Source organism: Mycobacterium sp. 852002-10029_SCH5224772, assembly GCF_001667315.1.
In the GTDB taxonomy this organism is placed as follows: domain Bacteria; phylum Actinomycetota; class Actinomycetes; order Mycobacteriales; family Mycobacteriaceae; genus Mycobacterium.
On sequence record NZ_LZHT01000089.1, the window covers coordinates 1 to 57,671 of the forward strand.

General features: G+C 67.6%; 54 protein-coding genes and 1 pseudogene (1 of these 55 running past the window's edge). 21 read left to right on the forward strand and 34 right to left on the reverse strand.

Features of this window, described 5'->3' with window-relative positions; all coding sequences use genetic code 11:
- On the reverse strand, positions 1-545 hold a 545-nt coding region (locus A5775_RS15875), incomplete at its 3' end, for an amidohydrolase family protein (protein ID WP_369827876.1).
- A gap of 173 nt (positions 546-718) precedes the next feature.
- Positions 719-1,237 carry an FxsA family protein gene (locus tag A5775_RS15880; RefSeq protein ID WP_067254149.1) on the reverse strand — a complete coding sequence of 173 codons (519 nt, stop codon included), beginning with the start codon at positions 1,235-1,237 and terminating at the stop codon, positions 719-721.
- A 73-nt stretch (positions 1,238-1,310) separates the two neighbouring features.
- Here A5775_RS15880 and A5775_RS15885 point away from each other — a divergent pair, with 73 nt between their 5' ends.
- Complete coding sequence (locus tag A5775_RS15885) at positions 1,311-2,018, forward strand: dienelactone hydrolase family protein (protein WP_067254151.1); 708 nt, start codon at positions 1,311-1,313, stop codon at positions 2,016-2,018.
- A gap of 3 nt (positions 2,019-2,021) precedes the next feature.
- Here A5775_RS15885 and A5775_RS15890 read toward each other — a convergent pair whose 3' ends face one another.
- Entirely contained in the window at positions 2,022-2,402 is a 381-nt protein-coding gene (locus A5775_RS15890; RefSeq protein WP_067254154.1) for a PPOX class F420-dependent oxidoreductase, read from the reverse strand.
- A 123-nt stretch (positions 2,403-2,525) separates the two neighbouring features.
- On the opposite strand from A5775_RS15890, the gene A5775_RS15895 reads away from it, so the two are divergent.
- Both A5775_RS15895 and A5775_RS15900 read left to right on the forward strand, forming a co-directional pair.
- Positions 2,526-3,176, forward strand: coding sequence for a TetR/AcrR family transcriptional regulator (locus A5775_RS15895; RefSeq protein WP_067254157.1), 651 nt, complete (start codon positions 2,526-2,528; stop codon positions 3,174-3,176).
- Between the two features lie 16 nt (positions 3,177-3,192).
- Positions 3,193-3,996, forward strand: coding sequence for an SDR family NAD(P)-dependent oxidoreductase (locus A5775_RS15900; protein WP_067254161.1), 804 nt, complete (start codon positions 3,193-3,195; stop codon positions 3,994-3,996).
- Positions 3,997-4,093: 97 nt separating this feature from the next.
- On the opposite strand, the gene cobN is transcribed toward A5775_RS15900, so the two are convergent.
- A complete protein-coding gene (cobN, locus tag A5775_RS15905) occupies positions 4,094-7,672 on the reverse strand; it encodes a cobaltochelatase subunit CobN (RefSeq protein ID WP_067254164.1) in 3,579 nt (1,192 codons plus the stop codon).
- 56 nt (positions 7,673-7,728) lie between these two features.
- Here cobN and A5775_RS15910 point away from each other — a divergent pair, with 56 nt between their 5' ends.
- On the forward strand, positions 7,729-7,929 hold the full coding sequence (locus tag A5775_RS15910) for a hypothetical protein (RefSeq protein ID WP_067254167.1): 201 nt from the start codon (positions 7,729-7,731) through the stop codon (positions 7,927-7,929).
- A 4-nt stretch (positions 7,930-7,933) separates the two neighbouring features.
- On the opposite strand, the gene A5775_RS15915 is transcribed toward A5775_RS15910, so the two are convergent.
- The gene (locus A5775_RS15915; protein WP_067254345.1) at positions 7,934-9,448 is read right to left on the reverse strand and encodes a molybdopterin-dependent oxidoreductase; all 1,515 of its coding nucleotides are present in this window, start codon (positions 9,446-9,448) and stop codon (positions 7,934-7,936) included.
- A 144-nt stretch (positions 9,449-9,592) separates the two neighbouring features.
- A complete protein-coding gene (locus tag A5775_RS15920) occupies positions 9,593-10,234 on the reverse strand; it encodes a TetR/AcrR family transcriptional regulator (protein ID WP_082953041.1) in 642 nt (213 codons plus the stop codon).
- A 47-nt stretch (positions 10,235-10,281) separates the two neighbouring features.
- On the opposite strand from A5775_RS15920, the gene A5775_RS15925 reads away from it, so the two are divergent.
- A complete protein-coding gene (locus A5775_RS15925; protein WP_067254170.1) occupies positions 10,282-11,508 on the forward strand; it encodes an oxygenase MpaB family protein in 1,227 nt (408 codons plus the stop codon).
- Positions 11,505-12,392, forward strand: a complete 888-nt coding sequence (locus tag A5775_RS15930) for an oxygenase MpaB family protein (protein ID WP_067254172.1) — start codon at positions 11,505-11,507, stop codon at positions 12,390-12,392. Before A5775_RS15925 ends, A5775_RS15930 begins: the two co-directional genes overlap by 4 nt.
- A 30-nt stretch (positions 12,393-12,422) precedes the next feature.
- Here A5775_RS15930 and A5775_RS15935 read toward each other — a convergent pair whose 3' ends face one another.
- Positions 12,423-13,097, reverse strand: coding sequence for a S9 family peptidase (locus tag A5775_RS15935; RefSeq protein ID WP_067254350.1), 675 nt, complete (start codon positions 13,095-13,097; stop codon positions 12,423-12,425).
- Between the two features lie 150 nt (positions 13,098-13,247).
- On the opposite strand from A5775_RS15935, the gene cobG reads away from it, so the two are divergent.
- The 3 genes from cobG to A5775_RS15950 are packed head-to-tail and all read left to right on the forward strand — an operon-like array spanning position 13,248 to position 16,481.
- Positions 13,248-14,348, forward strand: coding sequence for a precorrin-3B synthase (gene cobG, locus A5775_RS15940; protein ID WP_067254353.1), 1,101 nt, complete (start codon positions 13,248-13,250; stop codon positions 14,346-14,348).
- Positions 14,349-14,367: 19 nt separating this feature from the next.
- A complete protein-coding gene (locus tag A5775_RS15945; RefSeq protein WP_067254175.1) occupies positions 14,368-14,994 on the forward strand; it encodes a precorrin-8X methylmutase in 627 nt (208 codons plus the stop codon).
- Positions 14,991-16,481, forward strand: coding sequence for a precorrin-2 C(20)-methyltransferase (locus A5775_RS15950; RefSeq protein WP_067254178.1), 1,491 nt, complete (start codon positions 14,991-14,993; stop codon positions 16,479-16,481). Before A5775_RS15945 ends, A5775_RS15950 begins: the two co-directional genes overlap by 4 nt.
- Before the next feature lie 7 nt (positions 16,482-16,488).
- Here A5775_RS15950 and A5775_RS15955 read toward each other — a convergent pair whose 3' ends face one another.
- On the reverse strand, positions 16,489-18,144 hold the full coding sequence (locus tag A5775_RS15955; RefSeq protein ID WP_067254181.1) for a PPE family protein: 1,656 nt from the start codon (positions 18,142-18,144) through the stop codon (positions 16,489-16,491).
- Positions 18,145-18,320: 176 nt separating this feature from the next.
- On the opposite strand from A5775_RS15955, the pseudogene A5775_RS25880 reads away from it, so the two are divergent.
- A pseudogene (locus A5775_RS25880) lies at positions 18,321-18,977 on the forward strand (DUF2275 domain-containing protein); the annotation flags it as partial.
- Positions 18,978-19,121: 144 nt separating this feature from the next.
- Complete coding sequence (gene sigC, locus A5775_RS25885) at positions 19,122-19,676, forward strand: RNA polymerase sigma factor SigC (RefSeq protein WP_231995197.1); 555 nt, start codon at positions 19,122-19,124, stop codon at positions 19,674-19,676.
- Here sigC and A5775_RS15965 read toward each other — a convergent pair.
- The 4 genes from A5775_RS15965 to A5775_RS15980 are packed head-to-tail and all read right to left on the reverse strand — an operon-like array spanning position 19,665 to position 23,089.
- Positions 19,665-20,393, reverse strand: a complete 729-nt coding sequence (locus A5775_RS15965) for a cobalt-precorrin-6A reductase (RefSeq protein ID WP_067254188.1) — start codon at positions 20,391-20,393, stop codon at positions 19,665-19,667. The genes sigC and A5775_RS15965 overlap by 12 nt on opposite strands.
- The gene (gene cobM, locus A5775_RS15970; RefSeq protein ID WP_067254191.1) at positions 20,393-21,148 is read right to left on the reverse strand and encodes a precorrin-4 C(11)-methyltransferase; all 756 of its coding nucleotides are present in this window, start codon (positions 21,146-21,148) and stop codon (positions 20,393-20,395) included. Before cobM ends, A5775_RS15965 begins: the two co-directional genes overlap by 1 nt.
- Positions 21,145-22,317, reverse strand: coding sequence for a bifunctional cobalt-precorrin-7 (C(5))-methyltransferase/cobalt-precorrin-6B (C(15))-methyltransferase (locus A5775_RS15975; RefSeq protein WP_067254194.1), 1,173 nt, complete (start codon positions 22,315-22,317; stop codon positions 21,145-21,147). The genes cobM and A5775_RS15975 overlap by 4 nt, the downstream gene beginning before the upstream one ends.
- A 22-nt stretch (positions 22,318-22,339) precedes the next feature.
- On the reverse strand, positions 22,340-23,089 hold the full coding sequence (locus A5775_RS15980; protein ID WP_067254197.1) for an SDR family NAD(P)-dependent oxidoreductase: 750 nt from the start codon (positions 23,087-23,089) through the stop codon (positions 22,340-22,342).
- A 35-nt stretch (positions 23,090-23,124) separates the two neighbouring features.
- Between A5775_RS15980 and A5775_RS15985 the strand changes: the two genes are divergently transcribed.
- Positions 23,125-23,535 (forward strand): F420-dependent biliverdin reductase, encoded by a 411-nt coding sequence (locus A5775_RS15985; RefSeq protein WP_067254200.1) that lies wholly within the window; start codon positions 23,125-23,127, stop codon positions 23,533-23,535.
- A gap of 81 nt (positions 23,536-23,616) precedes the next feature.
- Here A5775_RS15985 and A5775_RS24985 read toward each other — a convergent pair whose 3' ends face one another.
- The 3 genes from A5775_RS24985 to A5775_RS16005 all read right to left on the reverse strand — a co-directional run bounded on the left by A5775_RS24985 (position 23,617) and on the right by A5775_RS16005 (position 28,446).
- Complete coding sequence (locus A5775_RS24985; protein WP_082953044.1) at positions 23,617-24,135, reverse strand: TNT antitoxin family protein; 519 nt, start codon at positions 24,133-24,135, stop codon at positions 23,617-23,619.
- Positions 24,132-27,212 carry a glycohydrolase toxin TNT-related protein gene (locus tag A5775_RS24990; RefSeq protein ID WP_082953045.1) on the reverse strand — a complete coding sequence of 1,027 codons (3,081 nt, stop codon included), beginning with the start codon at positions 27,210-27,212 and terminating at the stop codon, positions 24,132-24,134. Before A5775_RS24990 ends, A5775_RS24985 begins: the two co-directional genes overlap by 4 nt.
- Positions 27,213-27,318: 106 nt before the next feature.
- Positions 27,319-28,446: a Xaa-Pro peptidase family protein gene (locus tag A5775_RS16005; protein WP_067254215.1), complete on the reverse strand. Its 1,128-nt coding sequence runs from the start codon at positions 28,444-28,446 to the stop codon at positions 27,319-27,321.
- 122 nt (positions 28,447-28,568) lie between these two features.
- On the opposite strand from A5775_RS16005, the gene A5775_RS16010 reads away from it, so the two are divergent.
- Positions 28,569-29,525, forward strand: a complete 957-nt coding sequence (locus A5775_RS16010; protein ID WP_067254356.1) for a 5'-3' exonuclease — start codon at positions 28,569-28,571, stop codon at positions 29,523-29,525.
- On the opposite strand, the gene A5775_RS16015 is transcribed toward A5775_RS16010, so the two are convergent.
- From A5775_RS16015 to dop, 11 genes are all read right to left on the reverse strand, one after another.
- Positions 29,526-30,290, reverse strand: coding sequence for a DUF4333 domain-containing protein (locus A5775_RS16015; protein ID WP_067254218.1), 765 nt, complete (start codon positions 30,288-30,290; stop codon positions 29,526-29,528).
- A gap of 65 nt (positions 30,291-30,355) precedes the next feature.
- Complete coding sequence (locus A5775_RS16020) at positions 30,356-33,139, reverse strand: RNA helicase (RefSeq protein WP_067254359.1); 2,784 nt, start codon at positions 33,137-33,139, stop codon at positions 30,356-30,358.
- Positions 33,140-33,226: 87 nt separating this feature from the next.
- The gene (gene tatC / locus A5775_RS16025; RefSeq protein ID WP_156660724.1) at positions 33,227-34,183 is read right to left on the reverse strand and encodes a twin-arginine translocase subunit TatC; all 957 of its coding nucleotides are present in this window, start codon (positions 34,181-34,183) and stop codon (positions 33,227-33,229) included.
- 55 nt (positions 34,184-34,238) lie between these two features.
- Complete coding sequence (tatA, locus tag A5775_RS16030; protein WP_067254225.1) at positions 34,239-34,517, reverse strand: Sec-independent protein translocase subunit TatA; 279 nt, start codon at positions 34,515-34,517, stop codon at positions 34,239-34,241.
- A 96-nt stretch (positions 34,518-34,613) separates the two neighbouring features.
- Entirely contained in the window at positions 34,614-35,585 is a 972-nt protein-coding gene (locus A5775_RS16035; RefSeq protein WP_067254228.1) for a YafY family protein, read from the reverse strand.
- Entirely contained in the window at positions 35,582-36,580 is a 999-nt protein-coding gene (locus A5775_RS16040; RefSeq protein WP_067254231.1) for a YafY family protein, read from the reverse strand. The genes A5775_RS16035 and A5775_RS16040 overlap by 4 nt, the downstream gene beginning before the upstream one ends.
- A 190-nt stretch (positions 36,581-36,770) precedes the next feature.
- On the reverse strand, positions 36,771-38,129 hold the full coding sequence (pafA, locus tag A5775_RS16045; RefSeq protein ID WP_156660725.1) for a Pup--protein ligase: 1,359 nt from the start codon (positions 38,127-38,129) through the stop codon (positions 36,771-36,773).
- A gap of 221 nt (positions 38,130-38,350) precedes the next feature.
- Entirely contained in the window at positions 38,351-39,121 is a 771-nt protein-coding gene (gene prcA / locus A5775_RS16050; protein ID WP_067254238.1) for a proteasome subunit alpha, read from the reverse strand.
- On the reverse strand, positions 39,118-39,999 hold the full coding sequence (gene prcB / locus A5775_RS16055; RefSeq protein WP_067254242.1) for a proteasome subunit beta: 882 nt from the start codon (positions 39,997-39,999) through the stop codon (positions 39,118-39,120). The genes prcA and prcB overlap by 4 nt, the downstream gene beginning before the upstream one ends.
- Positions 39,996-40,190, reverse strand: a complete 195-nt coding sequence (locus tag A5775_RS16060; protein WP_067254245.1) for a ubiquitin-like protein Pup — start codon at positions 40,188-40,190, stop codon at positions 39,996-39,998. The genes prcB and A5775_RS16060 overlap by 4 nt, the downstream gene beginning before the upstream one ends.
- Positions 40,191-40,319: 129 nt before the next feature.
- Positions 40,320-41,828 (reverse strand): pup deamidase/depupylase, encoded by a 1,509-nt coding sequence (dop, locus tag A5775_RS16065; RefSeq protein ID WP_067254248.1) that lies wholly within the window; start codon positions 41,826-41,828, stop codon positions 40,320-40,322.
- A gap of 146 nt (positions 41,829-41,974) precedes the next feature.
- Here dop and A5775_RS16070 point away from each other — a divergent pair, with 146 nt between their 5' ends.
- A complete protein-coding gene (locus A5775_RS16070; RefSeq protein WP_067254250.1) occupies positions 41,975-42,580 on the forward strand; it encodes a hypothetical protein in 606 nt (201 codons plus the stop codon).
- A 6-nt stretch (positions 42,581-42,586) separates the two neighbouring features.
- Here the strand turns inward: A5775_RS16070 and A5775_RS16075 are convergent, their stop codons facing one another.
- On the reverse strand, positions 42,587-44,392 hold the full coding sequence (locus tag A5775_RS16075) for a hypothetical protein (RefSeq protein WP_067254253.1): 1,806 nt from the start codon (positions 44,390-44,392) through the stop codon (positions 42,587-42,589).
- Between the two features lie 44 nt (positions 44,393-44,436).
- Positions 44,437-46,266: a proteasome ATPase gene (arc, locus tag A5775_RS16080; RefSeq protein WP_067254362.1), complete on the reverse strand. Its 1,830-nt coding sequence runs from the start codon at positions 46,264-46,266 to the stop codon at positions 44,437-44,439.
- A gap of 309 nt (positions 46,267-46,575) precedes the next feature.
- Here arc and A5775_RS16085 point away from each other — a divergent pair, with 309 nt between their 5' ends.
- Entirely contained in the window at positions 46,576-47,217 is a 642-nt protein-coding gene (locus tag A5775_RS16085; RefSeq protein ID WP_067254255.1) for a hypothetical protein, read from the forward strand.
- An 8-nt stretch (positions 47,218-47,225) separates the two neighbouring features.
- Positions 47,226-47,525 (forward strand): DUF503 domain-containing protein, encoded by a 300-nt coding sequence (locus A5775_RS16090; protein WP_067254258.1) that lies wholly within the window; start codon positions 47,226-47,228, stop codon positions 47,523-47,525.
- Positions 47,526-47,549: 24 nt separating this feature from the next.
- Here A5775_RS16090 and trmI read toward each other — a convergent pair whose 3' ends face one another.
- Entirely contained in the window at positions 47,550-48,395 is an 846-nt protein-coding gene (gene trmI, locus A5775_RS16095) for a tRNA (adenine(58)-N(1))-methyltransferase TrmI (protein ID WP_067254260.1), read from the reverse strand.
- Positions 48,396-48,470: 75 nt separating this feature from the next.
- Here trmI and A5775_RS16100 point away from each other — a divergent pair, with 75 nt between their 5' ends.
- The gene (locus tag A5775_RS16100) at positions 48,471-49,367 is read left to right on the forward strand and encodes a RecB family exonuclease (protein WP_067254264.1); all 897 of its coding nucleotides are present in this window, start codon (positions 48,471-48,473) and stop codon (positions 49,365-49,367) included.
- A gap of 8 nt (positions 49,368-49,375) precedes the next feature.
- Here A5775_RS16100 and A5775_RS16105 read toward each other — a convergent pair whose 3' ends face one another.
- From A5775_RS16105 to A5775_RS16125, 5 genes are all read right to left on the reverse strand, one after another.
- Entirely contained in the window at positions 49,376-50,746 is a 1,371-nt protein-coding gene (locus A5775_RS16105; protein ID WP_067254267.1) for an FAD-containing oxidoreductase, read from the reverse strand.
- Entirely contained in the window at positions 50,743-51,261 is a 519-nt protein-coding gene (locus A5775_RS16110) for a DUF4126 domain-containing protein (RefSeq protein WP_067254270.1), read from the reverse strand. Before A5775_RS16110 ends, A5775_RS16105 begins: the two co-directional genes overlap by 4 nt.
- Positions 51,262-51,380: 119 nt before the next feature.
- Positions 51,381-52,235, reverse strand: coding sequence for an ATP phosphoribosyltransferase (gene hisG / locus A5775_RS16115; protein WP_067254368.1), 855 nt, complete (start codon positions 52,233-52,235; stop codon positions 51,381-51,383).
- Between the two features lie 2 nt (positions 52,236-52,237).
- Positions 52,238-52,519: a phosphoribosyl-ATP diphosphatase gene (locus A5775_RS16120; RefSeq protein WP_009953388.1), complete on the reverse strand. Its 282-nt coding sequence runs from the start codon at positions 52,517-52,519 to the stop codon at positions 52,238-52,240.
- A 47-nt stretch (positions 52,520-52,566) separates the two neighbouring features.
- The gene (locus A5775_RS16125; protein ID WP_067254274.1) at positions 52,567-53,169 is read right to left on the reverse strand and encodes a TetR family transcriptional regulator; all 603 of its coding nucleotides are present in this window, start codon (positions 53,167-53,169) and stop codon (positions 52,567-52,569) included.
- 305 nt (positions 53,170-53,474) lie between these two features.
- On the opposite strand from A5775_RS16125, the gene A5775_RS16130 reads away from it, so the two are divergent.
- The 4 genes in view from A5775_RS16130 to A5775_RS16145 are tightly spaced (at most 23 nt apart) and all read left to right on the forward strand, a layout consistent with a single transcriptional unit that may run on beyond the window.
- On the forward strand, positions 53,475-54,317 hold the full coding sequence (locus A5775_RS16130; protein ID WP_067254278.1) for an ABC transporter permease: 843 nt from the start codon (positions 53,475-53,477) through the stop codon (positions 54,315-54,317).
- A gap of 1 nt (position 54,318) precedes the next feature.
- A complete protein-coding gene (locus A5775_RS16135) occupies positions 54,319-55,182 on the forward strand; it encodes an ABC transporter permease (protein WP_067254281.1) in 864 nt (287 codons plus the stop codon).
- 23 nt (positions 55,183-55,205) lie between these two features.
- Entirely contained in the window at positions 55,206-56,762 is a 1,557-nt protein-coding gene (locus A5775_RS16140; RefSeq protein ID WP_067254284.1) for an MlaD family protein, read from the forward strand.
- Positions 56,759-57,671, forward strand: partial view of an MlaD family protein gene (locus A5775_RS16145; protein WP_067254287.1) — the 5' portion only. The gene runs 143 nt beyond the window's last position; the window shows 913 of its 1,056 coding nt (coding positions 1-913); it begins with the start codon at positions 56,759-56,761; its stop codon lies beyond the right edge, outside the window. The genes A5775_RS16140 and A5775_RS16145 overlap by 4 nt, the downstream gene beginning before the upstream one ends.

Genomic DNA, 57,671 nt, shown 5'->3' on the forward strand with positions numbered 1-57,671 from the left:
GCGGGGCCGCGGGGGGGGGGGGCGGGGGGGGGGGCGGGGGGCGTGGGGGGGGGGGCCCCGCGGGCCGGGGGGGGGGCCCCCCCCTGGGGGGGGGCGTCGCCGACCAGCGGCCGTTCAGCGCTGAATCCGGCCGCGCCGGGGAGTTCCGCGACCAGACGTCGCAGCCCCGTCGAGGCCAGCGCGGAGTGCACGTCCACGCGCGCCAGGTAGGCCGGCCGGTCACCGATGACGGCGTCCAGGTCACTGGTGTTGGGCGGGGCGTTGTCCGGCCACGACGTCTCATCCCAGCCATGCCCCCACACCGGCTGGTCCGGGTGGGCGGCGGCGTAGTCGGTGACCAATTGCATGCAGTGCGCGCGCGAGCGGGCCGCGCGCAGGTCGAGCCCGCTCAGTGTCAGCCCCGTGGAGGTCAGATGGATGTGGCTGTCCACGAATCCGGGCGCGACGAAACCAGCGTCGACGTCTTCGACGTCGGCATCGGGGAACATGGCGCGGCCGACCGCGTCGCTGCCCAGCCACGCGATGACGCCGTCGCGGACAGCCATCGCGGTCGCGTCGGGTTGGGCGGGGCTGTGCACCCGGCCGTTGATGAGCAGGGTCACCGGACTATCGGCTACGTCCCGTGACGATGCAGGCCGTGAAACGGCCTGAGGAGGAACGGGACAATCGGCCACAGCCCAAAACTACGTGCCGTGGGTGATGCGGCCCACCCGCCGGCTCAGTGCCCGTCGGCGCGCGGGGTTCGCACCGGCTCGACATCCTTGACGTCGATGACCTCGCCGTCGATGTAGTCGCCGTGGCCGCGGCCGTCATCCGGGTAAGACGCTCCCGGATACTGCGCGGGGAAGGTCGCCGCGTAGCTGATTCCCGGCATCCGTCGCCGCAACGTGCGCACTGCCATCGCGCCCAACCCGGGGCCGACCGCCGACCGTACCGGCGGAATGAGCAGCAGCAAGCCGAGCGCGGTACTCACCAGGCCGGGGATGAGAACGAGCAGCGCGGCCAAACTGACCAGCGCGCCGTCGCTGGCCGCGCTGCGTGATCCGGCCAACCCGGAGCGCAACCGCCCGATCCGACGGAGGAGGTGGGACCCTGCCATCGGGGCGACGATGCCCCACCCGAGCAGGAACGTCGCCAACAACAGCAGCAGGGTCCAACCCCATCCGATCGTCGACACCAGCGCGAAAATCACCGCGAGTTCGACGACGGCATATATCAGCAACAGCCGCGACACCATGTCTGGCCAACGTCTGCGGACCGCGCCGGAGTTCCCGTGGTGCGATCGCTCCCGATTGCAGTTAGATGACGCTATGACGACGATTCAGATCGACGCCCCCGACGGACCGATCGATGCGTTACTGAGCACACCATCGGGACAGGGCCCGTGGCCGGGTGTGGTGGTGATCCACGACGCGTTCGGCTACGGCCGGGACAAGCAGTCGACCAACGACCGCATCGCCGGAGCGGGTTATCTGGCGCTCACCCCGAACATGTACGCCCGCGGCGGCCGGATCCGCTGCATCTCGCGGGTCATGAAGGAGCTGCAGACGCAGCGCGGCCGAGCCCTCGATGACATCCTGGCCGCACGCGATCACCTGAAAGCCATGGCGGAATGTTCCGGCCAGGTCGGCATCGCCGGCTTCTGCATGGGCGGTCAATTCGCACTTGTGATGTCGCCCAAGGGTTTTGGTGCCTCCGCGCCGTTCTACAGCACTCCCCTGCCCCGCAACCTCGACCAGACGCTCGATGGTTCGTGCCCGATGGTGGCGAGCCTAGGCGGCCGTGACCCGCTGGGACGGGGCGCGCCCGAGAAGCTGCGTGAGGCCATCGCCAACAAGAACATCACCGCCGATGTGAAGGTCTATCCCGGCGCCGGGCACAGCTTCGCCAACGAACTACCCGCCCAGGGCCTGCTTCGGATCACCGGTTTCGGCTACGACAAGGCCGCCGCCGAAGACGCCTGGCGCCGCGTTTTCGCGTTCTTCGGCGAACACCTGGCCGCGGGAGCAACGACGTAGCGCTCAAACCACTTTCAGCGCGAGCCCCACGTTGTTCTCCATGCCGCCGCGCAGCTTACTGAAGAGGTTGAACACCTTGCCCACGATGCCGTAGCGCTTGCCGATCGCGTCGTAGACCGCGGCGGTGTGCGACTTGTCGAGGATGACGGCGGTCCCCTCAACGGCCTCGCTGGTCGGGCGGCCGTTCATCGTGCAGGTGGCCAGCGTGACGCGCGGGGTGTTGCGGATTCGCTTGACCTTCCACGACTGTTCCTGGGTGATGACCAGGAGCCGGTCTTGATCCAGGGCGGCCCAGATCGGCGTCGGCTTGGGCCTGCCGTCCTTGGTGAAAGTGGTCAGCAGGATGTATTGCGCCTTGGCGAGATCGGCGAAGGTTGGTGTCACGGTGCCAACCTACCGTTGTCCGGATTCAACGTTGACATGCTTACCGCCGCGCTGCGATAGTCGTAGGGCCTTAAACGAAAACATGATTTTCATTTAAAGGTCCGGCACCGACAGAAGCAGGCGATGGTGAGCGCTCCCCGCACGCGGCAACGCGAGAAGCTGGGACCTGATCCCGCGGTTCGCCGCCAGATCCTGGCCGCGGCGACGACAACGTTGCGCGAGCATGGAGTCGACGGGCTCAGTATCGCCGCCGTCCTGCAACGGGCCGCACTGAGCACACGAGCGTTCTATCGGCATTTCGGGTCGAAGGACGAACTGGTTGCCGCGGTCTTCCTCGAGGGTGCGCGCGCCGAAAAGCGGCGACTCAAGCGTCGGATGGCCGGTGCCGCAACAGCAATCGAGGCCGTCGTGGCATGGATCGACGGAAGACTCGACTTGGCATTCGACGAACGCCTCGGAAACGATCTGCGGCGCCTGTCGTTAGAAGCTCAATCGCAGACCTTCGCGTCTCCCGGTGTGGTTCAGCCGGCGTATGCGGAGATGCTCACACCGCTGCGCGAGGCAATTGGGCGCGGCCTACAGGACGGTGTCTTTCACCGTGTCGATCCGGTGAGCGACGCCCAGTTCATCCACGGGGTGGTGTGGGCGGGAATCGACCAGCACTGGGCCAAGGGCACCTGTGCTCGCGACGACCTGCGCCGGCGCATTCAGCGGTTCTGCCTGCGCGGGCTCGGTGTGGCGCCGGAGGTGCTCGAACAGGAGTGTTCGACGTGATCGAAAGGGATTAGCGATGGACCTGGGTCTTGCGGGATCGACGGCCGTGGTCACGGGCGGCAGCAAGGGTATGGGCCTGGCGATCGCCGAAACCCTTGCGGCCGAAGGGGCCAGGGTGGCGGTGATGGCCAGGAGCCAGGGCGCGCTCGATGCCGCCGTGGCATCGCTGCGCGAGGCCGGCGCTCCGGATGCCATGGGGGTCAGCGTGGATATGGCCGATCCCGCATCCATCGCCGGGGGTTTCGACGCGGTCGCCGGCCGCTGGGGGGAACTCAACAGCCTCGTCCACACGATCGGGCCGGGCGACGGCTATTTCGAGCAGATGGACGACACCCAATGGGACGAGGCGTTCACCCTCGGCACGATGTCGGCTGTGCGATCGATCCGCGCCGCCCTGCCGCTGCTGCGCTCCGCGGACTGGGCCCGCATCGTGACCTTGTCCGCGCACTCGATTCAGCGCCAGAACCCGGGGATCGTCGCCTACACGGCCTCGAAGGCGGCGTTGGCCAGCCTCACCAAGAACTTGTCGAAAAGCCTTGCCAAGGACGGCATTCTCGTCAACTGCGTGTGTCCCGGGACCATCGTGACCGCCAGCTTCACCGAAAACCTCAAAGACATCCTCGCCGCCGACGGCCTCGACGCCACCAATCCCGTCGACGTCATGACCTGGATCGACAACAACTTTCACCAGCCCTGCGACCTCGGCCGGGCCGGCCTCCCCGAAGAGGTCGCGTCCGTCACCGCCTACCTGGCATCGCGGCGAAATGGCTATGTCACCGGCGCGACCGTCAACGTGGACGGCGGGTCGGATTTCATCTGACGTTCCAGCCATGCCGAGTGTGCGGCCAACCGAACGTTCGGTGTCGAGTGTGCGGCCAGCCGCACGTTCGGTGGGGGCGGAGAACTCGCGCGGGAGCTCAGCCTTCCAGATCACCTTCGGTTTCCAACAGCGCCCGGCGCAGACCGTCGAGGGTTTCCGGTTGCGGCTGCGCCCACATGCCGCGCCCGGCCGCCTCCAGCAGCCGTTCTGCCATGCCGTGCAGTGCCCAGGGATTCGACTCGGCCATGAATTTCCGGTTCTCCGGGTCCAGCACGTAGCGCTCGGTGAGTTGTTCGTACATCCAGTCGGCCATCACGTGAGCCGTCGCGTCGTAGCCGAACAGGTAGTCCACGGTCGCCGCCATTTCGAACGCGCCCTTGTATCCGTGCCGGCGCATCGCCGACATCCAGCGCGGATTCACCACGCGGGCCCTGAACACGCGCGTGGTCTCCTCGGACAAGGTGCGGGTGCGGATCGCGTCGGGCCTGGTGTTGTCGCCGATATAGGCCGCCGGCGCCTGGCCCGTCAGTGCCCGCACCGTCGCCACCATGCCACCGTGGTACTGGAAGTAGTCGTCGGAGTCGGCAATGTCGTGTTCGCGGGTGTCGGTGTTCTTGGCGGCCACGGCGATGCGCCGGTACTGGCGGTTCATGTCGTCGACCGCCTCGCGGCCATCCAGGTCGCGCCCATAGGCGAACCCGCCCCAGGCGGTGTACACCGCGGCGAGATCGGCATCGTCGCGCCAGTTTCGGCTGTCGATGAGCTGCAGCAACCCGGCGCCGTAGGTGCCCGGTTTGGAGCCGAAAATCCTTGTGGTGGAGCGGCGTTGATCGCCGTGCTGGGCCAGGTCGGCCTGGGCATGCGCCCGTACGTAGTTCTCGTCGGCGGGTTCGTCTTCGAGGCCGGCGACCAGCCGCACCGCGTCGTCGAGCATCGTCACCACATGCGGGAAGGCGTCCCGGAAGAAGCCGGAGATCCGCACCGTCACATCGATGCGCGGGCGCCCAAGCTCGGCCAGGGGAATCACCGCGAGGTCGACGACTCGGCGCGATGCGTCATCCCACACCGGCCGAACGCCCAGCAGCGCAAGAACTTCGGCGATGTCATCACCGGCGGTGCGCATCGCCGAGGTCCCCCACACCGACAGGCCCACCGATTGCGGCCACCGCCCGTGGTCGTCTCGGTAGCGGTCGAGCAGCGAATCCGCCAGTGCCACACCGGCTTCCCAGGCCAGCCGGGATGGTACGGCCTTGGGGTCGACGGAGTAGAAGTTGCGCCCGGTGGGCAGCACGTTGACCAGCCCGCGCAGCGGTGACCCCGAGGGGCCGGCCGGGATGAATCGGCCGTCCAGCGCGCGCAGCACCTGGTCGATTTCGGCGGAGGTGCCGGCCAGGCGGGGTACCACTTCCGTCGCGGCGAACCGGAGTACCGCTGCGACCTCGGCGCTGTCGGTAAGCCCTTCGGCCGCATCGGGATTCCAGCCGGCGGCCTGTAGTGCGCCGACGAGTTCGCGGGCCGCGGCCTCGGCCGCGTCCACCCTCGTTCGTTCGTCGGTGCCGTCCTCGGCCAGACCCAACGCCTGGCGCAGGCCGGGGATCGCAAGCTCGCCGCCGAACAGCTGGCGGGCCCGCAGGATCGCCAGCACGAGATCCAGTTCGGCCTCCCCCGTGGGCTTTTGCCCCAGGATGTGCAGGCCGTCACGGATCTGGACATCCTTGATCTCGCACAGCCAGCCGTCTACGTGCAGCAGCATGTCGTCGAACGAGTCCTCGGCCGGACGTTCGGTCAACCCCAGATCGTGGTCCATCTTCGCCGCCCGGATGAGGGTCCAGATCTGCTGACGGATGGCGGGCAGCTTGCCGGGATCCAGCGCGGCCACGTTGGCGTGCTCGTCGAGCAGCTGCTCCAAACGGGCGATGTCGCCGTAGCTTTCGGCGCGCGCCATCGGCGGAATGAGATGGTCGACGAGAACGGCGTGTGCGCGCCGCTTGGCTTGGGTGCCCTCGCCGGGGTCGTTGACCAGGAAAGGGTAGACCAGCGGCAGGCTGCCCAGCGCGGCATCGGGTGCGCAGGCCGCTGACATGCCCAGCGTCTTGCCGGGTAGCCATTCCAGGTTGCCGTGTTTGCCCAGATGCACCACGGCGTGCGCCCCGAATCCGGCGTCCAGCCAGCGGTAGGCGGCGAGGTAGTGATGGCTGGGCGGCAGGTCCGGGTCATGGTAGATGGCGACCGGGTTCTCCCCGAAGCCCCGGGGCGGCTGCACCATCAGCACCAGGTTGTCCGATTGGATTGCGGCGATGACGATTTCACCGTCGGGGTCGTTGCTGTGGTCGACGAAAAGCTCGCCGGGCGGCGGGCCCCAATGCCCCTGGACCGCATCGGTGAATTCGGCGGGCAGGGTCCCGAACCACGCGCGGTAATCCTTGGCGGACACCCGGATCGGGTTGCCGGCCAATTGCCCCTCGGTGAGCCAATCGGGATCCTGGCCGCCCCGCTCGATCAGCGCGTGTATCAGAGCGTCGCCGTCGTCCGCCTCGACGCCCGGCAGGTTACCGACGTGGTACCCGTGATCGCGCATCGCCTGCAGCAGCCTGACCGCGCTCGCGGGTGTGTCCAAACCCACCGCATTGCCGATTCGGGCGTGCTTGGTGGGGTAGGCCGAGAACACCAGGGCCACCCGCTTCTCGGCCGGCGCGATGTGCCGCAGCTGCGCGTGTCGCACGGCCAGCCCGGCGACTCGGGCGCATCGCTCGGCGTCGGCGACGTAGGAGATCAGGCCGTCTTGGTCAATTTCTTTGAAGGAGAAGGGAACCGTGATGATGCGGCCGTCGAATTCGGGTACCGCCACCTGGCTGGCCACGTCGAGGGGACTCACTCCGTCGTCGTTTTCGCACCACTGGGCGCGCGGGCTGGTCAGGCACAATCCCTGCAGGATCGGAATGTCCAGGGCGGCAAGGTGTTCGACGTTCCAGCTGTCGTCATCGCCACCGGCGGAGGCGGTGGCCGGCTTCAGTCCCCCGGCGGCCAGGACGGTCACCACCATGGCGTCGGCGTCGCCGAGCCGGTGCAGCAGTTCGGGCTCGGCGGTGCGCAGCGACGCGCAGTAGACGGGCATCGGCCGCGCGCCGGCGTCTTCGATGGCCTCACACAGCGACTCGACGTAGCCGGTGTTGCCAGCCAGGTGCTGAGCGCGGTAATAGAGCACGGCGATCGTCGGACCATCGATATCCCTGGCATTCGGGCGCGCCAGCTCGCCCCACGTCGGCGTCACGACCGGCGGGGTGAACCCGAACCCGGTCATCAGCACGGTGTCCGACAAAAAGGCGTGCAGCTGGCGCAGGTTGTCCACGCCGCCGTGGGCCAGGTAGATGTGCGCCTGGACCGCGATGCCGGCCGCCAGCGTCGACAGGCCGGTCAGTTCGGCATCGGCGGCTTGCTCGCCGCTGACCAGCACCGTGGGCACACCGCTGGCGATCACGGTGTCGATCCCGCTCTGCCAGGCCCGGTAGCCGCCAAGGATCCGCACCACCACGATGGCGACGTCGGCCAGCAGGTCGGGTAGTTCGTCCTCCGACAGCCGCGACGGGTTGGCCCACCGGTAGTTCTTCCCGCTGGAACGGGCGCTGATCAGGTCCGTGTCGGATGTCGATAGCAGCAGGATGCTCGGCTCAGCCACCCGTCATTCGTACCGCAGCGGCATCGGACGGCCGAATCGGCACGTAAGGTTCCCCTATGAGCAGAGGATTCGTCGTCGCCTTCGCGGTCGGGCTGATCGTCGCGTTGTTCGGTGTGATCTGGGCACTGCAGGGATTCGGAGTGCTCGGCGGCAGCCCGATGAGCAACACCACCACCTGGTCGGTCATCGGGCCGATCACAGCGCTCGTAGGGATAACGATCGCGGTGATCAGTTGGCGGAAACTTAGGTCGAAATAGGTTGCTATGCCGGCACGACGGCGAAGTTCACCGTGTGCCAGCCGGTGGCACCGTCGGGGACGGGATTGGCGCGCTCTTCGGTTTGGACGGCACCGGTGTTGTCGATCGCCCGCACGGTGATGGTTTCTCTTCCGGGGATTTTCGCCTGCCACGGAAAGCTCCACAATCGCCATGTCTCATTGGAATAACTCGCACCCAGTTCGGCCGGTTCCCAACCGCCGTCGCCGATGCGGACTTCGACCGCCCGCACGCCACGATTTTGTGCCCACGCAACGCCGCCGAACACCACCGGCCCCACCGGCACCTTCTGGCCGCCCCTGGGCACGTCGATCCGCGACTCCGTCTTGATGGGCGCCTGCGCCGCCCAGCCCTGCCGCGTCCAGTAGGCCTTGGCCCTGTCGAACCGGGTCAGCTCCAAATCCACCACCCACTTGGTGGCCGACACGTAGCCATAGAGTCCGGGCACCACCATGCGGGCCGGGTAGCCGTGCTCGACGGGCAGCGCATGACCGTTGAGGCCGACCGCCAGCAGCGCGTCGCGGCCATCCGTGAGAGCCTGCACGGGGGTGCCGACGGTGAATCCATCGATCGACGTGGAGAGCACCATGTCTGCGTCCCGGTGCACGCCGGCCGCCGCCAGCAGGTCTGCCAGCCGGTAGCCGGTCCAGATTCCTGTTGAAATGAGGTCTCCGCCAACGGGATTGGATACACATGTTAGCGTGGTGACCGTCTCGACGATGTCGAAGCGGGCGAGGTCGTCGAAGCCGTATGTGGTCTCGCGATCCACCATCCCATGGATACGCAGGCGCCAGTCGCCGCGGCTGAGCTGGGGCACGCTCAGCGCGGTGTCGACCCGGTAAAAGTCAGCACTTGAAGTGATAAAGCTCGGCAACGCAACGCCTTTCGGCTGCACCTCGACGGGTATCGGGCGCGCTGAGAATCGTGGTCGGGGCAGGGCGAATGTCTTACGGTCGGCTTCCACTGAATGCGCCAGCCGGGTGCCGAGTGCTCCCACTACCCCACTGACAACGCCCAGTCCGAGCAACCCGTACATGACCAACCTGCGCCGGCCGGGATCTGCCTGCTCCTGGTCGTCTGCGCTGTCGTCCGGCTCGGGCCAGAACCGCCGGGTGAGCACTCGCAGCACCCCTACGCCACAGGCGGCGCCGACGACAGTGGGGATCGTGTCGAGTGCGGTCCCGCCTGGTCGGGACAGCACCGCAATGCAGCCGAGGACGCCCGCCGCGGCGATCACAGCGCTGCCCAACGGGCGGCGCTGAGTCTCGAGAGTCCCGGCGATCGCCGCGATCGTCGCGGTCACCACGAGCACGACGACGGCCAGGAAGGGTTTGTCGAGCGGACCGAGCGTTTGGATGGCCCACTCTTTGACGGGTCCCGGTGTCAGGTCGACGACCGCGGAACTCACGGCGGTGCGGGCATCGGCCCGCGCACCGAACGGGATGCTGGCCAGTTGGGCGACGCCGAGCGCGACGGAGGCAGCGGCGACCCCGGCGATCATCCGGTCATTCGACGAAGCCACGGCCACCGAATTCACTTTACTCGCGCTTCTTCTCGACGCCGCAAAACTCTTGCGGCACAGTGCCGGTGGCGTCTGACACGGGTGGGTTCCGCACGACAGCGTAGAACGCGAGACGCGTCAGGCTCACGCACGGCGCATCGGGTCGTCGTGAATCCTCAGGTAGTTCAACGCCACAGTCGTTATCTCGTAGAGGAATTCGTTGCGGTCGATGTCGGGCCGGTCCAGGATGTAGCGCACGGTGAGGTGCTCGATCATCCGCACCAGCATCCACGCTGCGGTATCGAAGCGGACATCGGAGCGCACCTGGTCGCGGTTCATCACCAGGTAGGCCATGGTCAGCTCGCCGATACGTTGCTCGAACGCCGCGAGTTTGCTTTCGGCGCCCAGCCGCGGGGTCTGTTCTATGACCGCGCGCAGGAATTCGGGATGCACGTCGAGCGCGTCGAGCAGCGCCGCGACCGAATTCCGCACATGCTCGGGCGCCGGCCGGTGCAACGACTGCGCGAGCGTGGACGCCACGCTCGCGGCCAGCGCGTCGCTGTAGCGGTCGATGACCGCGGCGACGATGGCATCCTTGTTCGGGAAATACTGGTAAAGCGAACCCGGGCTGACGCCGGCCGCGGCCGCGATTCGATTGGTCGATGCGCCGTCGTAACCGTGGGCGATCAATACCCCCTGAGCCGCGTCCAGGATGCGTTCCACCAGCGCCCGCGACCGCTCCTGGCTGGGCGTTCGGCGGGCCGCGCCCTTGTTGGCCCGGGCCATCAGAACGCGAATTGAACGTGAATAAAAGCTCGTGTCAGCATTGAGTCATGGTGGCAGACCTCGACGTACCGCTCAAGACGGACGCCCAATATCCGCGCCGCTTTCTCGGTGCCGAGGCGCGCAATCGTCGGCTGGGCCGCCCGCTACAGGTCCTGACCCGCACCTACCGGCCAGATCGGGAACTCATCGAGCGGATCGGTCAGCGCCTGATGCAACGGGACGAGACGGGCGCCGCGCTGGTGCGCGCGATGGGGGCCGGCGAGGTGTCCATGGGCCAGTTCAACCTTGCCCTGGACGCCGGCGTCGACGCGGTGCCGGAGTGTCCGGCGGCGCTTCGCGAGTTCTTCGCCGTCGTCGAGCGCACCCCCGACTGGGTGGATTTCGACCTGGTCAACCGGGGTGCGGCCGCCTACCGGCGATTTGGCACCAACGCCGCCGACGTCATGCTGCAGCTGGCCCTGGTCGGTGGGTACCGATTCGGCGGGCCGACCGACCTGCTCGTGGAGACCGGCGGCCTGACCGGGCGCACCACGGTGCGCCGACTGGCCGAAACCCAGCACTGGGCCATCGCAATATCGGCACCGGACGGCATGCGCCGTGACCAGCCCGGCTTCAAGCTCACCGTGCACGTCCGCCTCATGCACGCGCTGGTGAACCAACGGTTCGAGACCAACGGCCGATGGGACGTCGAGCAGTGGGGCCTGCCGATCAATCAGTCCGACCAGGCCGCGACGCTGGGGCTGTTCAACGGCGCACTTCTGCTCGGCGTGCGGCTGCTCGGGGTGCGGGTTCCCCGGCAAGATTCCCTCGCGATCATGCATCTGTGGAAATACGTCGGCTGGCTCATGGGGGTGGATGAGGACTGGCTTTGCGACACCGAAAGGCAGCAGCACCGCCTCAATTACCACTTGCTGCTCACGCAGTCCGATGTCAGTCTGGCGGGCCCGCCACTGGCCAACGCCATCGTCGAGGCGCAGCGCGGACTGTACTTTTCCCAGCTGCCCCGCATCCGCGGTGCCGTCGCGCGGGCCCGGCTGCTCAGCATGTTGCGTTATTTCCTACGCAAGGAAGGCATGCGTGATCTGGATCTGCCGCGTGCGCTCCCCGTCGCGGTGCTACCGGTCCTGGCCGCCAATGTCGTTCGCTACCAACTGCTTACCCGAACCCGTTGGGGTACCGCTTATGTGCAGCGGTGGGGCGACCGCTCTCGGCAGCGTGTGCTGCGCCGGTACTTCGGCGACCAGGCTCATGACGTAGGCAGGTTGGCGCTGTGAGCACCCGCGTCGACCTGGGGCCGCAGTCGCTGCTATGGCGCTGGGCGGGCGACCTGCGCATCGCTTTCGAAGGCGGCACGGCCGGCTTGATGCAGACGATGCACCCCGCGATCGGCCAGGGGTTGATCGACCACTCGGACTTCTTCGACGATCCGGTCGATCGCGTCTTTCGTTCCCTACCAGGCATTCTCGGCACCGTCTATGATGGCCCGGACGCGGATGACACCGGGATCCAGGTCCGCGACTTCCACCGTGACATCAAGGGCGAGCTGCCCGATGGGCAGCGCTATCACGCGCTCAATCCGGAGACGTACTGGTGGGCGCACGCCACATTTCAGATGATGGTGCACCGGCTCGCCGAATACTGGGACACCTACCGACTGACCGATCGCGAACGCGAACAGCTCTATCGTGAAGGCTGCGAATGGTATCGGCGGTACGGCGTCTCGGAGTCGGTCATGCCGCCGACGCTGGCCGACTTCAACACCGAGTACCAGCGCTACTGCACCGAAGTGCTGCAACCCAACCCCGCGTCGGACTATCTGATCAAGTTCATCAACAGGTCCGCGATCCCCGACATGAGCGCATCACCGGATTACCCGAGCCATCCCCGGTTGCGTCCGCTCACGGACGCGTTGCTGCCCACCTTGCCGGTGCGCATCGCCCTGGCACCGCCGATGCGCCTGGTGATCTTCGGTGGATTGCCGCCGATTGTGCGGGAGCGCTTCGACATTCGATGGACGCGCGCCGACGAGGCTTCCTACCGGGCCGTGCGGGCCGCCATCAGGCGCGGTTGGCGCATGGTGCCCGCATCCCTGAAGTGGCACAAGGCGGCCCGCAGGGGCTGGTTACGCGAGCTGGGTAGCGTCCCGCGCCGGGTTTGAGACTCGCGGCCAGGTGATTCGCGTCGGCGATCAGCGACCGATCAGCGCCGCAATCCGGGCGGCGACCTCCTCGGCGACCCGCTGCGCCTCCTCGCTCTTCCCCGGTCCGTAGCGATCCGCCACCGGGTCGTAGTCGGCACCGGCGATGGAACCGTGGTCGGCGTCGAACTCCACCAACTCGACCGGCCATCCGACCCGTTCCAGCCCGGCCGCGAACTCCCTGCTGGCGCTCACGGGGACAGCATCGTCGGCCCGCCCGTGCAGCAGCGTGAACGGCGTGCCGACGCGGCCGGCCGACAGCGCGTCGGTCGGCGCCTGACCGGAGAGCGGATCGGGCACCATGAACGCGCCGGCCAGGCAAACGGTGTGCGCGAGGCTGACGTCGAAACGGGCCGCGTTGAGCGTCAGACCCGCTGCGGCGCAACCGCCCATGGACCACCCGACGAGCACGATGCCGTTGCCCGCGCCCGCAAAATCACGGGTGAAGTCGAGCGATCCCAACAGATCCGCGCGCCCACCATCGTCGGCGTGGGAATTCCAGTCCGACGCCACCACGGCCGCGCCGCGGTCGCTGAGCATATTGGCCAACGGGCCGAAGGCCGCGCGGGCATCGGTCTGCATGCCGTGCCACAGCAGGACGGTGGGTCGTCGGGAGTCGCCGAAAACGTCGGCCAGGCGTCCGGGGGCGTATTCCACCGTGTCCACGGGCACGAGTGTGCCCCGGGGGCAGCGGTCCCAAACGGCGGCCGACGCTGAGGCGCGACCGTTGCCTTGGGTAAGGGTTCACGTCGGCCTGAAGCTCGGCCTGAAGCAATCTCGGCCACAGTGTTCAGCCGGTGGCCGTACCGTGGACGGGTGGCCAGGATGCGTGACACCGACGCTTGCCCGGGTGCGCTGCAGGTGCACCAGGCAGCCGACGGCGCCCTGGCCCGGGTGCGATTACCCGGGGGCAGGCTCACGGCCGCTCAACTGGCGGCGTTGAGCGCCGCCGCCACTCAGTCAGGGTCGGGAACGCTCGAACTCACCGCACGCGGCAACGTGCAGTTGCGCGGGCTCACCGACGTGACCGCGGTCGCCGAGACCCTGGCGGCCGCAGGCCTGTTGCCGTCGACCACGCATGAGCGCGTCCGCAACATCGTCGCGTCACCGCTGTCGGGGCGGGCCGGAGGCGACGTCGACGTACGGGCCATGGTCGGTGAGTTGGACGCCGCGATCTGCGCCGCACCGCGACTCGCGGAACTGGGCGGCCGGTTCTGGTTCAGCCTCGACGACGGGCGCGCCGACGTATCAGGGCTGCGCGCCGACATCGGCGTGCACGCGCTACCGGACGGTTGCGCGCTGTTGCTCGCCGGACGTGACACCGGTGTCCGGCTGGCCGCGGGCGAGGTGGTCGAGACGCTGGTCACTCTCGCGACACGCTTCGTCGATATCCGCGAAAAGGCTTGGCGCGTACAGGAATTAGATGACATCCGTCGACTACTACCCGACGCGGAGCCGGGCGGAACAACTTTTCCCGTCGTCACCAAGGGGCCGGTGGGCTGGATCGACCAGGATGACGGCAAGGTCACTCTGGGCGCCGCGGTGCCGCTGGGTGTCTTGCCCGCGCGGGTCGCGGATTACCTGGCCGCGATCGAGGCGCCGCTGGTGATCACGCCGTGGCGATCGGTGCTGGTGTGCGACCTCGACGAGTCCATCGCCGACGTCGCGCTGCGCGTCCTGGCCCCGTTGGGGCTCGTGTTCGACGAGAACTCCCCCTGGCTCACCGTCAGCGCCTGCACCGGCAGCCCCGGGTGCGCGCATTCGGCCGCGGACGTGCGGGCCGACGCCGCACAGGCGTTGGATGCCGACGTTGGGGTGCATCGGCACTTCGTGGGCTGCGAACGCGCGTGCGGCAGCCCACCCGCCGGTCAGGTGCTGGTCGCCACCGGCGACGGATACCGGATGCTGCGAAGCTGACAACCCTTAGGGTGAGCGGGTGCTCGACTACATCCGCGATGCCGCGGAGATCTATCGCCAGTCGTTCGCGACCATCCGCGCCGAAGCCGACCTGGCTCGATTCCCGCCCGATGTGGCGCGGGTTGTCGTCCGGTTGATCCACACCTGCGGCCAGGTCGACGTCGCCGAGCACGTCGCGTTCACCGACGATGTTGTCGCGCGCATCGGTGCGGCCCTGCGAGGCGGCGCCCCGGTGTTGTGCGATTCGTCGATGGTGGCAGCCGGGATCACCACCGCTCGGCTGCCGACCGGCAACGAGGTGGTGTCACTGGTGGCCGATCCGCGCGCGGCCGAGTTGGCCGCAAGCCGGCAGACCACCCGCTCGGCGGCCGGCGTCGAGCTGTGGGCCGACCGGCTGGACGGCGCCGTGCTGGCCATCGGCAACGCACCGACCGCGCTGTTCCGGCTGCTCGAGCTGATCGACGAGGGGCTTGCGCCGCCGGCCGGGGTGCTGGGCGGGCCGGTGGGATTCGTCGGGTCGGCGCAGTCCAAGCAGGAGCTCATCGACCAGCCGCGTGGGATGTCGTATCTGGTGGTGCAGGGCCGCCGCGGCGGCAGCGCCATGGCCGCCGCCGCCGTCAATGCCATCGCGAGCGACGCCGAATGACCGGCCGGGGGACGCTGTGGGGCGTCGGGCTGGGGCCGGGCGACCCGGAGTTGGTGACCGTCAAGGCCGCGCGGGTGATCGGCGAGGCCGAAGTCGTCGCCTATCACAGCGCCCGGCACGGCCGCAGCATCGCGCGCGGCATCGCCGAACCCTATCTGCGGCCCAGTCAGATCGAAGAACACCTGGTTTACCCGGTGACCACCGAGGTCACCGACCATCCCGGCGGCTACGCCGGTGCGTTGGAAGACTTCTACGCCGAGGCCACGCGACGAATCGCCGCGCACCTGGACGCCGGGCGCAACGTGGCGCTGCTGGCCGAGGGCGACCCGCTCTTCTACAGCTCATACATGCATCTGCACACCCGGTTGACCGAGCGGTTCAACGCGGTCATCGTGCCGGGTGTGACGTCGGTGAGCGCTGCCTCGGCGGCCCTCGCGACCCCGCTGGTGGCCGGCGACGAGGTGCTGTCGGTGCTGCCGGGCACCTTGCCGGTCGCCGAACTGACCCGCCGGCTGGCCGACGCTGACGCCGCCGTGGTGCTGAAGTTGGGGCGTTCGTATCACGCTGTGCGCGAAGCGCTTTCGGCATCGGGGCAGCTCGATGACACGTTTTACGTCGAACGCGCCAGCAGCGCCGGGCAGCGCATCCTGCCCGCGGCCGACGTCGACGAGACCAGCGTGCCGTACTTCTCCCTGGCCATGCTGCCGGGTGGCCGCCGGCTGCGCGGGCGGTCCCCCAACGTGCACGCGGCCGGCAGCGTCGCGGTGGTGGGCCTGGGCCCCGGCGATATGGATTGGATGACACCGCAGAGCCGCCGGGAGTTGACCGCCGCGACCGACCTGATCGGCTACGGCGGCTACCTGGATCGCGTCCCGGTCCGCGACGGCCAGCAGCGTCACCCCAGCGACAACCGCGACGAACCCGAGCGTGCGCGGCTGGCCTGCGCACTGGCCGAGCAGGGGCGGGCCGTCGCGGTGGTGTCGTCGGGCGACCCGGGGGTCTTCGCGATGGCGACCGCGGTGCTGGAAGAGGCCAAACAGTGGCCGGGTGTGCAGATTCGGGTGATTCCGGCCATGACCGCCGCCCAGGCGGTGGCCAGCCGGGCCGGCGCCCCGCTGGGCCACGACTACGCGGTGATCTCGCTGTCCGACCGGCTCAAGCCCTGGGAGGTGATCTCCGCGCGGCTGCAGGCCGCCGCGGCGGCCGACCTGGTGCTGGCGATCTACAACCCGGCATCCAAGACGCGGACCTGGCAGGTCGGCGCGATGCGCGACATTCTGCTGGCCCACCGCGAACCGGGCACGCCGGTGGTGATCGGGCGCAATGTGTCGGGTGACGACGAAGCCGTCCGCGTGGTGCGGCTGGCCGATCTCAACCCGACTGAGATCGACATGCGCTGCCTGCTGATCATCGGGTCCTCGCAAACCCAGTGGTACTCAGTCGATTCCACCGACCGGGTCTTCACACCGCGGCGCTACCAGCCGTAGGGCTCGCTCATCCTGATTGCCAGGTGCTCGGCATCATCGGCACGCGGGGGCCATCACTGAACCCGTCCCGGGACAGCGTCGCCAACCCTGCAGCCTCGGCCGCATCAGATTTGGCTGCGGCACCGACGAATCCGAGCGGCCCCGCGCTGTCCTCCGCCGGCCGGGTTGCGTACGGATCGTCAGCGTCGCGGCCCGGATCCACATCGTGGTCTGAGTCCATGAATTCGTAGCGGTACGCGCGCTCGGTGGCGGTTCCGCCGCGGCGCCGACGGGCCCGGGCCTTTTTCTTGGCCGAGGCGGCCGCGGCTGCGCCCGCGGGCGCGTCGAGGTCGTCCGACGACGGTTCCTCCGACTTCCGGCGTGACCGACTGCTCGCGCTGCCGCGTGCCGACAGTCCCGACAACCCCACCGCGTAGAGGGCATTGGACAAACCCACGCCGATGCCGTCTGTCGCCGTCGGACCGAAACCGACGCCGGGTCCCCCGCCGACCGGTCCGCCGCCGACCGATCCGGCGACCGTCGTCGCGGGGGCGGTAGACGGTGTCGGCACGTGGTTCACGCTCGCGGGCGCGCCGGCGATGATCGGCGCCGGCGCGACCACCGGAGCCGGCGCCGCCGCGACGGCCGGGACGGGCGGGGCCATCGAGAGCGGGGCCGCGACGCTGATCGCGGTGACCGCGGCCGCCGCCCCACCGGCCGCGGCCGCGCCGATGGCGGCAACGACGACCGGGGCGAGCACCACCGCCATTTGAATCGCAAGCTGAATGAACGGCCAGAAGATCATCAGGGTGTGGAAGATGGCCCAACCGAGCGCGCTCGACAGGGCCGGCGACAGTCCCAGCTGCCCGAAAAACGAGGCGAGACTGTTGACCCACGGCACCGGCGGAAACGGCCACCCGTTGGGGTTGAGTTCTTCGGACACCGGCCAGGCGAAATTCTGGGTGTATTGCTTCAGCCACGCCGTCAGCTGGTCCATCCAGGACGGATACGTCTGCGTCGCCGTGGTGGCCTGCTGCTGGGCGCTCGACGTATCGGCGTTGTTGAGGTTGGAGCCGGAATCCGCCGCCGGCGCCACGGCGGCCGCTTGCATTGCGGCGACCCCGGCGGTGCCCGCCTCGGCGCCCGGGACGACGATCGGCGGCGCGGGTGTGGTCGGCGGAAGGGCCGCCAGGGCGGATTCACTGACGGCCTGGTAGGTGGTCATCGTCGTGGCGGCCTGTACCCACATGCGCGCGTAGTCGGCCTCGTTGACGGCGATGGGGATGGTGTTGATGCCGAAGAAGTTCGTGGCGACCAGCGTCCCGTGAATCGCGTGATTGGCCGCGAGTTCGCCCAGCGTCGGCATGGCGGCCAGCGCGGCGGTGTAGGCGGTGGCCGCGGTCTCGTGCAGACTCGCCGCGGCTGAGCTTTTGGCCGCGCTCTCCAGCAGCCAGGCCTGGTAGGGCACGTGCGCGGCCACGTACTGATCGGCGGTGGGTCCGTCCCATGCCCCGGCCTGCACGGTGCCCAGCAACCCGGTGAGTTCGGTTGCCGCGGTCGCATAGTCGGTGCTCATCGACGACCATGCCGTCGCGGCGGCCAGCAGCGGGGCGGGGCCGGGGCCGCTGCTGAGCAAGGTCGAGTGCACCTCGGGCGGAAACGCGGCCCAGATCGGGGCGGTCATCGTCGGGGGCCTTCGGGCAAGAACACGAATACCTCTTCGGTGAATCTCGTGGATGGGCTGGCGATGCGTACGACCAGAGGTCGGTTGCGGCCGCCGTTTAGTTCCCGCCTCTTCGTTCGGGCGCCAAATTCCGGGAGTCTTTGCGCGCGGACCGGCCGTGCTGCAACGATGCAGGGATGCGGTGTGACGTCGCGCGTGAAGCGCTGTCGGCTCGATTGGACGGGGAGCGTCCCCAGGTGCTCGCGCAGCAGGTCGACGCCCACCTTGAATCGTGCCGCAGTTGCCGCTCCTGGCTAATCGGGGCGGCGGCGCAGACCCGTCGCTTGGCGTCGGTCACGCCCGGCGAGGGACCCGACCTGGTCGACAAAATCATGGCCAGCATCGGCGAGCCGCCTTCCGGACACCAGACGTGGATGCGCTGGTTGCGCTCGCACTACCGGCGGTGGGGGCTGATCGGTGTGGGCCTGTTCCAGGTGGCGATTGCCGCCGCCCAGATCAGTGGGGTCGATTTCGGCATGGTGTCCGCTCACATGCACGGAGCGATGTCGGGCGAGCACCTGATGCACGAGTCCACAGCGTGGTTGCTGGCGTTGGGTTTGGCGATGGTCGCCGCCGGCATCTGGCCCGCCTCCGCGTCGGGCGTGGCAGCGATCACGGGTGTGTATTCCATTGCCCTCCTTGGCTATGTGATCGTCGATGCCTTCGCGGAACAGGTCACGGCCACCAGGATCGCCAGTCACATGCCTCTGCTGTTGGGGCTGGCATTCGCGATGCTGGTGGCGCGGGAACGTGTGGGTTCGCACCGGCGGCACGGCTCCGATAGCGCGGTGGACGCCGACTTTCCCGCCTCGGCGGCCGACTCCCCCGGTGGTCGCGGGCGCAGACACCTGCGGCCGATCAACCACGCGGCCCATGCCGCACCCTCTACGACGACCCGTCGTAGGGTCGGAAAACCCGCGCAACTAAGGTGGTTGAGCATGATCGCGCCGAGCGACGACGAGGCGGTAACCGAGCTCGCGTTGTCAGCCGCACGCGGGAACGCGCGAGCGCTTGAGGCGTTCATCAAAGCCACTCAGCAAGACGTGTGGCGTTTCGTCGCCTACCTGTGCGACGCGGGCAACGCCGACGATCTGACCCAGGAGACTTTTTTGCGCGCCATCGGCGCGATCGAACGGTTCTCCGGCCGCTCCAGTGCCCGGACGTGGCTGCTCTCCATCGCGCGCCGGGTGGTGGCCGATCACATCCGCCACCTGCAGTCGCGGCCGCGCACCGCCCTCGGCGCCGACCCGGAACACGTGGTGCGCGGCGACCGCCACGCCCGCGGGTTCGAAGACCTCGTTGAGGTGACGACGATGATCGCCGGCCTGAACCCCGAACAGCGGGAAGCGCTTTTGCTCACGCAGTTGCTCGGGCTGCCCTACGCCGATGCCGCCGCGGTGTGTGGATGCCCGGTGGGCACCATCCGGTCGCGGGTAGCGCGCGCCCGCGATGCGCTGCTGGCCGACGGCGAGCGCAGCGACCTAACCGGCTAGCGCGCCAACCCATTCGGCGGCCTCGGCCACGGTGCCGACGCTCGACACATCCGCCGGCAGCGGGGGGCGCGCCACCATCACCACCGCAACATCGAGCGCTGCAGCAGCATCCAGCTTCGCCCGCGTCATCTGCCCCCCGCTGTTCTTGGTGACCAGCGCGTCGATGCGGTGCTCGCGCAACAGCGCGAGTTCGTCGTCGTAGCGATACGGGCCGCGCGAGAGCACCAGCTGGTGATGACGCGGGAGCGAGGTGCCGTCCGGTTCGGTGACCGCCCGGATCAAAAACCACGCGTCGCTGTCAGCGAACACGTTAACGCCCGAACGACCGGTGGTGAGAAATATTCTCGAATAGCGTTGTCGGACAACGGTCTCAGCGGCCTCAGTGTCCGATCTGACGACAATAGCGGTGCCGGGATCCCAGGTCGGGCGCGCCAGGATCAGGTGAGGGATCCGTAATTCGGCGCACGCCCCGGCGGCATGCGCCGTCATGGTGGCCGCGAACGGATGGGTGGCGTCCACGACGGCGTCGATGCGTTCGTCGCGCAGCCAGCGCCGTAATCCGTCGGCGCCGCCGAAGCCGCCGATGCGCACGGGTCCCACCGGCAGGGCCGGATCCGGTACCCGGCCCGCCAGGGAGCTGATGATGTCGATGCCGGGGTGCAGGGCCTTCGCCAGCGCGCGCGCCTCGCCCGTGCCCCCGAGCAGCAGGACCCGCATCAGTGCCTGCTCCCCCGGGTCCGCCCGGTCGAATACAGGTAGCTGTCCGTGAATTCGCCCGCGGTCAGCGCGTCGCCGACGACGATGACGGCGGTTTTGGTGATGTTGGCCTCATGCATCTGGGCGGCGAGGTCGGCCAGTGTGCCACGCAGCACCGTCTCCTGCGGCCAGCTCGCGAAAGCCACCACAGCAGCCGGTGTTTCGGGCCGGTAGCCACCGTCGAGGAGTTGCGGGACGATGGCGTCGATCTGGGCGGCCGCCAGATGCAGGACCAGCGTGGCGCCGGATCGGGCGAGCGCCGCCAGATCTTCGCCGGGCGGCATCGCGGTGGACAGGGTCGCCACCCGGGTCAGCGTCACCGTCTGCGCGACCCCGGGGACGGTGAGTTCGCGCTTCAGGACGGCCGCCGCGGCGGCGAAAGCCGGTACACCAGGGACGATTTCGTAGCCGATGCCCAGCGCGTCGAGCCGGCGACACTGCTCGGCCAGCGCGCTGTACAGCGACGGGTCGCCGGAGTGCAGCCGCGCCACGTCGTGTCCGGCGGCGTGCGCCTCGCTCAGCTCGGTGATGATCTGCTCCAACGTCAACGGGCCGGTGTCAACGATTTTCGCGTCCTGGGGGCAGAGAGCGAGCAGTTCGTCGGGCATGATCGACCCGGCGTACAGGCACACTGCGCACGTTTGGAGCAGCCGTTGACCGCGGACGGTGATCAGGTCGGCGGCGCCCGGGCCCGCGCCGATGAAGTACACCGTCATTTGGTCATCGCCCACTGGGTGACCGGATAGTGCGGCTGCCAGCCAGTGAAGGCGCCCAGCGCCTTGCCGTGATAGTGCTGGAACCGTCGCAGCTTTCCGCCGAGACGCGTATATGCCTGCGTAACAGCGGCTTCCGACTCGATTGTGACCACGTTGACGACGAGTCTCCCCCCGGCGGGCAGCTGGTCGAGACAGGCGTCGAGCAGACCGGGCTGGGTCAGCCCGCCGCCGATGAAGATCGCCGACGGTGGCTCGGCACCATCGAAGGCGTCAGGGGCCTCGCCGCGCACGTCGATGCCGACGCCGAAGGCCGCGGCGTTGCATTCGAGGTTGTGACGGCGCCGTTCGTCGCGTTCGAATGCGACCGCGCCGCAACGCCGTCCACTCAGGCACCACTCGACGCTGATGCTGCCCGAGCCCGCGCCGACGTCCCATAGCCGCTCCCCCGGCCGCGGCGCCAGCGCGGCCAGCGTCACCGCGCGGATCCCCTGTTTGGTGATTTGGCCGTCGTGCGTGAACACGTCGTCGGGCAGGGGTGAGACGCGTTCGTCGGGCAGGTAGCGCACGGCGATCACGTTGAGGTCGTCGACGTGTCCCGGGGCGCCGTGGGCCCAGTCCCGGGCGGTGCCGTCGTGGCGGTGTTCGTCTGGGCCGCCGAGTCTTTCGAGCACGGTGAACCGCGAATCGCCACGGCCGTGTGCGTTGAGCAGCGCGGCCAGCTCGGCGGGTGTGGATTTGCCGTGCGACAGCACGATCGCTTGGCCACCGCGGCGCACGGCGGTGTGCGGCTGCGCGGTGACCAGGCTGATCACTTCGGTGTCGTGGACGTTCCAGCCCATCCGCGCGCACGCCAGCGTCACCGACGAGACGTGCGGCAGCACCTTGACGTTGTCGCGGCCGTGTAGGCGGATCAGCGTGCTACCGATACCGTGCAGCAGTGGATCGCCGCTGGCCAGCACGTGCACGTCGCCGGCGTGGTCGTTGAGCAGGGTTTGCAGGGCGGGCAGCATGGGTGAGGGCCACGGCCGGCGGGGCGCGGGCACCGTGTCATCGAGAAGGTCGAGTTGCCGCGGTGACCCGTAAATGATTGTGGCCCTGTGCAGTTCGGCCTTCGATGCGTCGGTGAGACCGGCCATGCCGTCGGCCCCGATACCGACCACGACGATCATGAGCGCCGATCCTGCTCGCGGATCATCGTGGCATCCTGCGCCAGACGAATCGGGGCAACATCCGCATCAGGGCGGCCGCGGGCCCCAGCGCCCACGGGATCCATACGGTGCGTCGGCTTTTCGCCAGGGCACGCGCCGTCGCGGCGGCCACCTGCGCGGGCGTGCTAGGGAGTGGTGCCGGCGTCATGCCTTCCGTCATACGCCCGATGACAAATCCCGGGCGGGCAATAAGGAGCCGCACCCCGGTGCCGTGCAGTGCGTCGGCCAGGCCGCTCGCGAAGCCGTCCAGGCCCGCCTTGGCCGAGCCGTAGACGTAGTTGGCGCGGCGCACCCGCGCGCCGGCGATCGACGAGAACACCACCAACTGGCCTTCGCCGGCGTTGCGCATGGCGGTGGCCAGGTGGGTCAACATGCTGACCTGGGCGACGTAGTCGGTGTGCACGACGGCGACCGCGTGTGCTGCGTCGGCCTCCGCGCGGGCCTGATCGCCCAGGATGCCGAACGCCAACACCGCGGTTTGGATGGGCCCGTGGTCGGCGATGATGTCGCGGACCAGCGGGCCGTGCGATGCCAAGTCGTCGGCATCGAATTCCCTGGTGTCGACCGCGGTGGCGCCGGCGGCTTTCAGCGCGCTGACCTCGTCAGCGAGCTGATCGGCGTTCCGCGCGGCCAGCACCACCGTCGCGCCGGGCGCGAGGAGCCGCGCCAGCTCGACCCCGATTTCGCTGCGTCCGCCCAGGATGAGTATTGGGCCCGCGCCCGTGTCGTCCACGGCTGCGATTATTACCTGCGCTAGCGTGAGCGGTGATGGCGAATACCACTACCCGGCTCACCGACGAGGCCCTTGCGTTTCTGTCGGAACGCCATCTGGCCATGTTGACCACGCTGCGAGCTGACAATTCGCCGCATGTGGTGGCGGTCGGTTTCACTTTTGACCCCAAGACGCACATCGCGCGGGTCATCACCACCGGCGGTTCGCAGAAGGCGGTCAACGCCGATCGTGGCGGCATGGCCGTGCTGAGCCAGGTCGACGGCGCGCGGTGGCTGTCACTGGAGGGCCGGTCCAAGGTCAACAGCGACGTGGGCGCGGTGCGCGACGCCGAGCTACGCTACGCCCAGCGCTACCGCACGCCCCGCCCCAATCCGCGACGCGTGGTGATCGAGGTTCAGGTGGAGCGGGTGCTGGGGTCGTCGGATCTTTTGGACCGGGGCGCGTAGTTAGTCTGTCTGGCTTCGGCGGTAACGACTGTCTGATGGCACGCTTTACAGCAACTCAGAATCGCGAATACTTCCTCGCGCTCAAGCGAGCGGCGCGAATAACGGTTTGCCGTCGGGGTGAGCAAAAGATTCTTTTATCGTATCGATGGATACATTGAAGTAATGCGATAATTCAACCAATCTGTCCTCCGCCGCAATTGCCACCATGGAGCCATTGGGATCGATCAGAGCATCTTGCTCTCTGCCGGCAAAAACTACTTCGCTAAGGTGAAAACCTTCTTTTAGTTCGTCACGGCTGAACGGTTTCTTTACACGTTCCATGCCGCGCGATTTGCGGACTGATCCACCGAAATGAGCATACAGGTATTTTTCGACCAGCTCCATCGTATTCGCGCCCAAATGGAAGGTCTCCGAGCCCATCCGATCAGAGGACGTTATGACGTAAAATCCATTTTCAGCACTGATAAAATAACGACGTTCTCCGCCTTTATTCCAAATAATTGGACGGCCATCGTCGGTCTGGGCGCCCTGGATCAGGTTCATTCCGGCGAGACCGATCCATTCCACTAGGCCAGGTGAAAGCTCGACGCTGTTTGTCATGGTCTTAGGACCTGCCCAGTGATAAGTTCGTCCACGGTCCGTGCGTTACCCCGAGCATCAAAGATGCGTACCTGGAGTGATCCGCCCCTTTGGCCCAGGCCGGGCGCGACTTCTGATACTTCAATGGTCCACCCCTCCGGAAGATTACTAAGCCTGTATGCATGATATGGATCCCCTAGCGAACTAGCGTGGAGAGCTCGGCCTTCCCAGGAAGCGGCTTGCCCATCTTCCATAACGGCTAAGTATGCGCCCTCGTCATCGCCGATGCGATCAAGCTGAGGGCCATAGTCGCGCACGAAATACCTCATGTTTGAATAAGCAACACGGGTGCCTGGCGCTGCTCCATGGTTATCGGGGAAGTTAAACCAGTGCTCTCCTTGGGGGCCCAGCTTGTTAAAGCGCTCCTCGTATTCGTGCTGCGAATACGCGTGCCCGTGTTGGTCGCGGCCGAAGGGCGCATCCGGGTCCTCCATCAGTTTCCTTACGTCTGCGCTCAGGTGGTCAGAATCCGCAGGGTTGTACGAATAGTCCCAGTGATCGTCCAGCGGCTCGCCATAGTGGGGGTCAATTTCCTCGTCCGGCAACCGATGCCATCCGTCGCCAGACGACTCGTGCGAATGGACGGGATCTTGACGCTCGCCGCCGGAGGAGTCGCCATGACCGTGTCCCGGCGGGTCGTCACCGTCCGGGACCTTTCCGTCCGGCCGATCTCCCGAGTGACCCCCGCCGCCATCGCCATGTCCACTGGGATCGCCGCCGGGTGGCTCTCCAAGGGTGCGCGCGCCCGGAGGGTCGCCGTCGCCAAGCCCATGTGGGCCACCACCACTGGGCGTTGGTAGTTCCGCCGGGCGGCCGCCTGGAGCCTCGAAATGGGGCGCCGCCGTTGAAGGCGACGGCGCCGGCGAGTGGGCCGAGACCGTTGCGGCCTCTCCGGAAGATCCGCTCGGCGACACCGGCACTTGTGCTGGCGAATGGTCGAGTAGTTGCGGAGTCGCCGACGGCAGCCCGTCGCCAGCAGCCTGCACAAACCTAGAGCGTGAACCGACGGCCGGCGCCGAGGCCGGTTCGTGCGGGCCACCCGGGGGTTCCGCGACTGGATCATGGGCTCCGCCGGCAGGCACGGATACCGGCTCACGCGGCTCCTCCGCCGGCACCGACACGGGTTCGTGCGGGCCGCCGGATGGGGTGGGCACCGGTTCGTGCGGGCCGGATGGCGTCGATACCGGATCGTGCGGGCCGCCCGGGGCGGCCGGCGCGGCCGGAGGCGCGGGCTCAGCTGCTGGTTCGTGCAAACCAGAACCACCCGGCGGAGGCGCGGCGGCCGGCACCGGCGCAGGCGCCTGATCATGCAACCCACCAGAACCACCCGGCGACGTCGCGGGAGTAGGTGACGGATCCGGCCCATGGGGACCGCCGCTTGGGCTGCCCGAGGGTGACGGCGAATCGCCAGCCGGGCCGGCTGATCCCGGGGAGGTTGTCGCAGGCGTTGACGCCTGAGGTGCGCCCGGGGCACCGTCGGCCGGGCGGGGCGCCGATTCGACTGGCGCCTCAATCGGCTTGCCAGGCAATGCCACCGGACTCCCGCTCGCTGGAGGCTCGAACTTCGGCAGGTCGTTCGTGACTCCGTCGAGGTTTTTGGTCAGCTCGCTGCCCGTTTTGGTGATGTCGGTCAGCGCACCCCGGGCGCCGGTGACCCCGCCAAGCCCTTCGGCCCCTTTTCCGCTGACACGGCCGGTGGCGCCGGCGGCGTCCGCCTCCGCTTCGGCGGCGCGTGCGGCAGCACCCGCACCGTCCGCCGCCGCGCCTGCCCCACCGAGACCTGGCGCGATCAGCGTAACGCCGTCGAACAGGTTTTCACCGGCTCCCAATCCCGGCCGGTCACCGGTCCAATCCTCGGCATGCACTAAGCCTTTCAGCTCCTGAAGCCGCGTTTGCGCGAACTCCTGGGGATTGAGGGCGGCGTTGAACAAATTCCCTTTCCATGCGTTCTTGGCCAGCCCGGTCCAGGTGGCGCCCACACCCTGCGGGTCGACGGCGAGCCAATGCGGGCTCAGGTCGACGAGGTTTAGCCCCATGCCGACCGCAGCTTTGAGAACACCCTCGTGGGCGTTGATATAGGTATCGAATACAGTCGCCACCGGATTACCGACGTCCTCACCCAAGATCTCGACGAGACCGCGCCGCGCGTACTTTTCGCAGGTGACGATCTGGCGATCGGCCGCTTGCATGAGCAACCTGATCCCCTGTTCGCTGGCCCGGGCTTCCTGTCCCAGATGATGGAGTACGTCGCTGATGTCCTTGGCGATCTTTTTGATCTCGTCCCATGCGTCGCCGTCGATAATCAGCATGATGTCGTGACCGAGATCGCCTAAAGATCCGATCCTGTGCAGCAGGTCCCGGATCGCGTGTTGGGCGTGGTCAACCTGGTCGGCAAACTTATCGATAGTGGTCGCCAGTTTGCCGCACTGCTCTCCGATAGTCGCTGCGGCAGAACCTATTTCGGCCAGAGCGTTATCGATCTTCTCGCCTTCAGGAATGTGTTGGCTATCGAACAGTGCCTTCGCCCCGTTGAGAGTTCCCTGAACCCCCTGGGCTGCCGCAGCGAAGCCACGCCAACGCGATGCGGCCGCACGCAAACCCGCCACGTCGCCGTCGGGCCATAGCTCGAGGACGAGCGACTGCACGACCGCCCACAGCAGCGGTGGCGGTTCGCCGGGCCCCATCGTTCCCGGTGCTTTGGGCGCCGCGAGCTCAGCCGGCGGAGACGGCGGCTTCAAAACGCCGCCACCGCCGCCCAGTGTCGAAGCCGCGTCGACATTCGAATAGTTCGCCGCGCCCTGCTGGATGATGGCCCCGCATTGCCGGCACGCGTTGACGGCAGCGGCCGCCGCCTTCAGCAGCGATTCGGCCGTGTCTTGATACGCCAAGCCGAACACCTCGCCGGCGCGGTCCACCCCCGTGTGGGCCGAAAAACCAGCGGTCAGGATGCTCAGACTTGCGGCAAGTCCATCACCGGCGGCAACCACGGCGCTGCCTGCGGCATACATCGCAGCCGGATCAACGGCCAAGGGAGCCACACGCGAAAGTTTCGCTCAGGACCGCCCGTCGCCGCTACTCACCCAATGATCGCTGCCGCCAAGCTAGCCGCGCCCCCGAGCCCCCACAACTCACTCATCCCCAGCGTCAGGTCACGGGAACGACGATCAGTTCGTGCGGCCGGTTGTTGACGGCCAGGGCTCCCTCGTCCGTCACGACGACGATGTCCTCGATGCGCGCGCCCCAACGGCCCGGGAAGTAGATGCCCGGCTCGATGGAAAACGCCATGCCCGCGGTGAGTGGCAGGTCGTTTCCGGCGACGATGTAGGGCTCTTCATGCACCGACAAGCCGATGCCGTGCCCGGTGCGGTGCACGAAGTACTCGGCGAGTCCTTCCGCGGCCAGCACCTCGCGGGCGGCCGCGTCGACCTGCTCGGCCGTCACCCCCGGGCGGACCGCGTCATAAGCCGCGCGCTGAGCGCGCTGCAGCACCGAATACTGTTGGACTACCTCAGGATTCGGCTCCCCGATGCTGTACGTGCGCGTCGAGTCGGAGTTGTAACCGGGTTCATAGGCCCCGCCGATGTCGACGACGACGATGTCACCCGCCTGCAGTTCGCGATCCGAATATCCGTGGTGCGGGTCGGCGCCGTGCGGTCCGGATCCGACGATAATGAACGACACCTCCGAATGCCCTTCGGCCACAATGGCGTTCGCGATGTCGGCAGCCACGTCGGCCTCGGTGCGGCCCGGGACCAAAAACTCCGGCACCCGGGCGTGCACCCGATCGATGGCCGCACCGGCTTTGCGCAACGCATCGATCTCGCATTCCTCCTTGACCATCCGCAGCGTGCGCAACACATCGGTGGCCAGAACGGGCAGCACACCGAGCACACCTGCCAGCGGCAAAAGATGCAGTGCCGGCATGGAATCGGTGACCGCGGTCGCGGCCGGGGTGCCGCCCAGCGCGGCGCCCACCAGATCGTAGGGATTGTCACCGTCGACCCAATCGCACACCGCCAGACCGAGTTCGGCGATGGCCGACCCCTTGAGCGAAGCCAGCTCCAGTCGCGGCACCACCACCGTCGGATCACCGGATGCGGGCAACACCAGCGCGGTGAACCGCTCCAAGGTCTGGGCGCGCGACCCGACCAGGTAGCGCAGGTCATATCCGGGTGTGATGACCAGCCCGGCCAGACCCGCGTCGGCGGCCGCGGCGGCGGCCGTGCCCAGGCGGCGGGCATACACAGCTGCGTCGAAGCGGTGCGACTCCATGGCAGCCAGGCTAACCCGCCCGCCGAACGTCGACTCGTTGCGCCGATTCGCCAGTTGGTCGACAACAAGGCGACGTTCGGCGGTGTGAGACCGTCCGGCAGCGACGTGGGACCATGGTCCCCATGCGCGGACCCGTGTTGCTGCTCGATGGCGCCAGCATGTGGTTCCGCTCGTATTTCGGGGTTCCTTCCTCGATCACCGCCCCCGACGGCCGACCCGTCAACGCCGTCCGCGGGTTCATCGACTCCGTCGCGGTGGTGATCACCCAGCAGCGGCCCAGCCGGCTGGTGGTCTGCCTGGACCTCGATTGGCGTCCGCAGTTTCGGGTTGACCTCGTGCCGTCCTACAAGGCCCACCGCGTGGCCGAGCCGGAGCCGCGGGGCGAGCCGGACGTCGAGGAGGTCCCGGACGACCTGACGCCCCAGATCGACATGATCGCCGAACTGCTTGACGCCTTCGGGATTCCGACGGCCGGCGCGGAGGGTTACGAGGCCGACGACGTGCTGGGCACGCTCGCAGCGCGGGAACGCGACGACCCGGTGGTGGTCGTCAGCGGTGACCGCGACCTGATGCAGGTGGTGTCGGACGATCCCGTTCCGGTGCGGCTCCTCTACCTCGGCCGCGGGCTGAGCAAAGCCACCTTGTTCGGGCCCGCCGAGGTGGCCGAACACTATGGCGTGCCGGTGGAGCGGGCCGGGCCCGCCTACGCCGAATTCGCGCTGCTGCGCGGCGACCCGTCCGACGGCCTGCCGGGCGTTCCGGGCGTCGGCGAGAAAACCGCGGCGACGCTGCTGGCCCAGCACGGTTCGCTGGAACAGATCCTGGCCGCCGCCCACGACCCGAAGTCGAAGATGGCGAAGGGCTTGCGGGCGAAACTGCTGGGCGCACTGGACTACATCGAGGCGGCCGGCCAGGTGGTGCGGGTGGCCACCGACGCGCCCGTCACCTTCTCGACCGCCGACGACGAACTACCGCTGGTCGCCGCCGATCCGCAACGAACCGCCAAGCTGGCGACCGAACTCGGCGTCGGCTCGTCGATCGCTCGCTTGCAAAAAGCGCTCGACGCGCTGCCCAACTGACTACTGCGGGCGGCCGACCTCGTAGGTGCCCTTGTTGTCCTGGAAGGTCACCGTCACGTGCTTCGGCGCACCGTCGATGCTGACGTCGCAGTCGAAGGTGGCGCCCTTCTTGACGGTCGGGTTCTGGCCGTGGTTGCACTTGACGTCTTTGACGTTCTTGGCGCCGTAGCCGTTGGTTTCGTCGCTGAGGACCTGTTGGACCCCGGCCTGCGCCTTGCTGACATCCAGCTTGGTGGTGACGAAGAAGCCGGGCTGCCAGAAGCCCAGCACCAGCACGACGACGACGAGCAGCAACGCGATGGCACCGCCCACACCGGCGATCACCCCAACCGGTCGCTTCTTGCCGGGCTGCTCATACGGCGGGTACTGCTGCGGGTACTGGCCCGGCTGCCCGTATTGGCCGTATTGGCCGTACTGGCCCGGCTGCGGGTACTGGCCCGGCTGGCCGTACTGGCCGGGCTGCGGGTACTGGCCCGGCTGCCCGTATTGACCCGGCTGGGCGTATTGGCCGGGCTGCCCGTATTGCCCGGGCTGCCCGTACTGACCCGGCTGCTGGGGGTAGTGCTGCGGATAGGCCTGTTCAGCCGGCTGCTGGTACTGCGGGTACTCGGCGGGCGGCGTGTACGCGGGGGCCTGCCACGACGCTTCCTGGGTCGACTGGTCTTGCCAGGTCGGCGCCACCTGGGTCGGGTCTGACGAGTGGTCGCTGCCTTGACCTTGGCCGGGGGGTTGCCACTGCTGGTCCGGTCCCTGCGGTCCGCTCATCTCTCTCCTCAGCCCCTCGTGTCTTAAGCATGGCTATCGGCGTTTAACGGTAGCTCCGGCCTAGCCTACCCGGCGTCAACTGCGACGACGCCGCGCCGAATGTCGTTGATGGCCCGCTTGGCGGTGGCCCGCACCTCGGCGTCCGGGGCGGCATTGCGCACCTGATCCAGCAGGTCAAGCGCCTGCCGGCACCACCGCACAAAATCCCCCGCCAGCAGGGGCGAGCCAGTGCCGGCCGGGTCAGCCGCCGCCAGCGCCGCGACCAGATCACCGGTGCGGGCCCAGCGATAGATGACGTTGACGAAGCCGTCGTCGGGTTCGCGGCTCGGGGCGATCCGGTGCGTCTGCTCATCGGCGCGCAGCGCCACGGACAGCCTCGACGTCTGCTGCAGCGCCTGCCGTAATGGCTGTGTGGGGGCGTCGGCCGCAAACGCCGCCCCCGGCCCGTCCCCGCCGCGGGTCTCGTAGAGCACCGACGAGACCACCGCCGCGAGCTCGGGCGGCTTCAACCCCGACCAGGCGCCGGTGCGCAGGCATTCGGCGACCAGCAGGTCGCTTTCGCTGTAGATGCGCGCCAGCAGCCGGCCGTGGTCGGTCACGCGGGGATCCCCGTCTCGCGCCTCGATGAAGCCACGCTCGGTGAGCAGCCCGACGATCCGGTCGAATGTTCGGGCCAGCGAATTGGTCGCTGCCGCAACCTTTTTCTCCAATTGTGCGTTGTCGCGTTCGATCCGCAAATAACGCTCGGCCTGCCGGACCTGTGCTTCCAGGCCGGGCGTGTTGTGCGACGGGTGCCGGCGCAGCTGTTCGCGCAGCGACGCCAGCTCGGGGTCGTGAAATTCACCGTCGCCGTCCCGATGTCCGCCGCGGCGCTTGGCCGGAATGGTCAGCCCGGCGGCCGCCGACCGCAGCGCCGACGCCAGATCACGCCGCACCCGCGGCTGGCGGTGCTCGACCCGCTTCGGCAGTGACATCGAACCGACCGGCGCGGACATACCCGAATAGTCGGCCGAGGAAATCCTTCCCGCCCAGCGGTTTTCGGTCAGCACCAACGGTCGCGGGTCAGAGCTGTCGCGGGCCGATTCGAGCACCACGGCCAGTCCACCGCGTCGGCCGTGGGTGATGTTGATGATGTCGCCCCGGCGCAGCGCGGCCAGCGCGTCGCTGGTCGCCTGCCGTCGCTGTAGCCGCGAGGCCCGGGACTGCGCGCGTTCCATCTCGGAGATGCGCGCCCGCATCCGGGCGTACTCCAGGATCGGCGCCTTGGGCCCGCCCAGCTCGGCGGCGATCTCGGCGAGCATCGCGGTGCCCCGCTCGATGCCACTCACCAGCCCGACCACGGAACGGTCGGCCTGATACTGCGCAAACGACTGCTCTAGCAACCGATGTGCCTGCTCGGGGCCCATCTGCTGCACCAGGTTGATCGTCATGTTGTAGGACGGGGCGAACGAACTGCGCAGCGGGAAGGTGCGGGTGGAGGCCAGCCCGGCCACCGCGGAGGGTTCGGTGGTTTCTTCGCTGGGATTCCAGAGCACCACCGCGTGGCCCTCGACATCGATGCCGCGCCGCCCGGCGCGCCCGGTCAGCTGGGTGTACTCCCCGGGCGTCAGCGCCACGTGCTGCTCGCCGTTGAACTTGACCAGCCGCTCGAGAACCACGGTGCGCGCGGGCATGTTGATTCCGAGCGCCAAGGTCTCGGTGGCGAACACCGCCCTGACGAGCCCGGCCGTGAAAAGCTCTTCGACCGTGTGCCGGAAGGCGGGCAACATGCCGGCGTGATGGGCGGCCAGACCGCGCAGCAGCCCCTCCCGCCACTCGTAGTAGCCGAGCACGGCCAGGTCCGAGTCGGCGAGATCGCCGCAGCGATGTTCGATCACCTCAGCGATCTGCGCGCGTTCCTCCTGAGTGGTCAGCTGCAAGGGCGAGCGCAGGCATTGCTGGACGGCAGCGTCGCAGCCGGCCCGGGAGAACACGAACGTGATCGCCGGCAGCAACCCTTCGGAATCCAGGGTCGCGATGACGTCCGGCCGTGCCGGTGTGCGGTAGAAGCGGGGCCGGCCCGACCGTGCCGGTGGACGCCCGCGTCCGGCGCTTCGACGCGGTTGCCAATCCGACATCCGATCGGCCTCACGGCGATGGGTGATGTGCCGCAACAGATCTGGGTTGACGCGCGGCTCACGCGCGGCACCCGGTTGCTCGGGGGCTTCCGAATTACGGTAGTCGAAGAGGTCGAATAGCCGCTTGCCCACCAACACGTGTTGCCACAGCGGCACCGGCCGGTGCTCGTCGACCACGACCGTCGTATCGCCCCGCACGGTCTGGATCCAGCCGCCGAACTCCTCGGCGTTGCTCACCGTCGCCGACAGGCTGACCACCCGCACCTCGTCGGGCAGGTGCAGGATCACTTCTTCCCACACCGGCCCCCGCATCCGGTCGGCCAGGAAATGCACCTCATCCATCACCACGTACGAAAGTCCCCGCAGCGCAGGCGAATCCGCGTAGAGCATGTTGCGCAGCACTTCGGTCGTCATGACCACCACGGGCGCGTCGCCGTTGACCGACATGTCCCCGGTGAGCAGGCCGATGCGGTCGCGGCCGTAGCGGGCCGTCAAGTCGGTGTGCTTCTGGTTGCTCAGCGCTTTGAGCGGCGTGGTGTAGAAGCATTTGCCGCCGGCGGCCAGCGCCAAGTGCACCGCGAATTCGCCGACGACCGTCTTGCCGGCCCCGGTCGGCGCGCAGACCAGCACGCCGTGGCCGCGTTCGAGCGCCGCGCACGCCCGGTGCTGAAAGCCGTCGAGCGCGAAGGGCAGGTCCGCGGCGAATCGGGTGAGCTCAACCAACTCCGTCACGCCACTGCCCCGTTGCGCGAGGCTGCGCAGTTGTACGTCAACACCGGCGTGTCGCTGTGCAAACACGCACGCTCGCGCCAGAGCGACCTAGGTGACATCGTCGTGCTGCCCGGCGGTGACCGTCGGCTCCGGTACCGCGGTGGGCCGATCGATGATCGACGCTTCGTCGTCGGGGATCACCGCCTGGGCGTCGCGCTTGGCCTTCCGCTTGTCGTGCAGCCGGGCGATCTGGATGGCGAACTCGAGGAGCACGGACAGGGCCAGCCCGAGCGCGGTCATCGAAAACGGATCGGATCCGGGCGTGAAGACCGCCGCGAACGCGAACATCGCGAAGATCAGGCCGCGTCGCCACGCCTTGAGCCGCTCATAGGTCAGCATGCCGATCGTGTTGAGCATGACGATCAGCAACGGGAATTCGAAGCTGACGCCGAAGACCACCAGCAGGTTGATCAGGAACCCGAAATACCGATCGCCGGACAGCGCGGTCACCTGCACGTCGCTGCCGACGGTCAGCAGGAAGCCCAACGCCTTGGACAGCACGAAGTAGGCCAGCACCGCGCCGACGAGGAACAACACCACGGCGGGGATCACGAACGCGATCGCGAAGCGGCGTTCCTTCTGGTAAAGCCCGGGCGTGATAAAAGCCCACAGCTGGTAAAACCACACCGGGCAGGCCAGCACCACCCCGGCCGTCAGCCCCACCTTGAGGCGCAGCATGAACTGGTCGAACGGCGCGGTGGCCAGCAGTCGGCATTGTCCGTTGGCGCTGATATCCGCCCGCGCCGACTGCGGCAGCGAACAGTAGGGATGACGCAACCACTCGCCGAGGCTTTCCAGCCCGAAGATCGAATGCGAGTACCAGACAAACCCGAAGATCGTGGTCAGCACGATCGCCGCCAGCGAGATCAGCAGCCGGGTGCGGAGCTCGGTGAGGTGGTCGACCAGCGACATGGTCGCATCCGGGTTGGTGCGACTGCGTCTGTTACGTGGATTGAGGCGCTTCAGCAGGCCGGCAGCGCGCGCTGAAACCTTGAATGCTTTCACGATGCTCGTCTAGGGCTCGGTCAGGGGCGCTCGGGCACCGCGACGATGACGGCGGCTATGCCGGGCGTGCTTCGCTGTGCCCCTGCTCGCTGGGCGCCGGCGCCTCGACCCGCTGCGACTGCACGGGCGTGGGGTTCGCCGCCGAGGCGTCAGGCTGGGTACCCAAGGCCGACGTTTCCGCCTTGTTCTCGCTCTGCATTTCCCGAATCTCGGACTTGAAGATCCGCATCGACTTGCCCAACGAACGCGCCGCGTCGGGGAGCTTCTTGGCACCGAACAGCAAGATCACCACGACCGCGAGGATCGCCCAGTGCCACGGACTAAGACTGCCCACTTTGATTACCTCCAGACGTTAACCCGATGCTACCGCAGTAACGCCAGGTGTCGGTGGGCGCGCGCCGCGCCGTGGTGGGCCATATTGCCTGGACTTTTATGAGCTCAGAGCGTCATACGACGCCAGGGCGGCCGCCGCGGCATCCCGCACCCGCTGCACCAGCGACCCGGGTGCCAGCACCTGCACGCCGGGCCCCAGGCCCAGCACCAGCCGCGTCATCCAGTCCTCGGAGGCGTAAGTCATCACCGCCTCGCACGACCCGTCCGGCAACTCGCGCACGTCGCGCATCGGGTAGTACTCGAACATCCAGGACGCCGCGGGCGCTACCCGCAGCTTGGCGAACGGCAACGACGGATCGCCGTCGAACAACGAGGTGTCGGGCGGCGCGTGCAGCACCGGCTCGGGCGGCGCCGCCGGCTCGTCGAGCTCGCTGGCTTCCACGATCCGGTCGAAGCGGAACAGCCGGACCCCGTCGGCTTCGCGCGACCAGGCCTCGAGGTAGCTGTGGCCGCCGATCAGCAGGACCCGGATGGGGTCGACTACCCGGCTGGTGAGTGTGTCGTGGGAGGCGGAGTAGTAATCGATGGCCAGGGCGTGCCGGGACTGCACGGCCGCGCGCACCGCGGCGGCGGCCCGATTTTCCACCGGCGCGGGCTCGTCGACGGCCGTCGCCGCGTGCGTGGTGTCGTGCCCGATGGCCCCGGCCGCGTCCTCGATCTTGGCGATCGCACTGCGCGCGGCTTCGGGGTCGACGACGCCGGGGATGTCGGCCAGCGCCCGCAGCGCCACCAGCAGCCCGGTGGCCTCCGGCGAGGTGAGCTTGAGCGGGCGGTCGATGCCGGCGGAGAACGTCACCTCGATGGTGTCCCCGGAGAACTGGAAGTCGATCAGGTCACCGGGGAAATAGCCGGGGAGGCCGCACATCCAGAGCTGGTTGAGGTCCTCTTCCAGTTGCTTGGCCGACACCCCGAGATCGGCGGCGGCCTTGGCCCGGGTGACCCGCGGGTTGGCCTGGAAGTACGGGACCATGTTCAGCAGCCGGACCAGGCGGGTGGAGATCGGCGTCATGCGGGCACTCCCGCATGCGCCCGCAACCGGTCCAGCACGTCGTCGCGCAGCGACGGCGGCTCGAGCACCAGGGCGTCGGCGCCGTACCCGGCGATGTCGCGGGCCAGCTGGTCGGTGGATCGGATGTCGAGTTCAATCACCTCGCCGTCGCGCTCACCCAGTCGCCGTTCGCCGACGGGCCTGCCCGCGCGGCGCAGCGCGGTGGCCCGCCCGTCAGCCACCCAGACCCGGGCCACCCCACCGGCCGGCGCCGCGGAAATTTCCGTGACCGTCTGCGCCACGATCCTGCGCAGGTCAATGCCTTCCGGCACGGTGACCGCGCCGGGCGGGCCGATCGGCGCGACGTCGGGACCGATCCGGGAGAGCCGGAAGGTGCGGGTGGCGTCGCGGTCGCGGTCGTGACCCACCAGATACCAGCGGCCCTTCTCGGTGACGACGCCCCAGGGCTCGACGGTGCGAGTGGCGTACGGCTCGGCCCGCGACGGGCGGTGCGGAAACTGCACGGCCCGTCGGGAATCGATGGCGGACAACAGGATTCCGAGAACATCCTCCGAGCCACGCAGACCCGGCACTCCCGCCGGTGAGGCGATGGCGACCGGCGCCTCCGGATCGACGTCGACGCCGGCCGCGCGCAGTTTGAGCAGCGCGCCCTGGGTGGCGGTGATCAGTTCGGGCGACTCCCACAGCTGGGTCGCGACCGCCACCGCCGCCGCCTCGTCCGGGGTGAGGTCGACCGGGGCGAGCGCATAGGCGTCGCGGTTGATCCGGTAGCCCTCGGTGGGGTCCCACGCCGAAACCCTGCCGACCTCGAGCGGGATGCCCAGGTCGCGCAGCTCGTTCTTGTCGCGCTCGAACATGCGGGAGAACGCCTCGGCGCTGGCGTTTTCGGAGTATCCCGCCACGCTCGACCTGATCTTTTCCGCCGTGATGTACCCGCGGGTGGACAGCAGGGCGATGACCAGGTTCACCAGCCGTTCGACTTTTGACGTCGCCATTGGCACCAGATTATTCGATGGCCGCCGTCTGGCGCTGCCACCCACGCACCGCGTCGCAGGATTCCCGACCACCACTGCAGCCTCTCAGTGCGAGGCGACACGATTCTCGAACTTGCTGGCGCCCGCGCTAGCGAGTTCGCCCTTCACACTCAAGACAGTGCGGGTGTGGCTGACAGTGAGCCGACGGCCGCTACATGCTCGCGATCAGGCGCTTGACCCGCTCGTCGACCGCACGGAAGGGGTCTTTGCACAACACGGTCCGCTGTGCCTGGTCATTGAGCTTGAGGTGCACCCAGTCGACGGTGAAGTCACGGCCGGCCGCCTGGGCGGCGCTGATGAACTCGCCGCGCAGCCGCGCCCGGGTGGTCTGCGGCGGATTGTCGACCGCCTCGGCGATGTCCTCGTCAGTGGTGACGCGGGCCGCAAGTCCCTTGCGCTGCAGCAGATCAAAGACGCCACGCCCACGCTTGATGTCGTGGTAGGCCAGGTCCAGCTGGGCGATCTTCGGGTCGGACAGCTCCATGTTGTAGCGGTCCTGGTAGCGCTGGAACAGCTTGCGCTTGATCACCCAGTCGATCTCGGTATCAACCTTGGCGAAGTCCTGGCTCTCGACCGCGTCGAGCTGGCGGCCCCACAAATCGACGATCTGCTCGATCTGGGCGTTGGGCTCCCGGGTCTGCAGGTGTTCGACCGCGCGGCCGTAGTACTCGCGCTGGATGTCGAGCGCGCTGGCCTGACGCCCACCGGCCAGCCGCACCGGCCGACGGCCGGTGACGTCGTGGCTGACCTCGCGGATCGCGCGGATGGGATTGTCCAACGAGAAGTCCCGGAACGGCACGCCGGCTTCGATCATTTCCAGCACCAGCGCGGCAGTGCCCACCTTGAGCATGGTGGTGGTTTCGCACATGTTGGAGTCGCCGACGATCACGTGCAGGCGCCGGTACTTCTCGGCGTCGGCGTGCGGCTCGTCGCGGGTGTTGATGATCGGCCGGCTGCGGGTGGTCGCCGACGAGACACCCTCCCAAATGTGCTCGGCGCGTTGCGAAAGACAGAACGTTGCGGCCTTGGGGGTCTGCAGCACCTTGCCGGCGCCGCAGATCAGCTGGCGCGTGACCAGAAACGGCAGCAGGACATCGGAGATCCGGGAGAACTCACCGGCCCGCACGATCAAGTAGTTCTCGTGACACCCGTAGGAGTTGCCCGCCGAATCGGTGTTGTTCTTGAACAGGTAGATGTCGCCGCCGATGCCCTCGTCGGCGAGCCGCTGCTCGGCGTCGACGAGCAGGTCTTCGAGCACCCATTCCCCGGCGCGGTCGTGGGTGACGAGCTGCACCAGACTGTCGCACTCGGCCGTGGCGTATTCGGGGTGGCTTCCCACGTCGAGGTAAAGGCGGGCGCCGTTACGCAGGAACACGTTGGAGCTGCGCCCCCACGACACGACGCGCCGAAACAGGTAGCGGGCCACCTCGTCCGGGCTGAGCCGCCGGTGGCCGTGGAATGTGCAGGTGACCCCGAACTCGGTCTCGATGCCCATGATTCGCCGCTGCACGTAATCGAGCGTACTGGTTGTCCGAGCGCGACGGTGGGCAAGCCGCGCCTATCGATCCAACGAAGTTCTTCGCACGCCGCTTTCCGGTCGCGCCGGCACCGGGTTCGCCACTGGCAGCTTCGGCGCCGCGGCGGTGATCCGTTAACTCACCAGCACCTTGAGCACCACCGGACCCACCAGTACCGGTGACGGGCGGGCGTCGATCTATGCCGAAGCCAGGACTAGTCGGACAATCCGCCGCTGGAATCCGACTCTTCGCCGTCGCCCTCGGACCCGTTCGAATCCAGCTCGCGCAGCAAATTTTCCAGGGTTGCTCGGTTGATCCGCCGAAACGCCCGTCGTGGTCGGTTGACATCCAAGATCGCGACCTCCAGGCTGCCCACGTCCAGGGTGGACTGGTCGCCGTTCGAGGATTCGCTGCCGGCCCGCAACGCTTTCACGGCGATGCGCGTGGCTTCGCGCAGGTTGGCGTTCTCGGCGTAGGAGTCCTTGAGCGCCGTGACGATCGGTTCGGTGGTACCGCCCATCACCACGAAATGCGGCTCGTCGGCGATCGATCCGTCATAGGTAATCCGGTACAGCTCAGGCGGTTTGCTCTCGCCATAGTGCGCAACCTCGGCGACACACAATTCCACCTCGTAGGGCTTGGCCTGCTCGGTGAAGATGGAGCCCAGCGTCTGCGCGTAGACATAGGCGAGTTGGCGGCCGGTGACGTCGCGACGGTCGTAGGCGTAGCCGCGGGTGTCGGCGAATTGAATTCCGCCGCGGCGCAAATTGTCGAATTCGTTGAACTTGCCCGCGGCGGCAAAGCCCACGCGGTCGTAGAGTTCGCTGATCTTCTGCAACGACCGCGACGGGTTCTCGGCGACGAAGAGCACGCCGCCGGCATAGACCAGGGCGACCACGCTCTTGCCGCGCGCGATGCCCTTGCGCGCGAGTTCGCTGCGCTCGCGCATCGCTTGCTCGGGCGAGATGAAATACGGGAAGCTCACTTCTCACCACCATCGGGGCCGAAAGTGTCAGCGCGCGAACGGCTTTGGATGACCTCGCGAGCCAGTTCGGCGATGCGGCTCTCCGGCACGTCCAGCGCGCCCTCGGCGCCGATGGTGACCGCCGTGGGATAGATGCCGCGAACCAGGTCCGGCCCGCCGGTCGCGGAGTCGTCGTCAGCCGCGTCGTAGAGCGCCTCGATCGCGACCCGCACCGCCGAATCGGTGTCGGTGACCTGCGAGTACAACTTCTTCATCGACGACTTGGCGAAAATCGAGCCCGAGCCCACCGACTGGTAGCCCTCCTCTTCCAGGTTCCAGCCACCCGCCGCGTCGAACGACACGATGCGGCCCGCGCCCTCCGGATCGGCCTCGGCCGCGTCGATGTCGTAGCCCACCAGCAGCGGCAACGCCACCAGCCCCTGCATGGCGGCGGCCAGGTTGCCGCGCACCATGATCGCCAGCCGGTTCACCTTGCCGGCAAACGTCAGCGGCACGCCTTCGAGTTTCTCGTAGTGTTCGAGCTCCACGGCGTAAAGGCGGGCGAACTCCACCGCGATGGCGGCGGTTCCGGCGATGCCGGTGGCGGTGTAGTCATCGGTGATGTACACCTTCTTGACGTCGCGCCCGGCGATCATGTTGCCCTGCGTCGAGCGCCGGTCACCGGCGAGCACCACGCCGCCGGGGTATTTCAGCGCGACGATTGTGGTCCCGTGGGGCAGCTGCGCTCCAGCGCTTTCCGAATGGGATGCCCCGAGGCCGGCCGGTAGCAACTCCGGCGCCTGCCGGCGCAGGAAGTCGGCAAACGACGACAGGTCTACAGCGGGGTTTCCCGGAAGTGCGGAGTTGGTGGGCAGGCGATCAGAGAACTGCCAGGTCACTGGCCGCCCTTTTGGACGTATGCCCGCACGAAGTCCTCAGCGTTCTCCTCGAGAACGTCGTCAATCTCGTCGAGCAAGTCGTCAGTCTCCTCGGCCAGCTTCTCCCGGCGCTCTTGGCCCGCGGCCGTGCTGCCGGCGAAGTCGTCCTCTTCGTCGCCACCACCGCCACGCTTGGTCTGCTCCTGAGCCATCGCCGCCTCCTGCTTTGTCTGGGCTTGTTGAATGGCCTTTCATTGTCACGCTCAATGTCAGGCCACGCTTGCCCGTTGGTCTTTCCTACCCTACCGGTCAACCCCGACGTTGCCCGGCTGAACCGGCGGCTACCTGGTGAGTTGTTCTACCAGTTCCGCGGCGCTGTGCACCGAGTCCAGCAGCGCTCCGACGTGCGCTTTGCTGCCGCGCAACGGCTCCAGCGTCGGGATGCGGACCAGGGAATCACCGCCCAGGTCGAAGATCACCGAGTCCCAACTGGCCGCGGCGATGTCGGCGCCGAACCTGCGCAGGCATTCACCGCGGAAGTAGGCGCGGGTGTCCGTCGGCGGATTGTCCACCGCCTCGAGCACCTGGTGTTCGGAAACCAGGCGCTTCATCGAGCCCCGCGCGACGAGCCGGTTGTACAGGCCCTTGTCGAGCCGGACGTCGGAATATTGCAGGTCGACCAGGTGCAGCCGGGGCGCCGACCAGCTCAGGTTTTCCCGCTGCCGGAAGCCTTCGAGCAGGCGCAGCTTGGCGGGCCAGTCCAGGAGTTCGGCGCATTCCATCGGGTCGCGCTCGAGTTGGTCGAGCACGTGCGCCCACGTTTCGACGATGTCGGCGGCGCGCGGGTCGGGGTCGCGACTATCGACCAGCTTCGCCACCCGGTCGAGGTAAACCCGTTGCAGCGCAAGCCCAGTCAGCTCTCGACCGTCGGCCAGCGCCACCGCGGTACGCAGCGACGGGTCGCGGCTGATCGCATGGACCGCATGCACCGGCCGTGCCAGCGCCAGATCGCTCAGGTCGATGCCGTGCGCCGGGCCCTCTTCGATCAGGTCCAGCACCAGCGACGTGGTGCCGAGTTTGAGGTAGGTCGACGTCTCGGCGAGGTTGGCGTCGCCGATGATGACGTGCAGCCGTCGGTACCGGTCGGCGTCGGCGTGCGGCTCGTCGCGGGTGTTGATGATGCCGCGTTTGAGGGTGGTCTCCAGGCCGACCTCGACCTCGATGTAGTCCGAGCGTTGCGACAGCTGAAAGCCGGGCTCATCACCGGAGGGTCCGATGCCGACGCGCCCGGAGCCGGTGACCACCTGCCGCGAGACCAGAAAGGGGGTCAGCCCGGCGATGATCGCCGAGAACGGCGTCTGCCGCGACATCAGATAGTTCTCGTGCGACCCGTAGGAGGCACCCTTGCCGTCGACGTTGTTCTTGTAGAGCTGCAATTTCGCGGCCCCGGGCACGCTGGCGACGTGCCGGGCCGCGGCTTCCATCACCCGCTCGCCGGCCTTGTCCCAGATCACCGCGTCGAGCGGGTCGGTGCATTCGGGTGCGGAGTATTCGGGGTGTGCGTGGTCGACGTAGAGCCGCGCCCCATTGGTCAGGATCATGTTGGCGGCGCCGACCTCGTCGGCGGCGACCACCGGGGGCGGGCCCGCCGAGCGGCTCAGGTCGAACCCGCGGGCGTCGCGCAGCGGCGACTCCACCTCGTAGTCCCAACGGGTGCGCTTGGCGCGCTGAATGCCCGCTGCCGCCGCATAAGCCAAAACCGCCTGCGTCGAGGTGAGGATCGGATTGGCCGTCGGGTCCGATGGCGATGAGATGCCGTATTCGACCTCCGTCCCGATAATCCGCTGCATGCTTCAAAGACTAGGCGAGGTGCGGAATTGGCCTTCTCCCGGGCGTCGAGGCCGAGGCCCGCGCGAAGTGACCTGCACCGACAACTGGTTCCTCGAGGAGCGCGCGTGCTGTTGACGACGCCGACGGCGGTGATTAGCTTCACGGGATGACCGACCTTTCCGGGAAGCGTTACGGCGAAGTGCTTCTCGTGACCCCCGGGGAGGCGGGACCGCAGGCCACGGTTTACAACAGCTTCCCGCTCAACGATTGTCCGGCCGAGCTGTGGTCGAAGCTCGACGCTCAGGCCATCGCCAAGGAACACGGGGCGGCCACCGCGTTGCTCAACGGCCCGCGCTACTGGCTGATGAACGCCATCGAGAAGCGGCAGCAAGGGCCGCAGATTACGAAGACCTTCGGCGGAATCGAGATGATTCAGCAGGCCACGGTCCTGCTGTCATCGATGAATCCCGCGCCGTATACCGCCAATCAGGTCAACCGCCACACGGTCTTCGTCTTCAACCCCGGGGAAGAGGTCTACGAACTCGTCGACCCCGGCGGTCAGCGCTGGATCATGCAGACCTGGAGCCAGGTCGCCGACCCCACCCTGTCGCGCGGCGACCTGCCCGGCCTGGCCGCCCGGCTCAACCTGCCGCACGGGTGGGCCTACCAGCCGCGCGTGCTCGCCGAGGCGCTGCGGGTGGACACCCGGACCCGTCCCGCCCAGGTCACCCAGGACGACCTGACGAACAGCTACTCGCTCGAGTTGGACTGACCCACCTCAAGCGCGATTCGCCATCCAGCTGCGGTGTCGCACCGCCGCTTTGCGCGCGGCCTTGGCCAGTGTTCGGTCCGGCAGATGACGGCCCAGCGCATCGAGAACGAGCGCGGTCTCGGGCGCCGGATGGCGCCAGATGTCCTCCAGCAGCTGCGACGGATCGGACATACCGGCGAAGAGGTCGCACAGCTCCTCTGGCGATTCCAGGGTGCTCGAAAGGACGTCGACGAGCACCGCGACGTCGACGAAGGCCGCGAGGGTCTCGGCGTCGGCGCGGTCACGCTGTATCAGCCACAGCGCGGCGTGGCCGGCGACGGGGCTGTCCAGCAGCTGACGGACGAAGGGCTCGGCTACGTCGATGTCGAACTCGTTCAGCGCGATGAAGCCCATCGTCCGTCCAGCCGCGGTGTCCATGGCCGCGGCGGCCTCGGTGAGCATTTGCACCCGTTCGGTATCCGGGCGCCCGGACTGCCAGTTTGCTATCAGCGACGCATGAATATCATTGTCTAACAACAACATCGCACCGATCAGGTCCGTCGCGTCCCAGCCGTCGAGGCGGTCGAGGCGGCGCAGCGCAAACCCGGCGTCCTCCAGGTATTCCGGCAGGATATGGCGCCCCAGTGCGGTCAGCGCCACGGTCCCTCCGGTCCAATCGCTGGGCCCGGGCGGCTGCGGCCGTTCCAGGGCGTCGGTCCACCGCACCACACCGGCCTCCCGCAGAACTTCGAGAAGACGGCCCATGTGGTCCTCGACGCAAGCCTCGAGCGTGTCCTCCCGGTCCGCCGGCCAGCGGTGCGACGGCCGTTGCGCGGCGACCAACGCGTGCACCCACTCCAGCACGGATTCGAAGGGAAGTTCCGCGTCGCCTTGCAGCAACGGCGCGAGCCAACACGCGATCCCGTCGTCGAGTAGGTCGTGCATCGTGTTGTGCTCGGGGTAGAGCTGCGACGAATGCAACGACCGCAACGGGCGTGCCAACAGGATTCCCGCGAACAGCGACTCCGCCCGCTCCACGGGCGCGCGCGTCCCCCACTCCTCCGCCGGCACCACACGCTGTTGCAGCACGTCCACCGCGCCGGCCTCGATGGCCACGTCGATGAGAAAATTCAGGCGCCGCAGTGCCGCCGTCGGCCGGGCCGCAACTTTCAACTCACCCAACTCCACATCCAACACGTCGCCGGTGTGGAGCAATTCGACCAGCGCGCGACCGTCAGCCGGTTCGAGTTCGCCCTTGTCGGTGAGCGGCTTGCCGTCCGGCCCGAGATAGTCGCGCAGAACCTCGAGTTTGACGAGCAACGGGGCTGCCGCCGCGGCCGCCGCTACGTCGTTCGCGGACGGCGGGATGTGGAGGAACGGCAGCTCGAGTGGCTCTGGCGCCTCGACCGGATCCGGGTGAACCTCAACGGCGGTGGGGTCGCGTGCTTCCGCCAGCACGGTCGGCGCGAGGTCGTCGACCAGCCTCCGCAATCTGGCGGCACGCTCGGCACCGCCGACCAGACGGCCGGTGGCCGCCATGAAGTCGACGTACACGCCGATTGCGAAGCACAGACACAGCGCGTCATCCGGCCGGCCCTTGAATCGGCTCGGGCACCATTCGAGCAAGAATTCCGCGATATCGCCGGGGGCGAAGTCGTCGAGAACACCGGTGGAATCGCGGTAACGCCAGTCCAGGAAGACGGCAACGTCAGAGACGACTGCCTCGGAATCCGAGTCGAGCCCGGTCCACCAGCCCTCGAGCCCGTCCAGCAACGCGCCACGAGCCTCGCCATAGGCGTCGTCGTCGCCGGGAGCGTCAAAGCGGAGTCGCACGGATGCGACGCTAGCCGGTGGCGCCGACAAATGCTGACAAGTACTTACAAGTACTGGCCCAGGTTCGATTCGGTGTCGATGGCCCGCGACGCGCTCGAGCTCTTGCCGGTGACCAGCGTGCGGATGTAGACGATCCGCTCGCCCTTCTTGCCCGAAATCCGCGCCCAGTCATCGGGGTTGGTGGTGTTGGGCAGGTCCTCGTTCTCGGCGAACTCATCGACGATCGAGTCCAGCAGATGCTGGATACGCAGACCCGGTTGACCTGTCTCCAGCACCGCCTTGATCGCGTTCTTCTTCGCCCGGTCGACGACGTTCTGGATCATCGCCCCGGAGTTGAAGTCCTTGAAGTACATGACTTCCTTGTCACCGTTGGCGTAGGTGACCTCCAGGAACCGGTTGTCGTCGATCTCGGCGTACATCCGCTCGACGACCTTCTCGATCATCGCCTTGATGCAGGTGGTGCGGTCGTCACCGAACTCGGCGAGGTCGTCGGCGTGCAGCGGCAGCGACTCGATCAGGTACTTCGAGAAGATGTCTTGCGCCGCTTCGGCATCCGGGCGCTCGATCTTGATCTTCACGTCGAGGCGCCCGGGCCGCAGGATGGCGGGGTCGATCATGTCCTCGCGGTTGGAGGCGCCGATCACGATGACGTTCTCCAGCCCCTCCACACCGTCGATCTCACTGAGCAGCTGCGGAACCACGGTCGTCTCGACGTCCGAGGACACCCCGGTGCCGCGGGTGCGGAAGATCGAGTCCATCTCGTCGAAGAACACGATCACCGGTGTGCCTTCCGACGCCTTCTCGCGGGCGCGCTGGAAGATCAGCCGGATGTGACGCTCGGTCTCGCCGACGAACTTGTTGAGCAGCTCGGGGCCCTTGATGTTCAAGAAGTACGACTTGGCCTCGCGCGCGTCGTCGCCGCGCACCTCCGCCATCTTCTTGGCCAACGAGTTCGCGACGGCCTTGGCGATCAGCGTCTTACCGCAACCGGGCGGACCGTAGAGCAGCACACCTTTGGGCGGGCGCAGCGCGTACTCCCGGTAGAGCTCCTTGTGCAGGAAGGGCAGCTCCACGGCGTCGCGGATCTGCTCGATCTGGCGGGTCAGGCCGCCGATGTCCAGGTAGCTGACATCGGGCACCTCTTCCAGCACCAGGTCCTCGACCTCGGCCTTGGGGATGCGCTCGAACGCGTAGCCGGCCTTGGTGTCCACCAGCAGCGAGTCGCCGGGCCGCAGCTTGCGGGGCCGGGTGTCGTCGTTGAGAGCGTCGGGATGACCGTCCGGCAGGTTCTCGGCGACCAGGGGCTCGGCGAGCCAGACAATGCGTTCCTCATCGGCGTGGCCGACGACCAGTGCGCGGTGCCCGTCGGCCAAGAGCTCACGCAGCGTGGAGATCTCGCCGACGGATTCGAAGGTGCCCGCTTCCACGACGGTCAGGGCCTCGTTGAGGCGAACGGTTTGACCCTTCCGCAGCAACGCGATTTCGATGTTCGGCGAGCAAGTCAGGCGCATCTTGCGGCCGGACGTGAACACGTCGACGGTTTCGTCTTCGTGCGTCCCGAGCAGGACGCCGTATCCGCTGGGCGGTTGCCCCAGCCGGTCGACCTCCTCACGCAGTGCCAGCAGTTGCTGGCGGGCCTCTTTGAGGGTCTCCATCAACTTCGAGTTACGGGACGCGAGGGAGTCGATGCGGGCTTCAAGCTGATGCACATCGCGGCCAGAGCGGGTGCCGCCTTGCGTGCCGGCGGCATGCTCGAGCTGCTCGCGCAACATCGCCGCCTCACGGCGTAGTTCTTCCAACTCGGCCTCGTCGCTGCTGGACATGTCTGGTTCGTGGGGGGTTCCGAAAGCTTCAGAACGCTCTGAGCTACCCATGTTGCGCTCCTTTCCCACACCGAAATGGCGCGGCGGATACTTCAACGCTACCGGCGATTGACGATTGGTGTGGGTAGTCAAATACCCACGAAAAGTTAAGATTTTCGTCACGCTGGTAATCTCGGCCACTAATCGTGATGATCGAAAGGGCCTTGGGAGGTGGCAGAGTGACCGCAAAAAGCCTCGCCACGGGCTCGACTCGCGTCGCAGTCACCGCCGCTGTGACTTCAACTGCACCCATCGGCCCGACCTTAGCGACCTCGCTCCCGCCCGAAGCGGCCAGAGCCGCCTAGCCGGCCGACCGACCGGATGCACCGACCACTGTCCGTAGCGCTGCGCGCCGCCGCCGCCCTGGCGGCGGTCGGGCTCGCGGCGTGTTCGTCGAACCGCCCCACGAGCGAGTCGTCGACCGTGTCTTCGCTGCCACCGGCCACGTCCAGTCAGGTTGCTGCGCCCGTCACGGCTCCCCTGCCGCCGCCCGAAGCGCTCACCGATGTCCTCGGCCGTCTGGCCGATCCGAACGTCCCAGGCGCCGCCAAGGTGAGTCTGGTCGAGGGCGCGACCCCGGAGAGCGCGGCCACCCTGGACAGATTCACCACCGCCTTGCGGGACAACGGTTACCTGCCCATGACCTTCGCCGCGAACGACATCGCGTGGTCGGACAAGAACCCGTCGAACGTGAAGGCCAGCATCGCCGTCCACACTGCCCAGCCCAACAACGCCAACTTCACCTTCCCGATGGAATTCGCGCCCTTTCAAGGCGGTTGGCATCTCTCCCGGCGAACCGCCGAAATGCTGTTGGCGCTGGGCAAGTCGCCCGCGGCCCCGACTTCCGAGGCTCCCGCGGGCCCAGCCCCCGCCCCGCCACCCGAACCTGCTCCGCCACCGGCACCGCCGCCACCACCGGCGCCGGCTCCCGAGCCCGCTCCCTCCCAGAACCCACCAGGCTGACCCGCGGGATGTGGATCGGCTGGCTCGAGTTCGACGTGTTGCTGGGCGACGTCCGCTCACTCAAACAGAAGCGGTCGGTGATCCGTCCCGTCGTCGCCGAACTGCAGCGCAGGTTCAGCGTCTCGGCCGCTGAGACGGGTTCGCACGAGTTGTATCGACGGGCCGGGATCGGCGTCGCCCTGGTGTCTGGCGACCGCGGCCACGCCGTGGACGTCCTGGACGCGGCCGAGCGGCTGGTGGCCGCGCATCCCGAGTTCGAGCTGTTGTCGGTGCGACGCTCGCTGCTGCGCAGCGAGGACATCGACTAGCCGATGGTGATCGCGCCCCGCTGATCAGCCGTCACGGCCTTCGCGTTTGCGCCCCAGCGGCGCGGGCGCGACCACACCCGGAGCGAGCCGTCGGGTGAAGATCAGGAAGGCCGTATGGCCGCGCATCGAATGCTGCGGCCGCACCGCCAGCCCGACGACGTTCCAACCGCGTTGCAACGTCTCCCACGACCGGGGCTCGGTCCAGCACTGCTGGGCCCGCAGCGCTTCGACGGTGCGCGACAGTTGCGTGACGGTGGCCACGTAGATCATCAACACGCCACCGGGAATCAGCAGCCTAGCGACCACCCCCAGCACGTCCCACGGCGCGAGCATGTCGAGCACGGCGCGGTCGAACGATCCGTCCGGCAGCTCGGAGTCGGCCACATCGCTGACGATCAATTGCCAGTTGTCGGGCGCGTCGCCGCCGGCGAACACCGACACACTGCGTTGGGCGTGCTCGGCATGGTCGGCGCGCTGCTCGTAGGAGATCACCCGCCCTTCGGGCCCGACAGCGCGCAGCAGTGAACAGGTCAGCGCGCCCGAGCCGGCCCCGGCCTCGAGCACCCGCGCGCCCGGGAAGATGTCGCCCTCGTGGACGATCTGAGCCGCGTCCTTCGGGTAGATCACCTGCGGTCCGCGGGGCATCGACAGCACGTAGTCGACCAGCAGGGGCCGCAGCACCAAGTAGGCGGCGCCGTTGCTGGACTTGATCACGCTGCCCTGCTCGAGCCCGATCACCGCGTCGTGCGGGATCGACCCGCGATGGGTGTGGAATTCGGCGCCCTCCGCAAGCACCATCGTGTAGTGCCGACCCTTGGCGTCGGTGAGCTGAACACGCTCGCCCACGGTGAAAGGGCCGGTTACGGACACGCGGTCTAGCGTGCCAGCCGACTCACCGCAGCAGGTGCTTGGGGGTTGTCGGCGCCCGGTCCTAGGCTTTCGAACATGACCGTCCAGCCGCAAGCGCCGCAGTCGGCGCCGGCGCCGGCGCGGCAGGTGTCCCGCCCCGCGCTGTCACCGTCGCGGGCGGCGGACTTCAAGCAGTGCCCGCTGCTGTATCGGTTCCGGGCCATCGACCGGCTGCCCGAGGCGCCGTCGCCGGCGCAGGTGCGCGGAACCCTGGTCCACGCCGCCCTACAGCAGCTCTACGGCCTGCCCGCCGCACAGCGCGGCCCCGACACCGCCATGTCGTTGGTGCAGCCCGCGTGGGAGCAACTGATCGCCGCGACGCCGGAGATGACCGCCGACCTGGATCCCGACCAGCGCATCCAACTGCTGGCCGAGGCCCAGGCGTTGCTCGCCGGTTACTACCGGCTCGAGGACCCCACCCGCTTCGAGCCGCAATGCTGCGAAGAACGCGTGGAGGTCGAACTCGCCGACGGCACGCTGCTGCGTGGATTCATCGACCGCATCGACGTCGCCGCCACCGGCGAGTTACGCGTGGTCGACTACAAGACCGGCAAGGCGCCGCCGGCCGCGCGAGCCCTGGCCGAGTTCAAGGCCATGTTCCAGATGAAGTTCTACGCGGTGGCCCTGTTGCGTTCGCGCGGTGTGCTGCCCACCCGGCTGCGGCTGATCTATCTGGCCGACGGCCAGGTGCTGGACTATTCGCCGGACGAAGATGAGCTGCTGCGCTTCGAGAAGACTCTGATCGCGATCTGGCGCGCCATCCAATCAGCGGGCCAGACAGGCGATTTCCGCCCCACCCAGTCGCGATTGTGCGACTGGTGCCCCCACCAGCAACACTGCCCGCTTTTCGGTGGCACACCGCCGCCCTACCCTGGCTGGCCGGAATCATTTGACGCACAAGGCGGTTCGCATTCGACGGAGCCGGCGGCGTAGGCGGCCGGTTAGTCCAGCGGCGACATCTCCTGCAGCATCGTCGGAATGAGCTCGCTGACCGTCGGGTGGATGTGCATGGTGCGTGAGAGCGTGGTGTAGGGCGCCTTGGCGGACATGACGTCCAGGATGCAGTGAATCGCCTCATCGCCGCCGACCCCGAAGACCGCGGCCCCCAGGATCTCCTGGGTATCGGTGTCGACCACGACTTTCATGAAGCCTTGCGTCTCACCCTTTTCCACTGCCCGGCCGACTCTGGTCATCGGCCGTTTGCCGACCAGCGCCTTGCGTCCCGACGCGCGGACCTGATCGACGCTCAGGCCGGCACGCCCCAGCGGCGGGTCGATGTAGAGCGCATAGGTGGCGATGCGGTCACTCACCCGGCGCGGATCACCGTCAAGCAGATTCGCGGCGACGATCTCGAAATCGTTGTACGAGGTGTGGGTGAATGCGCTCTTGCCGTTGCAGTCGCCCATCGCCCAGATGTGATCGACGCTGGTCTTGAGCTGGTCATCGACCACGATGTAGCCACCGGTGTCGGTCTGCACACCGGCGGCCTGCAGGTCCAGGTCGTCGGTGTTGGGGCGCCGGCCCACCGCCAGCAGCAGATGACTCCCCCGGATCGCGGTGGCTCCGTCGCGGGGGGTGAGCTCAAATCCATTGTCGATCTTGGTGACTCGCACGGCGTCGGCGCCGACGATGATGTCGATGCCCTCGGCCCGCAAGATGTCTTCGATGGTGGCCGAGACGTCCTCGTCTTCGCCGGACACCAGCCGCGGGCCGCGCTCCACGACCGTCACCTTGGCCCCGAAGCGCCGGTACATCTGCGCGAACTCCACTGCGATGAAGCCGCCCCCCACGATAACGAGATGTGTTGGCAGCGTGTCGAGTTCGAGGATCGACACGTTGGTGAGGAACTCGACCTCGTCCAGGCCGGGGAAGTCGGGCACCACGGCACGACCGCCCACGTTGAGGAAGACGCGGTCGGCGTGCAGCACGTCCTCACCGACCCGCACGGTGTGCGGGTCGGTGAAGCGGGCGTGACCGCGATAGACGGTGCAGCCGTCCATGCCCGCGAGCCAATCTTCGACACCCTTGCGATCGCCCAGCATGATCTGGTCCTTGCGGGCCTTGACTTTCGCCATGTCGACGCTGACCTGTCCGGTGCCCACGCCGAAGTCCGCGCCGCGCCGCGCGAGGTGCGCGGCGTGCGCGGAGGCCACCAGCGTCTTGGTCGGGATGCACCCGTTGTTGACGCAGGTGCCGCCGATCAGTTTGCGTTCGACGATCGCGACACGCTGCCCGGCCGCCGTCAGCCGCCCCGCCAAGGGCGGGCCGGCCTGACCCGCACCCACGATGACGGCGTCGAAATGTTCTGTCACTTAACCGCCGTCAGCAGATACTCCGTCAGCACGTGGCCCGTCACCGCCACAACGACGATTCCCCCGACGATCGCGACCGCGTCCTCGAGCAGCGCGATCGGCAGGTCCCTACCCGCCACCGCGGCCAGCCGCTTGCGCGCCTGATAGCCGCCGAGGGTGCCGAGCACCGCGCCGATGACACCGGCACCGAGGGCGGTGAAGGTCCAGTGCGGCCAGGCGCCCAGCGCCGCGCCGGCGAGGCCGCCCATGACGATGCGGGCCGCGAAAATCGGTGCCGCCGTTCGGGGCGGGGTCTTGGGCAGCTTGTCGTTGATCAATTCGCCGACGGCGAGGACGGTGAAGGCGACCACCGCGATGATGCTGGCCATCCAGGATGCCCACGTGCCATGCAGGTCGATCCAACCAAGGAGAGCGGGGGCCGCGGCCCAGGCGACCACGGCGGGCGCCGTCAGCGAACGCAACCCGGCAACGACACCAATCAACAAAGCCAGCAACAGAACAAGCGCGTGTGTCACGAAGACCTCCTGGAGGACGAAACAGCCGGCGAGCCTTTCAGGGACGGCCCATACGCCAACCCGGGCAGTCCCCCGAGCCGGACGCTAACACAGCCGCGGCGTTCGCACCGGGTGTGCAATCAGAACCGGCAAAACCTGATATCGGACGCCAGAATCGCCTTGGCGCCGATGGTGGCCAGCTCATCCATGATTTCGTTCACGCCCCGGCGCGGGACGAGCGCCCGGACGGCAACCCAATCCGGATCGGCCAGGGGCGCAATGGTCGGCGACTCCAGCCCCGGCGTGATCGCGGTGGCCCGGTCCAGCACCGAGCGGGGGCAGTCGTAATCGAGCATCAGATACTGCTGGCCGAACACCACACCCTGGATGCGCGCCACCAATTGATCGCGCGCCGCCTGCGTTCCGGACCGGCTGCTCTGGTCGCTCTCGATCAGCACGGCTTCCGAGTCGCACAGCGGATCACCGAAGGCCACCAGATTGTGCAGGCTCAGGGTGCGCCCGGACCCCACCACGTCGGCGATGGCGTCGGCGACGCCGAGTTGCACCGAGATCTCCACCGCGCCGTCGAGTCTGATGACAGTCGCCTCAATACCGCGCCCCGCCAAGTCTTTTCGGACCAGGTTGGGATAGGCGGTGGCGATCCGCTTGCCGGCCAGATCGGCGATCTTCCAGTCCCGTCCGGCCGGGGCGGCGTAGCGAAAGCTCGACGACCCGAATCCCAGCGCCAGACGTTCCCGCACCGGCGCGTCGGAATCGCCCACCAGGTCGCGCCCGGTGATGCCGAAATCCAGCTCGCCCGAACCCACATAGATGGCAATGTCTTTGGGCCGCAGGAAGAAGAACTCGACCTGGTTGACCGGGTCGATGACCGTCAGGTCCTTGGAATCGCTACGGCGCCGGTAGCCGGCCTCCGACAGGATCTCGGTGGCCGGCTCGCTCAGCGTGCCCTTGTTGGGAACCGCAACCCGCAGCATGGTCACAGCTTCCGATACACGTCGTCGAGGGACAGCCCGCGGGCGACCATCAGCACCTGCGTCCAGTAGAGCAACTGGCTGATCTCCTCGGCCAGCGCGTCGTCGGGTTCGTGTTCAGCGGCCAGCCACACCTCGCCGGCTTCCTCGAGGATCTTTTTACCCAGCCCGTGGATGCCGCCGTCCAGCGCGGCGACCGTCGCGCTGCCGGCCGGCCGGGTGCGGGCGCGCTCGCCCAGTTCGGCGAACAGATCCTCGAAGGTCTTCACGGCCAGCGATTGTTTCACGCGGCGGCCAGCAAAGTCACGGCGGTTTCGGTCGGCGGCGATCGCGTTCAGCCGAACCCGGCGAGGGTAAGCCGCAGCGCTTCTTCCAATTGCTCGTGAAACGGCGGGCTTTCGGCGATGTCCGAGCTCAGCCATCCGTCGAGGACGAATTGCACTGTGGCCAAACTGGTGTGGACCAGCAAGGCCGGTCGAATATCGACCATCGCATCGACACCCATCCGGTGGGCGACTTGCTCGATCAGGTTGCCGTGATCGGTCTCGCTGACCAGCACGGATTTGGTCAACAGGTGGGGCGCGGTGGCGACGGCGTGACGCCAGGTATCGAGGTTGTCAACCGTGCTGACGTCCCGGGCGTGCGTGACGAACAGTTGAATGAGCGATTCGACCGGCGACTCGTGCGGCGGTCTCGCGCTGTAGGAACCCACGATCTCGGCGGCCGCTTCCCGGACGGGATCGACCAGCAGGCCCTCCTTGGTCGGCGCGTACCGGAAATACGTGCTGATCGAAATCCCGGCGGCTTCGGCAATGTCCTCGGTCGTCACGGCGCCGAATCCGCGTTCTGCGAAAAGCTGGTGCGCGGTTTGCTGGATCTGCGAGAGCAGTTCGGCCCGACGTCGGTCCCGCAACGAGCGGATGTTTGCTGAGGGCATGCCTTCACCTTCGCCAATCCGACATTCCAACTCGGGCGGAAACCGTCCATCGACGAGTTCAGATGAGTGACTCTACACTATTGAAAGTCCCTATCAAGTACGTTAGTGTGATGCAGCACACAGCATTGAACTGCGAAGTCGTGGGAGCTGTCGACCCAGTTTTAATATGATCGTGTCCGATGGCCGCCCAACGTCTTCTGCTCGGCACTCATGCTTAGGGGTGGGGAGAGGGCCGATGAAAGCGGTAGTTGGTACGCGATGACCTGTGCCATGTGTTTGCTGGATGGGGCGCAGGTCGCGCCGCTATGACGACGACACAACTTGACGGCGTTGTCGCCGTCCGGAACTGGTCCGTCGGGTACGTCAAACGTCACCCGGTCGCCTCACTGACGACAGTCGGCGAACAGTTCGTCCTGGGCGTGCGCACCGTCCAATATTTCTTCTTCGACCTGATCACCGGGCGATTCCAGTGGCACGAATTCGTCCGGCAGGGCGCGTTCATGGCCGGCACCGCCGTGTTGCCGACGATCCTGGTCTCGCTGCCGATCAGCGTCACCCTGTCCATCCAGTTCGCACTGCTGGCCGGTCAGGTCGGTGCCACCTCGCTGGCCGGCGCGGCCAGCGGACTCGCGGTCATCCGACAGGGTGCGTCGTTGGTGGCGGCGGTCCTCATGGCATCGGCGGTCGGATCGGCCATCACCGCCGATCTGGGTTCGCGCACCATGCGCGAAGAAACCGACGCGATGGAGGTGATGGGTGTCTCGGTGATCCGGCGCCTGGTCGTCCCCCGCTTCGCCGCGGCCGTGATGATCGGGGTGGCCCTCACCGGCGTCGTGTGCTTCGCCGGATTTTTCGCGAGCTACATGTTCAACGTGTATTTCCAGAACGGCGCGCCGGGCAGTTTCGTGTCGACGTTCGCGTCGTTCGCGACGACCGGTGACATGGTTCTGGCGCTGCTGAAGGCCATCGTGTTCGGCGCCATCGTGGCCATCGTGTCAAGCCAAAAAGGCTTGTCCACCAAGGGCGGGCCGACGGGCGTCGCGAACTCGGTGAATGCCGCTGTCGTCGAGGCGATCCTGCTGCTGATGATCGTCAACATCGCCATCAGCCAGCTCTACATCTTGCTGTCGCCCAGGACGGGGCTCTGACGTGACGGCCTCGGCGTATGAGCCCTTTGCACCGATTTCGACGCCGCTTGTCCGGCTCTACCGCCGGGGCAAAGTGCCGATCATCCGGCTCGGCCATCTGCTGGTCTTCTTCGTCCGGGCGGCGGTCGCCGTGCCGCTCGCCGTGCGCCAGTACGGCGGCGAATTTTTGCGGCTGCTGTCCAACATCACCTGGGGGAACGGCTCGATCGTGGTGGGGGGCGGTACCGCCGGTGTGGCCGTCGTCCTCGGCATGACCGTCGGCGCGCTGGTCGGGATCGAGGGTTATAACTTCCTGGACCTGCTCGGCCTGGGACCCGCCACCGGCTTCGTCTCCTCGCTGGTCAACACCCGCGAGCTGGCTCCGCTGATGGCCTCGCTCGCGTTCGCCATGCAGGGCGGCTGCCGCTTCACCGCGCAGCTGGGATCCATGCGTATCGCCGAGGAGATCGACGCGCTGGAGTCGATCGCGATCCGCCCGATCCCCTACCTGGTGACCACCCGGCTGATCGCCTCGGTGGTGGCGATCGTCCCGCTGTACGCGGCCTGCCTGGCGATCGGGTACCTGAGCACGCAAGTGGTGGTGGGGATCGGCAGTGGCGGTTCGACCGGGTCCTACCTGCACTACTTCACGCTGATGCTGGCCGGCCAGGACATCGTCTACTCGTTGATCAAGGCCGTCATCTTCGTGTGGATTGCGTCCACGATCCAGTGCTACTACGGGTTTTACGCGACCGGCGGTCCCGAAGGCGTCGGGGTCGCCGCGGGGCACGGCATGCGGGCCAGCATCACCGTGGTGATCATCGTGAACATGCTGCTCACCATGGCGCTGTGGGGCGTCGACTCCGGCGCAAGGTTTGGCGGGTAGGCCCATGGCTAGGTCGGTGGACGATGCCCCATTCCCTTGAGCTGGACGGACGCGGCCCCTCCGACCGCCAGCTGTTCAGCATCGGCATCGCGGTCGTGGTGGTCAGCGCCCTGATCACCGCCGCGATGTTGGTCAAATCCACTGGCAGGCTGAACGATTACGTGCGGGTGGTTGCCGATCTGGTCAACGTGGGCGATGGCCTTCCGCAGAAATCGGACGTCAAATATCACGGCGTGCTTGTCGGGATGGTCAACGACGTCATCCCGGCGGCGCATGGCAAACCCAACTATGTCCACATCGATCTCAAAGAGGAATACGCCAAGTCGATTCCGGCCGCCGTGACCGCACGGGTGGTGCCGAGCAACGTGTTCGCCGTGTCGTCGGTTCAGTTGGTGGGCAACGGCCCGGGGGCGAAAATCCGCCAGGGCGCGCATATTCCGGAGGACAAGCGGCTGCCGACCGTCTTGTTCCAAACCACGGTGAGCAAGTTGCGCGACCTGCTGGCCGCCGCGGGGCGCGGCCGTGACGACAGGTCCGTGGGGATCTTGGCCGCCCTGGGTGCGGCCACCGACCACCGCCGCGTCAGCCTGCTCAACGCCGGCGCGCAATTGAATCGCCTTCTCGACCAGCTCAATTCGATTGTCAGCACCGACACCGGCCCGTCGACAGTGTCCGCGCTCCTGGATGCGACGACCGGGCTCGCGCAGACCACGCCGGATCTCCTCGACGCGTTGCATCAGGCCGTCGAGCCGATGCAAACCTTCGCCGAGACGCGTGGGCAGCTCACCTCACTGTTGTCGGGCGCCGACGACACGGTCGGCACGACGCGCCAGTCGTTCGACAACCACATCGACCAACTCATCCGGATCACCACCGATTTCACGCCGGTGCTCGGTGTGTTGGCGCAGAAGTCGAACAACTTCGTGCCCGCGGTCACCAAATTGGACAACCTGGCCAACCAGTTCATGGAGCAGGTCTGGAACCCGGAGAAAAATCTGGGCAACATGCACGCGATGCTGACGTTCACGCCCAGTTCCACCTACACACGCGCCGACTGTCCTCATTACGGCGAGTTGAAGGGACCCAGCTGTTTTACCGCCCCGCTGATTCCGGTGCGGCCCGATCTGCCCGAGGTGCTGCTGCCGCAGAACTATCATCCGCCCAAGGATCTGGCGCCGCCGCCGGGCACCGTGATCGGGCCGGACGGCAACCTGGTTGCGGTAGGTCCGCCGCTGATCAACCCGAATCCCAATTTGACCGATCCCAATCCCCCGCTGGCCCCTGGGATTACGCCGTCGCCGCCCGTACCCGGGACCGCGAATCCCGACAATCCGTCGCCGGGGGCGCCGGCGACACCACAACCGCACCAACCGTGGGTCGCGCCTGTGGCGCCCAAGGCGCCGTGGATTCCGCAGGCCGCGTTTGGGGGGAACGTGGGACCCGTTGGGAGCCAATACGAACGAAACCTGTTGGGCGTGATCACCGGAACGCCGGCCACGCCGGCCACCGAGCTGTTGCTCGGTCCGGTCGCCCGTGGAAGCACGGTGTCGCTTGCCCATCCGCCCGGGGAGGCCAAATGAAGTTTCGAGGCCCGCTCATCGCGTTGGTCCTGTTCATGGTCGTCTCGTTGACGCTGACGTGGCTGGTGTATGTGAGCCTGCGGCGTGACGTGGCCGGCGACACGGCCCGGTATTCGGCGGTGTTCACTGACGTCTACGGGCTTCGCGAGGGTGACGACGTCCGCATGGCCGGGGTGCGCGTGGGCCGCGTCGAAAAGGTCGAGCTGGACGGGAAATTGGCGAAGGTCTCGTTCGTGGTGCAGTCCGAACAGCGGTTGTTCGGAAACACCCTGGCGTCGGTTACCTACCAGAACATCGTCGGCCAGCGTTACCTCGGACTGTCTTTGGGCAAGGGAGGCAGCCCGCAGCTGCTCACGCCCGGCAGCACCATTCCGCTGGAACGCACCGAGCCGTCTTTCGACGTCACCACGCTGCTCAACGGCTACGAACCGTTGTTCAGCCTGCTGAACCCCCACGACGCCGACAACCTCACCAAGGGCATCATCGCGTCGCTGCAAGGCGACACGTCGTCGCTGGCCACGCTGGTCGGCCAGACTTCCACGCTCACAGAAACATTCGCGGGTAGGGATCAGGCCCTTGGCAGCGTGATCACCAACCTCAACAAGGTGGTGGGAAATCTCGCGGCGCAGAACGACGACCTCGACGGGGTCATCACCCAGACCCGCAGCGTCGTCGGCGAGCTCGACCGGCGGCGCCCCGACCTGGTCGCCTCGGTGGGGTCGCTGGCGCGGGTGAGCGGCCGACTGTCGACCTCGGCGACCGACGTGTATCCGGCGCTGCGCGAATTCATCGATCGCCAGCCCGGTGTCGCCAGACACATCATGGACGTCGAACCGCAGGTGGCGTTCTTCGGTGACAACATTCCGCTGCTGCTGAAGGGACTTGTCCGGGTCGGCAATCAGGGCGCCT

Bases quoted from the DNA above. Each gene is read 5' to 3' on its own strand.
- A5775_RS15880 (WP_067254149.1), bottom strand. From the start codon at position 1,237: ATGGTGTCGCGGCTGTTGCTGATATATGCCGTCGTCGAACTCGCGGTG.
- A5775_RS15885 (WP_067254151.1), top strand. From the start codon at position 1,311: ATGACGACGATTCAGATCGACGCCCCCGACGGACCGATCGATGCGTTA.
- A5775_RS15895 (WP_067254157.1), top strand. From the start codon at position 2,526: ATGGTGAGCGCTCCCCGCACGCGGCAACGCGAGAAGCTGGGACCTGAT.
- A5775_RS15900 (WP_067254161.1), top strand. From the start codon at position 3,193: ATGGACCTGGGTCTTGCGGGATCGACGGCCGTGGTCACGGGCGGCAGC.
- A5775_RS15910 (WP_067254167.1), top strand. From the start codon at position 7,729: ATGAGCAGAGGATTCGTCGTCGCCTTCGCGGTCGGGCTGATCGTCGCG.
- A5775_RS15915 (WP_067254345.1), bottom strand. From the start codon at position 9,448: ATGATCGCCGGGGTCGCCGCTGCCTCCGTCGCGCTCGGCGTCGCCCAA.
- A5775_RS15920 (WP_082953041.1), bottom strand. From the start codon at position 10,234: ATGGCCCGGGCCAACAAGGGCGCGGCCCGCCGAACGCCCAGCCAGGAG.
- A5775_RS15925 (WP_067254170.1), top strand. From the start codon at position 10,282: ATGGTGGCAGACCTCGACGTACCGCTCAAGACGGACGCCCAATATCCG.
- A5775_RS15950 (WP_067254178.1), top strand. From the start codon at position 14,991: ATGACCGGCCGGGGGACGCTGTGGGGCGTCGGGCTGGGGCCGGGCGAC.
- A5775_RS15955 (WP_067254181.1), bottom strand. From the start codon at position 18,144: ATGACCGCCCCGATCTGGGCCGCGTTTCCGCCCGAGGTGCACTCGACC.
- sigC (WP_231995197.1), top strand. From the start codon at position 19,122: ATGATCGCGCCGAGCGACGACGAGGCGGTAACCGAGCTCGCGTTGTCA.
- A5775_RS15965 (WP_067254188.1), bottom strand. From the start codon at position 20,393: ATGCGGGTCCTGCTGCTCGGGGGCACGGGCGAGGCGCGCGCGCTGGCG.
- cobM (WP_067254191.1), bottom strand. From the start codon at position 21,148: ATGACGGTGTACTTCATCGGCGCGGGCCCGGGCGCCGCCGACCTGATC.
- A5775_RS15975 (WP_067254194.1), bottom strand. From the start codon at position 22,317: ATGATCGTCGTGGTCGGTATCGGGGCCGACGGCATGGCCGGTCTCACC.
- A5775_RS15985 (WP_067254200.1), top strand. From the start codon at position 23,125: ATGGCGAATACCACTACCCGGCTCACCGACGAGGCCCTTGCGTTTCTG.
- A5775_RS24985 (WP_082953044.1), bottom strand. From the start codon at position 24,135: ATGACAAACAGCGTCGAGCTTTCACCTGGCCTAGTGGAATGGATCGGT.
- A5775_RS16005 (WP_067254215.1), bottom strand. From the start codon at position 28,446: ATGGAGTCGCACCGCTTCGACGCAGCTGTGTATGCCCGCCGCCTGGGC.
- A5775_RS16010 (WP_067254356.1), top strand. From the start codon at position 28,569: ATGCGCGGACCCGTGTTGCTGCTCGATGGCGCCAGCATGTGGTTCCGC.
- A5775_RS16015 (WP_067254218.1), bottom strand. From the start codon at position 30,290: ATGAGCGGACCGCAGGGACCGGACCAGCAGTGGCAACCCCCCGGCCAA.
- A5775_RS16035 (WP_067254228.1), bottom strand. From the start codon at position 35,585: ATGACGCCGATCTCCACCCGCCTGGTCCGGCTGCTGAACATGGTCCCG.
- A5775_RS16040 (WP_067254231.1), bottom strand. From the start codon at position 36,580: ATGGCGACGTCAAAAGTCGAACGGCTGGTGAACCTGGTCATCGCCCTG.
- A5775_RS16060 (WP_067254245.1), bottom strand. From the start codon at position 40,190: ATGGCTCAGGAGCAGACCAAGCGTGGCGGTGGTGGCGACGAAGAGGAC.
- dop (WP_067254248.1), bottom strand. From the start codon at position 41,828: ATGCAGCGGATTATCGGGACGGAGGTCGAATACGGCATCTCATCGCCA.
- A5775_RS16070 (WP_067254250.1), top strand. From the start codon at position 41,975: ATGACCGACCTTTCCGGGAAGCGTTACGGCGAAGTGCTTCTCGTGACC.
- arc (WP_067254362.1), bottom strand. From the start codon at position 46,266: ATGGGTAGCTCAGAGCGTTCTGAAGCTTTCGGAACCCCCCACGAACCA.
- A5775_RS16085 (WP_067254255.1), top strand. From the start codon at position 46,576: ATGCACCGACCACTGTCCGTAGCGCTGCGCGCCGCCGCCGCCCTGGCG.
- A5775_RS16090 (WP_067254258.1), top strand. From the start codon at position 47,226: ATGTGGATCGGCTGGCTCGAGTTCGACGTGTTGCTGGGCGACGTCCGC.
- A5775_RS16100 (WP_067254264.1), top strand. From the start codon at position 48,471: ATGACCGTCCAGCCGCAAGCGCCGCAGTCGGCGCCGGCGCCGGCGCGG.
- hisG (WP_067254368.1), bottom strand. From the start codon at position 52,235: ATGCTGCGGGTTGCGGTTCCCAACAAGGGCACGCTGAGCGAGCCGGCC.
- A5775_RS16125 (WP_067254274.1), bottom strand. From the start codon at position 53,169: ATGCCCTCAGCAAACATCCGCTCGTTGCGGGACCGACGTCGGGCCGAA.
- A5775_RS16130 (WP_067254278.1), top strand. From the start codon at position 53,475: ATGACGACGACACAACTTGACGGCGTTGTCGCCGTCCGGAACTGGTCC.
- A5775_RS16140 (WP_067254284.1), top strand. From the start codon at position 55,206: ATGCCCCATTCCCTTGAGCTGGACGGACGCGGCCCCTCCGACCGCCAG.